We start from the raw sequence: 57,671 nt of genomic DNA on the forward strand, positions 1-57,671 counted from the left end.
AGGCGCGCCGCCAGCGTTCGTCCTGAGCCAGGATCAAACTCTTTGTAAATGGTATTACAACAACTTTCGTTGTTTTAATCATATAAAAGAATTTGAAACTTAACCTTCAAACGAAATCACTTGCGTTTGTAAAGTACTTTAAGCTTCAAAGAAATTAACTTGATTCTTTGCAATCATCATGATTGTTTGCTTTCATGTTGTTCAATTTTCAAGGTCCTGTGCTTTGTTCACCGAAGTGAACTCGTTTATTATATCACACTGTTTTCAGCTTGTCAAGCACTTTTTTCAAAGTTTTTTAATTTCTTTTTGAAACCGAAGTTTCAATCGAAATTGCTTGTTTTTGGCTTACTTATGAGCTTTTTAAGCTCTCGTGTGTCGCTGTCTCGCTGACAGCTCATATATAATATCATGCCCAAACTGATTTGTCAACACCTTTTTTGAAAAAAATCCAGATTTTTTCAAAAAAGTGGGAAAATCCCTCTTTTTCCCTTATCTATGCGGGTTTTCGGCGCGAAAAACTCCTCATTTCTTTATAAATCCAGCAGCAATTCTTTATTTTTGCTATTTTTCTTCTTTCTTTGTATAGCTATTTAGCGTATCTTCAATTCTTTTTCTTGCTTCCTGCCATTCAATTGTTCTTTCCGATTCCTCTACTAAATAAAACTCTGCCAGACGTTTTACCTTTTGAATTGGAATGATTCCTTCTATGTAACATTCTTCTGCAAAACGGATTGCCTTTTCTTCCATAATGTTTTCCTCCTGTCTGTCTGTTTGTTTACCAAGTAATGCCGCGCATATTGCTGCAACTATGACAATTAATATCACCCATATGATTTCCATCATATATTTTCACCGCCTTTCCGGATATTATCACAGTATGTTTCCCTCTTTCAAAATGTTCTCTTTCCAAATAAGAATTCTTTTTTTGCGGAATGGATAAATCCGGTATCTTTCGGCAAAACTGTTGTTGTACACATTAAAATCCTTCCTAAGGAGAGATATTATGATTTCCAGAGAACAAACTTCCAATCTGGTAAAACTGGCAATCCTGGTGATGATCAATCTCTGCATCATCTATTTTGCCTTTTCCCAGTCCCCCTCCTCCACCGTGGTATCTGCTGAAAAATCCACAATCGACGTTGTATCTCAGTATGGCTCCCAGAGTGATGAGGTAACTCAAATTCAAACCCGATTAAAATCGTGGGGATATTTCTCCGGACCTGTCACCGGATACTACGGTTCCCAAACAACCGAAGCAATCAAAAAATTTCAGCAAGCTCACGGACTTTCCGCTACCGGAGTTGCCGATGAAAAAACACTGGAACTGATTGGACTTCCTTCTTCCTCCTCATCTTCCGCTTCCGTGTCCAATTCTGACTTTGAGCTTCTTGCCCGCATCATTTCTGCAGAAGCCAGAGGAGAACCATATATTGGTCAGGTTGCTGTCGGTGCTGTCGTATTAAACCGTGTAGAATCTTCCTCTTTCCCTGACAGCATCTCCGGCGTTGTTTATCAGCCTGGTGCTTTCACCGCCATTACGGATGGACAGATTAATGAAGCTGTCACCGAATCGGCGCGTCGCGCCGCCCAGGAAGCACTCAATGGTTCCGATCCAACCGGTGGTGCGCTCTACTACTATAACCCGGATAAAACCTCAAACAAATGGATTCGTTCCCGTCCGGTTATTACCCAAATCGGCGATCACCTCTTCTGTTCCTAAACAAAAAGCCCAAAGCATCTGCTTTGGGCTTTTTGTTTTATTTTTTATCTGTCTCTTTTTATCTACTCAATACCAAACAACTTTTCTGCCTGTTCTCTGTTTAGATCACGTACATGATGAAGCTGCCGTCCTTCTGAATAAGAAAAAACGTAAACATCGCATCGACCGGTTCTCTTCTGCAAGATACTCTGTACAATCTTTATTTTTGCAATCCTTTGCGGGCGAATAATAACCTGATGCAAAGAAAAGCCTTTGGAATATCGCAGTGTATAACAATCCTGTTCGCAGGATATCCCCGCAGTATTGAGATCAATCAGCTTTACGATCAATAACCAAATCAGCGGACAGGTTGCCATAAACCCTACCCATGCAATCAGATCAATCCATCCCGGAAAAAGTATGCACAAAACTTCTCTGGCAACCTGCACTGCAATTAAAACAGCAACAGAACGCCAGGTATATCGAAAAGCAGATCGCAGTCGATGTGGGCAAATTGTTCTCGGTGAAACATGATATTCCGGAAGTAAAAGGTGCAGACTGTGCTGCAGCTTCTTTTTGCGCACACAGGGAATCAGTGCTGAAACATCATCCTTAAACTTACCGTAACCGACCGTTGAAAGGAAGATGGAATACACCCCCAGAATACAAGTAATCAGCGATCTTCTGATATCCAAATATCCGATTTTTTCCGTCTGGATTCGGTAGGTGCGTTTGGTCAGCAGCCCTGCCTGAATCTCCAGCATATTTTGCCTGCGCAAAACATGAAAATTTGCATGCCGGGCAAGACTTGCTATAAAGGCACACAGATAGCCAAAAAACAAAATGCATGCTGCCGCAAATGCTGCAGGAGGAACCCCGAATGCCAGCGTTCTTGCTACATTCTCAAAGGTACCATAAATCATTTCCGAAAACTGCTCTCCCAGCAAATTACCAACCTGTGTGATAAAGGTGGAGATTAACAGCATTCCCGCAAAGGAGTTTGACGTGATCATTGCCAGTAAGAACACATAACTGTTTTTTGGGGTATATTCCCGCATGGGAGACAGAGGAGTCAAACCCTGCGGTACCTGCAGCATTCTTACAATCTTCTGACAGTCCTTTTTACGCAGCATAACCTGTAGATCTGCGTTCTGAAGTCCTCCCCCCGGCGTATCGATTCGAAGATACACTGCACCAAACAGCCGAAGGCGCAGTGGCGCCAGCAGCGATACACAGCTGTATCTGGACGCAGGCAGGAAGCTTGTCTCCCTGCGAAAAATCCCCCTGTTTACCAGCAGTCCGTCTTCGGACACCTCTACTGTAAAGGTTACCCACAACAAAATACCCAAAGACAAAAAGGCAAACAGGAACAGGATATCCATCCATGCGCCCTGAACCCAACGGGAGATGTTTACCGCAAACTGAAATCCATTGGTCAAAGAAAAACTGTTGATGACAACATAATATAATCCGCGCACCAATGGTATCAACAAAATAAACAGATACCGCCAGAGGTTGCTGAGGATGTAGAGGGGATGAGGACGAAAACATTTAATCGTGGTCGTGTTCTCCATGCTCCACCTCCATCTTCTTTCCCAACTGTACCCGCAGCAGCCGCGCTTCCTCGTAATTGATACCGGAAATCCGCACTACTCCTCCTGCAGCATACAACCTCAGTGTTGCCAGATGCATTATTTTCTGAAGGGGGGTCTGACTGAGCTTGGTATACTGAAGATTGCGCACAAACACCGCATCCATCTGATTATAGATAACACCGCGACTGACCCGCACCAGCATCCCACTGACCGAATATCGGTAGAAATGATAGTACATTGGATAATAGACAAAACACAGCAGCAAAAATAACGACATCCACACAAAGGTCCAAATGGTAAACAGCCTTGCCGCCGTATAATAGAAAAAACCTCCCAAAACAGCCGGAGCGATGCAGAACAGCAGCAATCGGATTCTCCAGTAAGTCAGCGTTCTGGTTGGAAGACGTTGTCCTGTCAAACAGCCGTCCCTCCTTTCCCTTATCTTGTCTGATTGCCCAGACCTTTCATGGTCAACGAAATTCTCTTTCTTTTTAAATCAACATCCAAAACCTTTACCTTGACGATATCGCCCACTTTGAGCACCTCGGACGGATGCTTGATGTACCGGTCACAGATCTGGGACAGATGCACCAGACCATCCTCATGTACCGCAATGTCAACAAAGGCACCAAAATCGGTGACGTTCCGCACAGTACCGGTCAGGATCATATCCGGCTTCAAGTCCTTCATCTCCATGACATCGGTGCGCAGAAGCGGTTTTGGCAGTTCATCTCGCGGGTCTCTTCCCGGCTTTAACAGCTCTTCCATCATGTCTTTCAGGGTAGGCTCTCCTACGCCAATCCGACGTGCTGTCTGCTCTGTTCCACCCAGAGCCTGTACACGTTCCGGCAGCTGTGCAATTTCCCCGCTCAAAACATCCTGCATCTGGTACCCGCACAAGGTCAGCAGCTGTTTTGCCGCCTCATAGCTTTCCGGATGAACCCCGGTATGGTCAAATGGATTTTCGCTTTCAGATACCCGCAAGAAGCCTGCGCACTGCTCATACGCTTTCTTTCCCAGCTTGGACACAGATAACAGCTGGCTTCGTTTGGTAAAGGAACCGTTTTCCTCACGATACAGTACGATATTCTTTGCCACCGCCGCATTGATTCCCGCTACATAGGAAAGAAGGGACTGGCTGGCTGTATTTAAGTCCACGCCAACTTTGTTGACACAGTCTTCTACCACGCCTCCCAGCGCCGCATCCATCTCTTTTGGCGGCATATCGTGCTGATACTGTCCGACACCGATCGCCTTTGGGTCAATCTTAACCAGCTCTGCAAGCGGGTCCTGCAATCTTCTTGCAATTGATACGGCACTGCGCAGCGATACATCAAACTGTGGAAACTCCTCTGCTCCCAACTTGGATGCAGAATAAACCGACGCTCCTGCTTCGCTGACTACCATATAGGAAACCTTATGCTCCAGTTTTGGATTGAGCTCCCCTAAAAGTTCTGCTACAAAAATCTCCGATTCCTTGCTAGCAGTTCCATTGCCAATTGCGATCACTGTAACCCCGTATTTCTCAATTAAGCTGCCAAGCACCTGCTTTGCCTGCTCGGTGCGGTTCTGTGGAGGGGTCGGGTAAACAACAGTGGTATCCAGCACCTTTCCAGTCTCGTCTACCACCGCAATTTTACATCCGGTTCGGTATGCCGGGTCAAAGCCCATGGTAACACAGCCCTTGACCGGCGGCTGCATCAAAAGGTTCTTTAAGTTTTCTGAAAATACTCCGATTGCCTGTGCACAGGCTTTCTCGGTCAGTTGAGCGCGCAGTTCCCGTTCCAAGGAAGGAAAAATAAGCCTTTTAAAGCTGTCCTCACAGACTTCGTGAAGTGCCTTTCCAAAAGGGGAATTTCTGTGGATCACCTGATTTTCTATCATCTCGATACAAACCTGCTGATCGATTTCCACACTTACCTTCAAGGCTTCTTCCCGTTCTCCGCGGTCGATGGCAAGGATGCGGTGCGGCGCTATTCTGCGTACCGATTCACTGTATTCTGAATACATATCGTATATTTGATTTTCTTTTGTCCCTTTTGTTGTCGAAATTTGGGCGTTTTTCTGCAAATATTCCCGTAAACGACTGCGGATCTGTGCCGAGTCGCTGATCTCTTCTGCCAGGATATCCCCTGCACCGCTTAAAGCCTGCTCGACATCTTCCACGCCTTTTTCTGCATTTACATATCGGGCAGCTTCCTGTTCCAGATCTCCACCTGGCTTTTGCATCAGCATAAATTTTGCAAGCGGCTCCAATCCTTTTTCCCTTGCCACAGAAGCACGGGTCTTTCTTTTCTGTTTATAAGGCCGATACAAATCCTCTACTTCAGAAAGCATCTTTGCTTCTTCCAGGGCTTTCTGCATCTGCTCCATCTGTTTGCCATCCAGCTTGCCGCTGGCAGCAATCAGTTCCAGAACCTCCTGTTTCCTTTTTTCCAGATTGCGCAGATAATGGAGGCGTTCCTCCAAATTTCTCAAAATGGTGTCATCCAGTCCGCCGGTTACCTCTTTTCGGTAACGCGCAATAAAAGGAATCGTATTTCCTTCATCCATCAGTTTGACCGCACTTTCAATCTGCGTTTTAGGCACAGAAAGTTCCTGAGATAAAACTGCTATAATATCCATTTATCTTAAATCCTCCGTTTTATTTTTCTTTCACTATACCACAGATTTCCCTGTAAAAAAACAGAAAAATCGCCGTTTTATTATCCTAACTGTTATTTTTATATTGTATTTTCTGATTTGTTATAAAAATGTGTTTTCCAATTTGTAAATATATGTCGAATTATCGCTTTTAGTTATCAATTTTCACATAATAAAAGGACCCTGATTACAGGGTCCTTTTATTTAGGCAAGGTTGCTGATTTCTTTTCCATCCACTGCATTTTGGCAGTTTCCCAAAATCTGATATACAAGATCCTGAGAAGCAGTATACCTGCTTTCCCCATTGATCGAAATCAAAACGGAACCATCACCTGTCGGGATCAGTTCAATCACATCATCTGTACGCTGCTCATCCCGATAATCAATCGTCATCGTGAGTACCGTCTGCAGCGATGAGGTTTTGAAACTCATCTTATCCGGAGGAATTGCTGTTACTGTCTGATACAGATCCTCAAACAATTCTGTGTCTACCTGCTGTCCATTGCAGCTTACCTTTGTCTCATCCCCAGAATGCTCAACCACAAAATCATAGGAAGCATCTTCGGATGTTACAGAAAAACCAGAGAGCTCGGTCACCTCAACCGGTGTATAAACGCTTTGGGTCAGCTGCTCTGTCTGAACCTTCAGCCAACTGAGTCGGCTTGCAGACACCAGGTATACAAGAGGTGAACCTTCTTTCATTAAATACACATAGTTATTCCGATCTGGCGCAGAAGCTTTCAAGGTAAAGCTCTCTGCTCCATCAAACCAAACTGTCACAATTGAATAAGGCTGATCCAATCCAAAGGAAGCCAGCTCATCTTCGGTTGGAGAAACTGCCTCCACTGAATTTGCGTACAGAGAAAACAGTCCATCTGTCATCTGGGATGCTGAAGCTTCTGTAATGGTCTGTTCAAGCGGTGTCGTCAGGGTATATTCCTTTTCGCTGGACGATACCACACCCTCATCTTCCGATTCTGATTCTTCTTCCTGAACCGTTTTAATTTCCAGAGTAATTGGAGAAGGACGTACTGTTCCGGATAAGGTAATCGTCGCCTGTTCATATTCCGGTTCTATATCGGTAATCTGATTGTCTAAAAAAGAATAACGATCTTTTGCCAGAATGTCTGCAATTGCATTATCTATCAGATAGACCTGATCTCCATACTGAACATAAATACTATTGTTGTCCAGTGCATCATCTCCAAAGGTCAGGATCTCTTCTGTTCCTTCGGTGGTGACGATTTTCAGGATATATTGTGGTTGATCCAGCCCATATTGCGAAAGCTTCTGAGCCGAGTCACCGATCGTTTCCGCTTCGCTTTCCTCGGATAAGGAAAGAATTTCTCTGTCTGCCGTAAGGTCCGCAATACTTGCTGTCAGATTGTTTATATTCAAACTGGATACCGCTACTTCCTCAAATCCTTCTACTACAAACTGGTCTCCCTCATTAACCAGTGTAAAAGTGTCAACCGGATTTTCTATCGTAATGGTGTTAATGTCTTCCGATGACAGAGAAAGTAAATGAATTGTTTTATCCTCAGAAGATTGCGCACTGTTCTGTCCAGTTTGATCTCCTTCTGATTGAAACCGCACCATCAAAAAGATCAGTAAACCGGCCAGCAGCACCACCACAGCAAGGCTGATCAGCAGTGCTGTCGTTTGTTTCTTCATGTACAAACTTCCTTTCCCCAGATAAGTCGTTTAAGCATTGCGGCGTTTGAGCCATAGATACATTCCAAATCCCAAGGTAATGATCGGAACTGCAATCATAAAGGACAGTCCAATCAAAAATACCTGCGCGGTGTTCAACCCCAATTCCTGTCCTCCCAATGTCTTGGACTGAATTGCAATCACATTTTCCCTGTGGGTCAGGGTGTTGAGAACAGACAAATAATAATCGGCATTGGAAAAAGAACCGCTGGACAGGAGTGAATCACTTAAGGATACAGATGAACCATAAGCTACAATCTGGCTTGTTTTTCCATCCTCAAAGCTTTTCTTTGAAAGGATTGCCAAGGAAAATGGACCGTATTCTTCCGGCGTCCAATTTTCGAGATCAGATTCACTTTCATAAGGGATTACCGATGTTGTTTCACTTGACTGTAAAAGAACACTCGTAGAAATGTCCATATTGGTCTCAAATACTGTATCCAGAGGGCGGGCAAACGGCATAGTCAATGGAATTGAAATATCAGTCATGGTATCGGTTAATTCTGTATTTTCAATCTGTGTGGTCGAAAAATAAGGATTGGAATTGATAATCTTCCGATTATCTGTTTCAATCACAGAACTTGGTTCAACCGCAATGCCCCATTTTTCCAAAAACGCTTCCAGACGAGGCAGAACTGGCTGGGTGGTATCTGCAAAATAAAGCAGGGTCTTTTCTTCATTGTCACTTAAAAAAGCATCCAGCTTATCCAGAACGTCCTGATCAGGGTCATTGATTGGTGCCACCCAAATCAGTACATCAATATCTTCTGGTATTTCCTCGGTAGCAGGGCTCACAGAAACTACTTCAAAGTTATTGTTTTCCAAAAGCTGTACAAATCCGTCCGGATACTGCTCACTGTGTCCGGTTAGTACTCCTGCCTTTACCTGCGTTTCGGAAGTAACATTCATAATAGCAGAGGTCATTGCCTGTTCCGCTCTGGAAGAAGTAATATAATTTCCATAATAGGAACCGGATTCCACATTAAACAGGTCGTACGCCGTCAACGTCTGAGAACGATTTCCACTGGAAACGATAATATCTCCGATCTGGACATCCTCATAGGCTGAGGCAAGGGAAGGATTTTCCAGCAGGTCAACATATTCCAGGGTGATCTGATCCGAATATTTTTCGTACTGCTCAATTACCGAATGTGCCTGAACATAGTACTCACCGCTTGCCATAAAGTTTTCCTCCGATGTCATAACCTGAATGGATACCGGAGCAGAAAGATTTTCAATATATTCTTTGGATTGATCGGTGAGCTGAAATACTTTTTCCGGTGTCAGGTCGATGGTCACCGGATATCGATCGGTAATATAAACGGTCAAAACGTTTACCAAAACAATCGCTACCAAAATCAATACCGTCGTAATACTGGATAAAAACAGATATTTCTGCCGCCTTGTTTTCATCCAGCGCTTTTTCTTTTTTGTATGATCTTTTTCCATAGATGCAGCCTTCCTTATTTCTCATCATGTCGTTATCAATCTTTATATCGTTTTTAGGATACACGCCGGCGTTCCAGGTGACGCACTGTCAAAAATAAAAACAACGCTGTAATGCTGACAAAGAAAGTCAGGTCAGAAAGATTGAGCAAACCTCTGGTAAAGTCAAGATAATGCTGATAAAACGAAAGACCATCCATGATCTCCATTACTAAGGTACTGGAAATAACTGGTGTAAAGCTGTTGATAAACAGCAGCAGCATTCCAATTGCAAGAGATCCTACTGCGGCAATTACCTGATTTTCTGTCAGCGATGAAATATAAGTACCGATAGCACACAAAGCTGCACCCAGTAAAAACAATCCTAAAAAGTTTCCGCAGAAAACTGCAAGGTCTGGAACCTGAAAAAGGCACATTACCAGAAAATAAGCCAGCGTGATTCCCATTCCCAGTGTATACATGCTTAAAGATGCCAGAAATTTTCCCATCACGATGGATGGAAAACCTACTGGTGCGGTAAATAACGCCTGTTCTGTTTTCTGTTTCCTTTCTTCACTGAACAGTCTCATGGTAAGCATCGGAACCAAAAAAATAACGATTGAAAAAAGATTGGAAAAAACATAGCTCATATCGGTGGTATTGCTCACCAGCGAAGTTGCAAAAAAATAATATCCGGAAATTGCAAAAAACACTGCCAGAAAAACATATCCCACCGGAGAGGTCAGATAGGAGCGCATCTCCCTTTTATAAATTGCTGTCATGATCGGTTTCCTCCTCTTGTGTCTCCCCTTCTTTTGGTGTTACTGGGTCTGTTTTATTTTCTGTCAGATTGGTTTCTGTTGGAGCAGATGTTTGATCTCCAATCTGATCTTCAATTTCCTGTGCCTGATCCCCCGCAGTCAACCGGAGGAAAATTTCTTCCAGGTTCATGCTTCTCTTACTCATCGATAAAATAATACAATCTGCCTGACTCAGGGTTTTGAAAATGCTTCTTCGAATCGAAGTGCTGTCATGACAATCATCAGCAAGAAATACCGTATAGTTGTTTTTCTCTCCGGACTCCACCTTGACAACAGAAAGAATTTTTCTTAAAAGTTCCTGAATCGTTTTTTGATTTCCTTCAATTTCCATCTCGATCTGTCGGCTTCCGCTCAGATGCTCTGCCAACTCCTGTGTACTGCCATCTGCCACAATCCTGCCCTGATGCAAAATAATAATTCGATCGCACACTGCCTGAACCTCCGACAGGATATGAGAGGACAAAATAACCGTCCTTGTTTTTGCAAGCTGCCGAATCAGTTCTCTGATTTCAATAATCTGTGCTGGGTCCAGTCCTACTGTCGGTTCATCCAGAATCAAAATCTGCGGATCCCCCACCAGTGCCTGGGCAAGTCCTACTCTCTGCCGATAACCTTTGGAAAGATTTCGAATCATGCGCTCCTTCACATCAGAAATTTTGACCAGATCCATGATCTGCTGCAAATATTCTTCCTTCTTTTGGCTGATGTTTCGATTTTTCTTTACCTTTTTTAGATCGTAGATAAAGTGCAGATATTCCTTTACCGTCATATCCGGATAAACAGGCGGCTGCTCGGGAAGATATCCAATTTTTGTTTTTGCCTTAAGCGGATCGGTCAGCACATCAATCCCATCAATGACAACATCCCCATCCGAAGCCGAAAGATATCCGGTCAAAATGTTCATCGTGGTCGTTTTACCTGCACCGTTAATTCCTAAGAAACCAACTGCCTGCTTTCCTTCTATTGAAAAACTGATCGAATCGATCGCCTGCTTTTCCCCGTATCGCTTGCTGAGGTTGCGCACTTCCAGCAAAAAATCATCCCTCTCATCGTTAATCAAAACTTTTTTAAAGCTTTTTCCCATCTAGTGTACAGGATATCCCCTAAAAGAGTTTTAAGAAAATATTGGCAATTTTTAAAGTTTTTTTCAGATTATAAAAAGAAACCGACATTTTGTCAAAATGCCGGCTAAACTTTTTCGTAAACGCAAAAAAACGGATTCCAAAACTGGAATCCGTTTTTGGTGACCCGTGCGAGAATCGAACTCGCGATACCGCCGTGAAAGGGCGGTGTCTTAACCGCTTGACCAACGGGCCGGAAATAAAAACGAATTCTGACTGAGAATCCGTTTTGGTGACCCGTGCGAGAATCGAACTCGCGATACCGCCGTGAAAGGGCGGTGTCTTAACCGCTTGACCAACGGGCCAAATATGGTAGCGGCAGACGGATTTGAACCATCGACACTTCGGGTATGAACCGAATGCTCTAGCCAACTGAGCTATGCCGCCATATAAATGATTACAGTATTCAGCCGCAATCAACGAACTAAATTATATCGTATCTTTATTTCTTTGTCAATACCTTTTTTAAAAAAATTTCTTCTTTTTTGTTTTCTTTTGTAATTTCCAATCTATTGGATGCTTAAGCCATTTTCCCGCCCCTCCAAAATCGCTGGAAGAGCGGGAATTGCTTCCTATTTTATGATTCAAAAACAGCAAGACCCTCAAAACATTTTTTGCCTGATTCATTCTCGCCGCTTACATAGTAACCGATCATCGGCGCTTTGATGGTTTCTTCATCCAGCTCCTTAACAAAAATGGAAAGCTCTTCTCCCATCTTTGCCTCACTGTGATAATTGATTACCATTTTGCGCAGTGTCTTCTCCACCGTAGCTGAGAACGGAAGATTGTCCAGCAAAATATCCGCGTACTGTGTATTGTTAAGGTGTCCGTTGTCATCTGTACGGGAATAAGTTACCCGCTCGGTATTTACCTTTTGTGCATCCCGCACCTTTGGAATGGTAAAGTCATGTTCTTTCTCAATTGGAAGATTAAATGGAAAGTGCATTTCTTCCGGTGGATTGCGCAGAATTTTTCTGGTATCGGTATCCACCAGTACCCATTTGGAATCCTGTGCTGCTACTTCCTGACCCTGTTCATTAAAAAAGCGGGTATAACGGCTGTATACCGCACGATTAGGCGAAGATGGACGCGTTACCATCCGGATTTTGTCCCCAACACAAATTTCCCCATAGATTTCCAACGAGGCTTTTGCCAGTAAAAAAACAGTGTGGGTTTTATGATAAACATCGATTGTCATTCCGATCGAGTTACAGTGGTTGGTGCTGATTGCCTGACACTGGGACATCAGTGCTCCCGCTTTAATTCTTCCATTACAATCACATTCATATTGTCCCACAATAAAGCTTTCTTCATACTGTTGATAACCTTCTGTGTTCTGCAAAATTTCTTCCTCCTTTTTATCCATTTCTTTCCTTATTTTTTATCTTGTATTTTCTTATTATAGCGCGCTCTTTCTTTTTTCACAAGTTATTATACTATTTGTATTATTAACATGTGGTTGAATTGTTTTAAACTTTTTGACTTTCAACATTCTGCTCGTATCATCCATTTCATATGTATGAAATCATCTTCCTTTTACCTTCTTTGTTGAAAAAAGGATACCCGCATCAAATAATGTTCGATGCGGGTATCCTTTTATATTATTTTATTCTATTAACTACTTTGTCAATTTGTCTGCAAGCTCTTTTAAATCGTCCTGATTATAGAACTGAATCTGAAGAATTCCACTGTTTCCGTTGCGTACGATTCTTACCTTACGGCCTAATTCATTTCCCAAAGCAAGTTCCATTTCGGTAAAGAAAGCTGCCTGGCCTCCCCAAACATCCTCCTGCTCTCCGAACTGTCCTGCAGAAACTTCCTCTCGATGTTCCGCCTGTTCTTTGGTCATCTTTTCAATATCACGAACCGAATACTTTCCGGTTTTTACCTTCTGAGCAACCTCCACAATCTGGTCTGCATCTTCAAAGGCAAGCAATGCACGTGCATGACCTGGAGAAACTTCTCCTTCTTCCACCATTTCCATAACTTTATGCGGCAGATTGAGCAGACGTAATGCATTCGCAACCGCTGGTCGGGATTTTCCAACTCGCTTTGCAACCTGCTCCTGTGTCATTCCATAGCGTTCCATCAACATTTTATAGCCGGATGCTTCCTCAATTGCATTCAGATCTTCTCGCTGCAGGTTCTCGATCAGAGCAATTTCCATTGCCTGCTCTTCATCCATATCCCGGATTACAACCGGAACTTCGCGCAATCCTGCCATTCGGCTGGCTCTCCAGCGGCGCTCACCTGCAACCAGCTGATAGCCGCCTGTTGAAAGCGGACGCACCAGCAACGGCTGAAGCACTCCATGTTCCTTAATCGAATCAGCAAGCTCATTTAAACTTTCTTCCGAAAAGACTTTTCGAGGCTGATCCTTATTTGGTTCAATCTCACTTAAGCGCAGCGTTACGATTCCGGAATCAGCTGTCTCGTTATCCATAAACAGGGCGTCCAGACCTTTTCCCAATCCACCTTTTTTCGCCTTTGTCATGATCTTTCCTCCCTACTTTTTCTTTACACGATACTTTTTCAAAAATTCTTTAGTCAGTTCCAGATATGCTTTTGCTCCCCTGGAATTCTGGTCGAAGTAGATTGCTGGCATACCAAAACTTGGTGCTTCGGACAAACGAACATTTCTTGGAATCACTGTTTTGTACACTTTATCTGGAAAATGGCTTCTTACTTCCTCTTCCACCTGTTCGGTCAGTTTCAGTCTGCTGTCATACATGGTAAGCAGAATTCCTTCCAGCTCAATCACCGGATTGTACAGGCGTTTCACCTGCTTGATCGTTGCCATCAGCTGGGACAAACCTTCCAGCGCGTAGTATTCACACTGAATTGGAACAATAACACTGTCACAGGCAGAAAAGGCATTCAGTGTCACCAATCCCATAGACGGTGGACAGTCGATCAAAATATAATCATACTGATCCCGAATCGGAGCCAAAGCCTGTCTTAATCTCAGAGTTCTTTCGCTCAGTTCTACCAGCTCGATCTCTGCTGCCGCCAGATCAATACTGGACGGAATCAGGTCAACATTTTTAAACTCTGTTTTTACAATAGCTTCCGCTGCGCGTTCGTCTCCTGTTAAAAGATGATAGGTGGAAATTTCCACCTCACGTTTATTGATTCCTAATCCACTGGTGGAATTTCCCTGCGAGTCAATATCAACCAGCAGACATTTTTTTCCCGACTTTCCAAGACCGGCAGTCAGATTAATTACCGAAGTTGTTTTTCCAACTCCACCTTTCTGGTTTGCAACAGCAATAATCTTTCCCATTTGGATTCGTCTGTCTCCTTTCGTTTTCCCCATCTCGATATCATCAGAGCATTTATCTTAAAAAATGCCCGTTTTATCCCGAAGTTGGATAAGAATGGGCACAAAAATCATGGATTTTAGTTAAATTATAGCATAATAAGGACAAAAATAAAAGAAAAAAGGGTCGGGTTTGTGTTTTTCTTTGTCTTTTTTCTTGTTTTATGTTTCATGTGAAACTTTTTCATCCATAAAGATCCGGAGAACAACGGTACATAAGAGCTGTAAAAAATTTGAACTCTTATGCAATAAACTCCCCTCCACCCTGACACTTATTGAGTAAAGGAGAAGACATTTTCTTTAAATTAAAAGTTGTCTTTTAACAGGAGGTTCTTTTATGAAAAAAATTCTTTCGGTAGCACTTTGTGCTGCAATGATTCTTTCCATGGCAAGTGTTTCCTATGCTTCGGATGTAAAGCCAACCCTTTCCAATGCTGCACAGACTACAACGGTGAAATCGAAAACAATTAAACCAGTAACTACTGTCTCTGAACCAGATATTCCGGAAGATATCGATGAACAGTATACCTATCTGATGGAGAACCAAACTCCTGCTGAATTCATTGAGAGCTTACAGAAATTTGGTGCAAAAACTTCCTCTATGCTCTTAAGTAAAGAAACCGAAAATCAGACCTACTCCCCTGTCAGCTTTGCCTACGCTCTGGGTATTCTGGGCAGCGGTGCAAAAGGTACAACTGCTCAGAATATTGCCAAAGCACTGGAATCTAACAGCATGAGCACTGTATCGGATGGCTTAAATAAATTCTACAACTCCAACTACAGCGATGAAGAGAACAGCGTTCTTAAAATTGCAAACTCTCTCTGGATGCAGGATAACTACAACTTCAAAACATCCTTCACCAAAAATGCTGCTGAAAAATTCTATGCATCTTCCTACTCGGTTGATTTTAAAAAGCAGGCTACCGCTGATGCTATGGCAAAATGGATTTCTGAGCAGACCGGCGGATTGCTCAATCCAACCTTTGAACCAAACCCAGATCAGGTACTCTCCATCATCAACACTCTCTATTTTGAAGGTGCATGGGCAAACAACTTTAAAGCAGAAAACAACACAACCGGAAAATTTACCCTTGCTGACGGGAAACAGGTTGATGTAACCTATATGAACCAGGAATTTAAAGGCAGTTCGTATTATGAAACCGATGACTACACCATGTTTGAGGTTCCATTTATGGACGGTCAGACCATGAACTTTGTCCTTCCAAAAGAGGGTAACTCTCTGGAATCTCTGCTCGATCAGGAAAGCATGGAAGAAATTCTTTCTGAGCAGGACAGTGAATCGGTAAAATATGCTGATGTAAATCTCAAACTTCCAAAATTCAGCTTTGATACCGAATTTAATCTGAATCAGACCTGCAAAGATCTCGGACTGAATGAACTCTTTACCGGTGAAGCAGATCTTTCCGGCATTACCGATGGCGATGTTGCGGTATCGGACGTTAAACAGGAAAGCCACATTGAAGTAGATGAAAATGGCTGTAAAGCTGCTGCTTACACCAAGATGGATATCATGAAGATGAGCATGCCGGTTGAGATGGAAAAATATAATTTCAATCTGGACAGACCATTCCTGTTCGTGATCGAATCTCAGGACAATGCTCCTCTGTTTGTTGGTACCGTTTATAACCCTGCTAAATAGAAATCCACATCACCCTTTTGATAAATCCACATAAAAAAACAGCTCGCAAAAGCGAGCTGTTTTTTTATGCTTTATTTTTTCTTGCTGTAAGCACTTTCTTTTGGAATACGGATGGTGTAAACCACTTCATCCTCTTCTTCCTGCATCTGTGTCTTTGCCTCGATGCCGGAAAGTTTCATTGTTTCCAGAGCTTTATCAATTGTGTTAAAGAAAATCTTCAGATCCTTTACTACAAACAGTTCTTTTTTCTTTGGCTTTTCTTCTTTTTTACCGATCAGCTGTGCAATGTATTTCTCTGTCTGGGAAACGTTCATTTCCTTTTCCGAAATCTCTTTTACTGCTTTCAACAGTACTTCGTCGCCCTGTTCATTCAGGTTGAGCAGCGCTCTTGCATGACGTTCTGTCAGATTTGCAGCCAAGATTGCCTCCCTGACCTCTTCAGAGAACTGCAGCAAACGCAGCTTATTTGCAATTGTAGACTGGTTTTTACCCAGCTTCTTTGCAACTGCCTGCTGAGTGTGTCCAACCATCTTCATCAGCTTCTGAATTGCCATTGCTTCCTCAAAATAGTTAAGGTCACATCTCTGGATGTTTTCAATCAGTGCCAACGCACTGCTTCTTTCTTCATCCATGCTGGTCAAAATCGCGGGAACTTCCTGCATGCGCAGCTTTCTGCAAGCAAGCAGTCTTCTTTCTCCTGCAACCAGCTGATAGTTTCCATCCTCCATCGGAAGCACTGTGATTGGCTGAAGCAGACCGTACTGTGCAATACTGGTTGCCAACTGGTCAATTTTCTCATCATCAAACACTTTTCGTGGCTGATATGGATTTGGTTTAATTTTATATTCTGGAATCAAAATTACCTTATTGATCATTTTCTGTTTTGCAAGCAGTGCTTTCATAACAGGATCGCCTCCTCAATCTTACATGGTTCCCAAAGCATTCCCTGTCCGAAACACAATCCGGACAGGGATGTTTGAGATATGATGGGAGCAGAAATGTTTTTGCAGGAACAGCTTAAGGGCTCACCGTTCCTGCCGAGCAAAAGAAAGGAAAATAGGAATAGAAAAGGCATGGATCACGAACCGGTTGTCCTGTCCGTGTCCATGAACATATCATAGCACATGTTATTCCCAATTTCCAGAAGAATCGTTCGTCAACATTCGACTCCCTCTGCTTTCATTTTCTTTAAATAATCGGTTTTTTTGCCATTTTGGCAGCAGTTCTGGGGAACTGTGGCGGAGTCTGCGATATTTTCTTAATCAGAACAATACTTCTTCCACTCTCATCCGGCAAAGTAAACTGCAAGACTTTTTCCACTTTACCGCCCATAGTTGCAATTGCGTTTTTGGATTCTTTGATTTCTTCCTCAACATCCGGACCTTTGAGAGAAACAAAATATCCGCCCACCTTCACATACGGCAGGCAATACTCTGCCAAGTCTCGCAGGTTTGCCACCGCTCTTGCAGTTGCAAAATCAAACTTTTCCCGCAATGTTTTCTGTTTGCCGCCATCCTCTGCGCGGGAATGAATAAAGGTGCAGTCCAGTCCCAGTTTGTCGTTGACTTCTTTTAAAAAGGTCAGGCGTTTCTGCAAGCTGTCCAGCATGGTAACCTTCAAATCTTCTCTTGCAATCTTTACCGGCATGGATGGAAAACCTGCTCCGGTTCCCACGTCGATCAGACTTGCTCCCTCTGGCAGCTCCACCGCTTTGAGCAGCAGCAGGCTGTCCACAAAGTGCTTGAGCACAATCTCTCTTGGCTCGGTGATTGCCGTCAGATTCATTTTTTCATTCCACTCCACCAAAAGCTGCGCATAAGTATCCAACTTATCCGGCGCAGATTCCGGCAGATTGATTTCAAAATCATGGCAGCTATCCAAAAGCAGCTGTTTATCGATCATATTTCTGTCCTTCCTGCGGCAAACGCTGTTTTTCCGTCCGCCGCGACAAAATGTTTCATGTGAAACTTTTTTATTTTACTTTTCCTTACAGCTTTCCATATAGATCAACAGAACCGAAATATCGGCCGGGCTGACACCGGAAATACGGGATGCCTGTCCGATACTGTGCGGACGAATTCGCTGGAGCTTTTCGATTGCTTCCAGACGCAGTCCCCTTACCTCTTCATAGTTGATGTCTTCCGGTATTTTTCTGGTTTCCAGTCTGCGCATCTGCTCTACCTGAATCAGCTGTTTCTGGATATAACCCTCATACTTGATCTGAATTTCCACCTGCTCGGTCACTTCATCCGGCAGATGCGGACGTTCTGTATCAAACGGCTCCAGATCTTTATAGCTTACCTGCGGACGTCGAATCAAATCCGATGCATGCGCACCTGTTTCCATTGGAGCGGTTCCTCTGCTTTCGAGCATCTCGTTGAGCTCTTTGGACGGACCAAAGGTAAGTTTTTCGATTCTCTTTCTTTCCTGCTCGATCAGTTCCTGTTTGTGCAGGTAATGCTGCCAGCGTTCTTCACTGATTAAACCAATCTCATGCCCGATCGGAGTCAATCTCTGATCCGCATTATCCTGACGCAGCAGCAAACGATATTCCGAACGGCTGGTCATCATGCGGTAAGGATCAGAACAGCCCTTGGTAACCAGGTCATCAATCAGGGTTCCAATATAGCTGGATGCACGATCCAGAATCACTGGTTCTTTTCCCTGTACCTTTCTTGCCGCATTGATTCCGGCGATCAATCCCTGTGCCGCTGCTTCTTCGTATCCGGATGTTCCGTTAAACTGTCCGGCACCATACAAACCTTCTGCCTTTAAAAATTCCAGAGAAGCTTTCAAGTCCAGCGGATCGATACAATCATATTCGATCGCATAGGCGTTTCGCATGATCTTTACATTTTCAAATCCAACAATCGAACGATAGATCTGAACCTGTACATCTTCCGGCAGAGAGGACGATAATCCCTGCAAATACATCTCTTCGGTGTGCAGTCCTACTGGTTCCACAAAGGACTGATGTCTCGGTTTTTCCGAAAAACGCATTACCTTGTCCTCGATACTTGGACAATAACGAGGACCCACTCCTTCGATCATACCGCCGTATAATGGAGAGCGGTGGATGTTGTCCCGAATGATCTGATGTGTTTTTTCATTGGTGTAAGCAATGTGGCAGACCACCTGATTTTTTAATCCTTCCCTTGGTGTTTCAAAGGAAAATGGAATGATCGGTTCATCGCCTGCCTGTACTTCCAGCTTGCTGTAATCGATGCTGTCCCGTCTGACTCGTGCCGGTGTTCCTGTTTTAAAACGTCTGAGATGGATTCCCAGCCGCTCCAAAGCTTCGCTTAGCCCAATCGCTGCATGCAGTCCATCCGGACCACTTTCATAGGAAACATCTCCAACATAAATTCTTCCATGCAGGAAGGTTCCCGAACAGATAATGGCTGTCTTTACCTCATATACCGCACCAAGCTTGGTAACCAGCTCTTTTAGCGCGCCATTTTCATCTGTACGGATATCGCAGATTTCTGCCTGAATGATGTCCAGACCATCCTGAAGCTCAAGTCGGTGCTTCATCTCCTTGTGATACTCATCGCGGTCTGACTGAACCCTCAGGCTGTGAACCGCCGGACCTTTTCCCCGATTGAGCATTCTGCTCTGCAAAAAGGTCGCATCTGCCGCTTTTCCCATCTCGCCGCCCAGTGCATCAATTTCGCGGACAAGATGTCCCTTTGCTGTACCGCCGATGGATGGGTTACACGGCATATTTCCAATTGCATCGAGAGACATGGTAAAGATTGCTGTTTTTGCACCCAGCCTTGCCGCTGCAAGAGCTGCTTCGATTCCGGCATGTCCGGCACCAATTACCGCAACCTCATAGTCCCCCATTTTGTATTCCATTCTATCATTCCTTTCCAGAGGTTTTCCCATACGGAAAACCTTGGCTAATTTTCCACTATTTTCCGACACAGAAGCGTTCAAATACCTGATTGATTACCGCTTCCGAAGCTCTTTCTCCAGTCAGTTCCAGCAGACTGTCAATCGCTGAATCGATGCAGACATTTACTGCATCCAACGTCTCTCCAACTTCCAGAGCCTGTCTTGCTTCATCCATTGTCTTGGTTGCCTGTTCTACGCAGGCACGCTGACGCTCGTTTGCAATAATTCCAGAAGAAGAATCCAGACTGGACAGCTGCAAAAGCTCCCGCACCTCTCGTTCCAGAGCCTGCACTCCTTCTCCTGCACTGGCAGAAAGTTCAGCAATGTGTGGGATCTTTTCCCGAATCGTTTCCACGTCGATCTTTCTTTCCAGGTCTGTTTTATTGATTACTGCAACAACCGGACGATCTTTGATCTTTTCAATCAGTTCCAAATCCTCGGCGGACAATTCTTCCGAGCTGTCAAAAACTGCAAGTACCAGATAACTACTGTTGAGTCTCTTTCTCGCAAGCTCAACACCCATCTTTTCCACTGGATCGTCGGTATCGCGCAGACCAGCAGTATCTGCCAGATGCAGCACAACATCTCCCAAGCGGATGGTATCTTCCACGATATCTCTCGTGGTTCCCGGAATCTGGGTCACGATACTTTTCTGTTCTCCGGAAAGCAGGTTCATCAAAGTCGACTTTCCGACATTTGGTCTGCCGACAATAACAGTGCTGACACCTTCCCTCAAAACCCTACCGGTATCATATTCCTTTAAAATGGTGTGGAGCGAATCGCAGATATCCATGACACTTTGATTTAAGTTCTCGCCGGATACCTCGTCAATATCCTCGTCCGGATAGTCAATCCACGCTGCCAGTGCTGCTGATACTCCCAGCATCTTGTCCACAACACGATGGATCTTCTGAAAGACTGCACCATCTTTGGCGCTCAATGCAGCCTGTGCGCTCTGCTGGCCCTGAGAGGCAATCAGATCGACCACTGCTTCCGCCTGAGTCAGGCTCATCTTTCCGTTTAAAAATGCTCTGCGGGTAAATTCTCCTGCCTGAGCTGGTCTTGCTCCTGCCGAGATGCAGGCACGCAAGGTCCTTTGTACCAGATAGATTCCGCCATGACAGCAGATTTCTACCACATCTTCTCCTGTATAGCTGCGCGGTGTGCGGTATACGAACACAACCGCTTCATCAATTTCTCCCTGTTCATCATGCAGCCGTCCAAACAGACCATGGTATCCGCCTGTTTCAGAAACGGTTTTATGGGAAACGGATACAAAAATCTGATCCGCTATCTCAAACGCCTGAGGGCCGGACATGCGCACCATTCCGATACCGCCTGCCGCCACCGGCGTAGAAATCGCCGCAATGGTATCTCCGGAAAAAGTACCGTTCATCGTAATTCTTCCTTTCTCAAAATCTCTTCCTGTTTCTTTCCATAGATATCTTTATTATAACAAAAAAACTGCTTTCTGCAAAGTATACCATATCCAAAAATGGCTTGTTTTTGCGCATTTTCCTGTTGTTTCCAAAAAGAAAAAGCGTGCCGAGAACTCGGCACGCTCAATATTATGCTGCTTTGTTTGTTTGGTTGTTTTTCGCTTCCCTGACCAGACAATACTGAAGCAGATCCGGATAGTGGTCAATGGTATCATACAGTTTAAATCCAAATCGATGATACATTGCCACGTTCTTTGGGTTGTGCGTTTCCAGGCTGACCAGAAGATTTCTCTGATCTGCGTAATCCAGAACGGTATTCATCAGATATTTTGCAAGTCCGCGTCCCTGACAGGATGGACGAACTGCCAGATAAATGATATGCAGTCGGTTTTCGTCCAGTTCTTCTGTCCAACTACTGTTAAGATAGTCTCTTCCTCTTAAGAAGTTAAAGAAGGTTTCCAATGATGGGTCATCACGTATCAAACATGCATTGGTTTTAATGACGCTGTACAGTTGATCTGCAAAATACTTAAATGGGTTATACGGCTTGGTTTCGTCCGATACCACGACAATTGCTTCCAGATTTTCGTTATTGGCATAAATTTCGCAGTCTTCAAACATTTCGTCCAGGTCACAACGGAACAATTCCGGCAACAATTTTTCTCGTTTTTCCTCATCCGGTATCAATTCCTGATACAGCGGGTCATTGGTAAAGCACTCTGTAAGCAGTGCAATCAGTTTTGCCTCATCTTCTCTGGTAACCCGATATAATAGATCGGTGTCCATGATTTCACTCACCTTTGAATCGTAAAAAAGATTGATTGTACGTTGTGCTGCAGCTTTTATTTTGTTGTCCCCGGGTGTCTTTATTATAACCTGAGCTGGCTGTTTTTCTCAAACTCTGCCTTTCCGAAAATTTCGCTTCTTTTGATTGCCTTTTTCTTTTTACCCTTGTCCTTATATGGTCAATCTCACGTTTTCTCTTTATTTCTCGTTCATACTCTTATTTTCTCAGGCATCTTATTTTCCTTAACAAAGGCTTTTTTGATTCTTCATACCCTTAAAAAACTTTTTACAATAAAAAACTCCCGGCAAAAGCCGGGAGTTTTTTAAGTTAATCTTTATTCCAGATCAATCTTTGCATATAATGGTTTGTCCTCTGCTTCACGCGGTGGTGTGCTGCGTGGAACTTCGGTTCTTGGAGCTGCGTTTGATTCGTTTCTTTCCTCGAATTTGCGCTCTCTAAACTCGTTATTCTGTCTTGGAGCACGTCTGCGATTTTCGCCGTCCTCCTTATTGCGGAAAACATAAGGTTTCTTTTCCTGACCTTCTGCATTGCCGCGTCCTTCGCCCTGTGGTCTGCGGCCATTTGGACGATAACCGCCTTTGTTATATGGTTTCTTCTTGCCTTTATAGTTGTTGTATTTCTTTACCGGATTGGTAGAGCTGATCACAACACGGCGGTTTGGCTCTTCGCCGATAGAAGAAGAGGTTGCACCCTCAACAGTAGAAACTGTTGCATGGATGATTCTTCTTTCATATGGATTCATTGGCTCAAGTGTTACGCTGCGGCCGGTTTTAACCACGTTGCGTGCCAGTCTTTTTGCCAGAGATTCCAGAGTTTTTTCGCGTTTTTCACGGAAGTTGCCGCTGTCGATGGTAATACGCATATAGTCGCCATCGATTCGATTGATTGCAAGGCTTGCAAGATACTGGATTGCATCGATAGTTTCGCCGCGGCGTCCAATAACAAAGCCCAAATCATCGCCTTTGAGGGTAATGTTGAGGTTGTCGCCATCCTTGTTTGCCTCTGCGGTGAAGTCCTGCACACCCATTGCCTTGAGGATAGAGGTTACATACTCAACAGCAATTGCCTCTTTATCCTCTTCTTTTACAAATACCCGAACCTTTGCCGGATAGGTTTTCAGTCCGAACAGTGCTTTTTTCGGCAGATCAATAATTTCGAATTCTACCTTTTCTCGGGAAACATTCATCTGCTGACATGCTTCTTCGATTGCCAGTTCAACTGTTTTTCCTGTTGTAATGATTTCTTTCAAACTGACACCTCCTCTGATAATCAGTGAAAAATCGCAACATTATTCCAAATCGTCATCGGTAACTTCAGTATAAACGTCACCGTATTTTTCGGCATCCTGCTTTCTTGCCTGTGCCAGTTTCTGACGATTGATTTCTTTCTGAGATTTTGCTTTTGCTTTTGCTTCTGCGTCTCCGTCGCGCGCTTTCTTCTTTGCTTCGATGCGCTCCTGACGCTCTTTTTCTCTGCGTTCTTCCGCTTCCTGTCTTGCCTTTGCAGCCATTTCCTTTGGATTATAGAACTTGTTGAGGACAACAGACTGAAGCAGCATCAAGAGGTTGGAAATAATCCAGTAGATACCAACACCAGCTGGAACCTGGAACGCAATGTACAGGGACATCAATGGAGAAATCAGCATCATGGTCTTCATGGTACCTGCTCCAGGGCCTTCCATTGGAGTAGGGCTGTTTTTCATTGCAATCCAAGAGGACAGGAATGCTGTCACACCGGAAAGAATTGGAATCAGAACCATGATGTTCAGAGCCAAGGACGGTGTTTCACCCAGGTTAATACCCAGGAAGTTTAAGTCAAACGACTGAACTGCATTGATAAAATCCTGGCCTAACGCCGAATATGCTTCTGGATTTGCCTGTACCGAAGTAATGATACTGGTCTGTGGGGAATAGTGGCTGAATGCAACACCCAGTCCTTCCATAATTCCCTGAGCCTGTGCAATCAAATCGCTGCTCATGCCAAGAATGTGGGTCATCGGTTTGTAGATTACATCAATCAGACCGAACAGAACCAAAAAGGTAATAAGCATCGGCAAGCATCCACCTGCCGGATTGTAGTTCTCACGCTGATAAAGCTTCTGCAGCTCTTCATTCATCTTCTGCTGATTTTTAGCATACATTTTCTGAATTTCCTGCATCTGAGGCTGGATTGCAGCCATCTTTGCAGAAGATTTCTGCTGCTTGATTGAAAGCGGAACCATAACAAGCTTTACAAGCAGGGTGAAAATGATCAGCGACCATCCATAACTGTGCAGAATGTTGTAAAGCAGCCGCATGATTAAACCAAGCGGATAACCAAGAATATACATTGAAAACCTCCATTCCGCATTTTTGCCCCTCAAATTCTGGCAAAAATGCTGCGCCTTACGCCCGCACCTTCTGTGCAGTGGGTCATGCTCTATTCAATTGTCAAAGGTACCCGACCGAAACATTTCTGGTAGTGTCTGCCACTTTTGCAGCAGAGCGGTGGTGTTATCTGTCTCGATCCAGTTTTTCGGGTACCGGATCATAGCCTCCCGGATGAAACGGGTGGCACTTTAAAATGCGGCGCAGCGCAAGATAACCTCCTCTGATCGCTCCAAACCGCTCAATTGCGGTAAAAGCGTAGGCCGAGCAGGTCGGATAAAAGCGACACCGCGGCGGGAAGCATGGAGAAATGACTTTTTGATAAAATCGAATCAGCATCAGCATGAAATATTTCATTTTCTACCTTCTTCTAAAAAACCTTTATCTTTTTGCATACCGGACTTGTCCGTTTCCATCGAAAACTCCATATCACAAAAAGGATTTAGTTCTTCCCGTCTTTTTTTGTTTTTACTGGCTGCTTTTTTCCATTCGGTTCCCTTTTCTGGCTGTCCGGAGATGTAAGGCTCAAAATCTGTTTTTTTAAAACCGGCATCAGCTGTGTGGACTTTACTTGTGGGGTCTTTGCTCTTGCAACAAAAACAAAGTCCCATCCCTGTTCAATCATCGGGTCGATCTGATAAAACGCAGCGCGAATAATGCGTTTACAGCGATTCCTGCAAACGGCTTTTCCAACTTTTTTGGTAACCGTGATTCCAATCCGGTTTCGTCCCAGACGGTTTTTGCTCGCATAGGTGACAATCAGCGGATGGACAGCACTTTTTCCTTTAAAATAAAGGCGCTTAAATTCTTTATTGAGCTTTAAGGTTGTTTTTTGATTCATAGCTCATGTCCCCCATCCTCAAATAGATAAAAAGAAAGACCACTTATCGGGATAAGTGGCCTGCTTATTCTGGAATGAAACATGGAAGGCAGAATAAACAGAGCCTATTCCCTGTTTCCTCCCGGTATTCCCCGCGAAAAGGAACCGCGCTGGATATTAAAATGGACAGTGAGAAAAAGCTGTCTAACAGGAAATTAATATGTCAGCTGTTTTCTGCCTTTTGCTCTTCTGCGTGCGAGAACTTTGCGGCCGTTTTTAGTAGCCATTCTCTTTCTGAAACCATGCTCTTTCTTTCTCTGGAGCTTCTTTGGCTGATATGTTCTTACCATTTTTTCTAACCTCCCTTCAAGGCGAAACCTTACAGAGTAAAATTATAGACAAAAACCTGAAAAAAGTCAATAGAATCTCCCATGATTACGCCTTTTATTTTCTGTATTATATCAGAAAACTTTTTAAAATCCCATTCCTTTTATACAAATAGACCATGCCTTTCTTTTCTTCTTAGAAACGAAATTCTTCTTTTGACGGAAAAGAACATAAAAAATTCCAATTTTTTTCTCATTAATCTGTACATCATTACCCGTTAAAAAGTGTTAAAAGCTCTTGAAAATCTGTTTTGCCCTGTGTTAAAATATTATGTGTAAAAAGCGTTGAAAATTTTATTTCCACAGTCTCTCCACATTTTCCTCCAAAGTTTTTCCACTCGCTTTTTCTTTATCAAATTTCTTGTTTAATCTGCGTGGAATTTCCTGTGAACTAATGTGAGGAACTGTTAAACAGCGTTGCATAAATATACACCCCCTGCTTTTTTCCCATTTAAAGGACCTGTAAGCGGGGGTTTTACTGTCTTTTTTCCTGTTCGGGCAGATCTTGAAATCTCAGGAAAAAGATAATTGCGCATTGTCAAAAGAAGGGAATTGTAAAATATGGAATCGTTTAAAGAATTGTTTCAGATGGTGAAAGATTACACCAGGCAATATGTAATCGACTCAAAAGAACTTTCTGAACTTGCATATCAGCTCTGGATCAAGAGTCTGGAACCAGTTAGCTTTGACGGCAATACTGCTGTTTTATATATTAAAGCCGAATTCATGAAAAAGATTGTAGAGGAAAAATATCTGGATCTTCTCACAAAAGCCTTTGAAGCTGTTGTTGGTTTTCCTGTTAAAATCGAAATCCTCTGTGAAACTTCTGAAAAAGGAGACAAAAAGGAGATTTCTCCAGCTTCCATCCAGACCTCTTCCCCCTCCCCTGTTCTTCCTTCTTACAGTCAGGAAGAGATTGATATGAACAGTCAGGGTGGAGAATATGAATATACCTTCTCCACCTTTATTGTTGGCAGCTCCAATAAATTTGCACAGGCTGCCTGCCGTGCTGTTGCACAAAACCCTGCCAACGCATATAATCCTCTGTTTATTTATGGCGGATCCGGCCTTGGAAAAACCCACCTTTTGTATGCTATTGCTGGAGAAATCAAAGAAAGCCGCCCGAAAACCAATGTAATCTATGTAAAAGGCGAAGAATTTACCAATGAATTAATTGCTGCCATTGGTGCTGAATCCACCAAAGAATTTCATGACAAATATCGCCAGGCAGATGTCCTCTTGGTAGATGACATTCAGTTTATTGGAGGAAAAGAAAGTACCCAGGAAGAATTCTTCCATACCTTTAATACCCTGTATCAGGCAGGAAAACAGATTGTTTTAACCTCCGACCGTCCTCCAAAGGAAATTAAAACCCTGGAAGAACGTCTGCGCACCCGATTCGAATGGGGCCTGATTGCAGATATTCAGCCACCGGATTTTGAAACCAGAATTGCGATCATTAAAAGAAAAGCAGAACTTCTGGACTTGGAGATTCCAAGCATTGTAGAAGAATACATTGCAAACCATGTAAAAAATAACATTCGACAGCTCGAGGGCGTTGTAAAGAAGCTGAATGCTTATAACAAATTGGCTCAAACCCCGCCATCCATTCTGCTTGCACAGAGTGCTATCCGGGAAATTCTGACCGACAATCAGCCAATTCCTGTTACAGTAGAACGAATCATTTCTGAAGTCGGCCGTACTTTCGGGGTCAGCTCAGAAGATATCCGTTCTTCCAAACGTTCTTCCCAGATTTCCAATGCAAGACAGATTGCCATGTATGTTATCCGTGAGATCACGCAGATGTCCATGGCCGCTATCGGAAATGAATTTGGCGGACGTGACCATTCTACCGTTGTTTATGCAACCGGACAGGTGGTAAAAAACATGAAACAGGATACAAAATACAAGGAAACCGTAGAGGATATTATTAAAAATATCCGGGATGCTTAAATTCTATACTAACATCTTTATCCTCTCACTATCTTGTGGAAACTGTCCTTTTTCCAGTTATTCCATTGCTCTTTTATAAACATAAAAAAGAGTTTTTCACATTCCACAATCAACCAAATTCACATTGATTTTTCACCATTTTTTCTTCTCCAACTTATCCCCGAAAAGCTCCACTAATTTTAAACACTTTCAACGGACTTTTCAACTAATTTCCCGTTAAAGTTTTTATTTTTCACTTTTTCACAAAAAGCAACACGTGTTTTTCTCAATTGCTTTTTATGAAAAAGTGGCTTATTCTGCGCATTTTTCTTTCCTTTTCACAAATCCACAGTCTCTACTACTACTACTAAATTTATTTCTTCTATCTTTTCTCTTTTATAGAATGATTTTACTGTGTGAAGAATTAAAAAGAGAAAAATGGAATTGTACTTATGTGTGGGGGAATTTGTTTTCCCAAACAACAAGCGTTAATGAGGCAGAAAAAGCAGATCGGAACATTTTTTCGGATTGGTGAAAGAAGAACCACAAAATTGTATTTGTGTCACATACAAGATATAGGGATATAAAAAGAAAAAGCCCGTTGTCAGGGCTTTTTCTTTTTTTTGAGGTATGGTATAATGACAAAAACAGATTATTTTGCAAGAAAAAAGGTCGCAAACAAAGCGGCCTGTTTTTTCCTGCTTTCCCTAGATTCAAGGAGGAGATTGCTATGAAATTTATTTGCCAGAAGGATTTGCTGGTAGAAGCTGTTTCCAATGTTTCTCGTGCTGTTTGCGCTAAGTCCCCTATTCCAGCACTGGAAGGTATTTTATTAAAGGCGCAGGAAGGTCAGCTCCAATTAACCGGATATGATCTGGAACTTGGAATTGTCACAACAATCGAAGCAAAAACAGAACAGCAGGGCGAATTGGTGCTTTCTGCAAAACTGCTGCTGGATATTATCCGAAGAATTCCGGGTGAAACCGTATCGATTGTTTCGGATGAAAAGAATTTGGCAACCATCCGGGGAGGAGCTTCGGAGTTTACCATTCCAGGCATTTTAGCAGACGAATATCCAGAGCTGCCAAATGTAGAAGAAAAATCGGATCTGGTTATGAAACAGGGAACTTTAAAATCCATGATTGACCAGACTTTATTTGCTATTGCAACCACCGACTCCAAACCGGTTCATACCGGTTCCCTGTTTGATATCAAGGATTCCTGTGTTACTTTGGTATCAGTAGATGGTTACCGTCTTGCACTGCGCAGAGAAGCGATTGTTTCGGATTTGAATACCAAATTTATTGTTCCGGGAAAAACATTGTCCGAGATTTCCAAACTGCTTCGGGAAGAGGATGAGGAGGCATACCTTGTAGTTTCCCAGAAACATATTGTGTTCCATATCAGCGGATATTATGTGGTTTCCCGACTGCTGGAAGGAGATTTCCTCGACTATAATGCAGCTATTCCAAAGATCAGCAAAACCACCGTTAAAATCAATACCCGCAGCCTGACTGATTCGGTAGAACGTACTTCTCTGTTGATCTCCGACCGTCTGAGAAGCCCAATCCGTCTGGTTGTAACAGAAAACAAGGTACAGCTGAGCTGTTCCACTGCAATGGGTAAGGCACATGATGAGGTGGATTGCGAGGTTTCGGGAGAAGCAGTCAGCATGGGATTTAATAACAAATATCTTCTGGATGCACTCAAGGCATCTGACTGTGATATGGTAAAACTGGAGATCAACGGTGCGTTGTCTCCAATGAGAATGATTCCGATGGAAGGGGACAGCTTCCTCTTCCTGGTATTGCCAGTGAGGGTGAAAAACGATGACTAATGCAGAAAAAGTTGTAATTACAACAGAATTTATTAAGCTGGATTCCTTTTTGAAATTTGCAGGTCTGACTGATACCGGCGGTCAGGCAAAGGAACTGGTACTGGAAGGCAAAGTAAAGGTAAATGGAGAAGTATGTACCATGCGCGGCAAAAAAATCCGTCCGGGAGATACGGTAGAAGCGCTGAATCGCTGCTTTGAGGCGGTAGAAGGTTAGTTTGGGAGGGCATTCGAATGAAGCTTGAGAGTATTGAATTGACGAATTTTCGCAATATCCGCTCACTCAGGCTCAAAGCGGATGCAGGTGTCAATATTATTCACGGCGAGAATGCGCAGGGAAAGACCAATCTGACCGAGGCAATCTGGATGTTTACCGGAGCAAAAAGCTTTCGGGGCGCAAAGGATAAGGAAATGATTCGCTTTGGAGAAACTTCCTGCAAAAGCAGCATTACCTTTTCCAGCACAATGCGGGAACAGTGTGCGTCTATCGAACTGTTTTCGTCAGAAAATGTTTCTCCAGATCGGAAATTAAAACACATTGAGCTCAATGGGATCACATTGGAAAGCACTTCTGAACTGTCAGGACAGTTTTATGCAGTAGTGTTCTCCCCTTCCCATCTTTCTTTGATCCGGGAAGGTCCTGCCTTTCGCCGGAAGTTTCTGGATACAGCGATTTCTCAGATTCTTCCCCGTTATGAGCATTACCTCCATGAATATCAGAGAATTTTGCTGCAGCGCAACACGCTGCTCAAAGATGTTATGCGTTTTCCTCAACTGATCGACACCATGGATGTCTGGGAGGAACATCTTGCCAGAGCTGCGGCAGCGGTTGCTTTCTGCAGGGCGAGATATGTCAGCCGAATCCGACCAAAAACGATTGAGGTGTACGACGGTATCTCTTCCGGCAAGGAAAAGCTGGATGTTTTTTATCAGTGTGGATTAGAAAATCCACAGGACCGCACCAGAGAGGATCTGCGGGAGTTCTTTCTCAGAGAATTGCAGAGTACCCGCAAGGCAGATATCGAGCGTGGATCGACCCTGTGCGGCCCGCACAGAGACGATTTGGAAATTCTGGTCAACGATATGCCAATGCGTCTATACGGCTCCCAGGGGCAGCAGAGAAGCGGTGTGCTTGCGTTGAAAATGGCAGAGTGCGGTATGGTGGAGGAAGTTACCAGCGAAACGCCGGTTGTTTTGCTGGACGATGTTATGAGTGAACTGGATGCCGGCAGGAGAGATTATTTGCTCAATCATCTGGAAAACCAGCAGGTTTTTGTAACTTGCTGCGATGAAGACAGCTTCCGAGGCTTAAAATCGGGAAAACGTTTTCTGATCCAGTCAGGAGAGCTGATGGATACACAGACTTATTAGAGCGGGGAGGAAACCACGTGTATTTACATTTGGGACAGGATGTCGTGGTGCGCAGCCGGGATATTGTCGGTATTTTTGATATCGAGAACACTTCGGTTTCTAAAATCACCAAGGAATATTTAACAGATCAGGAGAAAAAACACCGGGTCATCAACGTTTCTTCTGAACTGCCAAAATCATTTATTGTGTGCAGTGAAGGAGAAAAAGAAGAAAAGGTTGTTACGGTTTATATTTCTCAGATATCCTGTGCTACCTTGAAAAAAAGAAGCGGCTATGTGGATAAACTGGGTCTTGCCTAGTTTCTGGTATTATTTAAAAAAGCACCCTGAAAATGGGTGCTTTTTTATGTGCTCAAATCCCTTAAAAAGACAAAATATTACAAACGAAAATCAAAGAAACAAAACCTTTGAAAAAAATGCTATTTAGAAGATAAGAATTCAATAAAAATATTTTACATAAAAGCCTTTTTATGGTATAATAAAAGGGCATTAAAAAAGAAAAATCCTGGGTTTGTCGTGCATGCTTTTTACTTCTGAACATTAGACTTTGGAAGGTCCAGGAAGGGTGAAAAGCAGCCGGCTTTTTTTATGTTGCAGGAAAAGCACGACGTTCAGCAAATAAACGATGGAGGGAATCACTTTGGAAAATACACCAGAAAAAAATCCGGAGATGATTGAAAATTACGACGCAAGTAATATTCAGGTTCTGGAAGGTCTGGACGCAGTACGTAAGCGTCCTGGTATGTATATCGGTTCCACCGGCCCACAGGGTCTTCATCATCTGGTCTATGAGATCGTGGACAACTCGATCGATGAGGTTCTGGCAGGAAACTGTACCAAGATTCTGGTCGACCTTCTGCCGGGAGATATTGTCCGTGTTAAGGATAACGGACGAGGCATTCCAGTTGGCATTCAGCCAAAGCTGGGCATTCCGGCTGTAACAGTTGTCTTTACCGTTCTGCATGCAGGCGGTAAATTCGGTGGCGGCGGATACAAGGTCTCCGGCGGTCTGCACGGTGTTGGTGCTTCGGTTGTAAACGCTTTGTCTGAATGGCTGGAAGTTGAAGTCTGTGACGGTCAGTACCGTTATTATCAGCGCTTTGAACATGGTAAAGCTGTTTGTGATCTGAAAAAGGTAGAGCCGACCACCGAACGCGGCACACAGGTTGCGTTTAAGGCAGATCCAGAAATCTTTACCGAAACCACACATTACGATTATGAGGTTCTGTTAAAGCGTCTGCGCGAGCAGGCCTTCTTAAATGGCGGCGTCAATATTACCTTCACCGATGAACGCGGAGAAGAGCCGGTAAGCGAAGTGCTGCACTATGAAGGCGGAATCCGCAGCTTTGTAAACTTCATTCACGAAAAGAAAAAGAATATCTGGGATGTCCTGCATCCGGATGTAATCTATTATTCCGGAGACGGAGAGCGTTCCACCGTGGAAGTTGCGCTTCAGTATAACGACAGCTACAACACCACCATCCTCTCCTTTGCAAACAACATTCATACCGCAGACGGTGGTACCCATGAGATCGGTTTCCGTACCGCTCTTGTAAAGGCGTTTAACGACTATGCAAAGAAAACAGGGGTGTTTAAGAAGGAAAGCGACAAATTCACCGTAGAGGACGTGCTGGAGGGCTTGACAGCGATTATTTCGGTTAAGCTTGAGGAAGCTCAGTTTGAAGGCCAGACCAAAACCAAGCTGGGAAATACCGAGATCCGTACCCTCACCTACCGCATCACCTACGATAAACTGAGCACCTACTTCGAGGAAAACCCGGCAGTAGCCAAACTGATCATGGAGAAAACCCTCACAGCAGCTCAGGCACGTGAAGCAGCAAGACTTGCAAGAGACCGTACCCGTGAAAGAAAGTCGGCTCTGGAAGGCGTGAGCCTGCCTGGTAAACTGGCAGACTGTTCCGATCACGATAATGTCCGCACCGAAATCTACATCGTAGAGGGTGACTCTGCGGGTGGTTCTGCAAAACAGGGCCGTGACAGCTCGTTCCAGGCGATTCTCCCTCTTTGGGGTAAGATGCTCAACGTTGAACGTGCGCGTCTGGATAAAGTTTATACCAACGAAAAGCTTCTGCCGGTTATCACCGCACTGGGATGCGGTATCGGCGACGAGATTAATCTCGAAAAGCTGCGCTATGGCAAGGTTATCATCATGGCCGATGCCGATGTCGACGGTTCTCATATCCGTACTCTGCTGCTGACCTTCTTCTTCCGCTTTATGCGTCCACTGATTGAAGAAGGACATATCTATCTTGCACAGCCACCGCTGTTTAAGATCTATCGCGGCAAGAAGGTGCGCTATGCTTATTCTGACCCGGAAAGAGATCAGATCATCGCAGAAATGACCGCAGACGGCGGTAAAGTGGATATCCAGCGATACAAAGGTCTTGGTGAGATGGATGCCGAACAGCTGTGGGAAACTACCATGGATCCGGAACATCGAACTATGATTCAGGTAACGATGGAAGACGCTGAGCAGGCAGATGAAATTTTTACCATTCTGATGGGCGACAAGGTTGCACCAAGAAGAGAATTCATCGAGCAGAACGCAAAATATGTAAACAACCTCGATATCTAGGGGAAACGTTATGAAAAAAGAAAAAACACAGCCAATCAAGGAAAAGCGCTCTGTCACCGACTTTGAACATCGCATGACAGTAACGCTGGAACCAAAGCACTACATCAATTACGCAATGACCCATTCACGGGATCAGATCAAAAAAGCTCGTAAAAGAGCAATCTTCTGGGCGATTTTCTTCTTTGTATTAGGCGCGATTGCGCTGTTCAAAGGAGCTTCCATGGAAGGCAGCATGGCAGATATTTATCTGGTAGCAGGAATCCTGATGATTGTTTATCAGCTTTTCAACCTGTTTTATCATTTTGTCATGTTCCCGGTTGCGCTCAAACGCTCGGTCAGCAAAGAACTGAAAAAAGATCCAAGCCTGCTTTCTCCAATGGAATATGCTTTCGAGCCGGATAAGATCGTGTGTTTTCTGGATGGAAAACATCGCAATTCGGTCCTGATGGAGGATGTTTTGGGTGTGGAAGATCTGGAAGACACTCTGATTATACAGATTAAGGGCGGAAAACGGATGATCTTCCCGAAAAATACACTGGAACAGGCTGATCCTGTAATACAAGAACAGATTAAATCCCTTCAAAAATAAGAGTCCGACAGGATAAAAAGAGGTGTTTTTAAGTGGATAATCAGGAAAATTTGACGGTTGATACCGAAGAAAAACCAGAAGAACAGCAGAAAGAACCGGAAATGACTGCTGAATCGACAGAAAATGTTTCCCGTGAAACATTGGACGGCTTCAAGATCTCCTTCGATGCAAAATATGACGATATTTTTGAGGGTCTGGAGGCTACTGATAAAGCAGATGGAACCAATCTGAAAGCAAGAAAGCTGTTTTTGGTCATTGCAGTGCTGTTTTTGATGCAGGTGGCTTGGTTTGCCTACACCAGAAGTGGAATTGCACTGATTTTTGTGGTGCTTTTGGGTGCAATGTCGTATATGCTCAAGAAAAAGATCCAGAAATTCAACAAAGAGATTGCAAAAGAGTTTGAAGCAGAAGGCAAACAGAATGTCATTCTGGGAGAAGATGTACTCCAGCTCAATGAAAAAACCGTTTCCTATTCGGAAATTGCGACCTTGTACGAATTTAAACACAGCTTTTCTTTGATTTATCAAGGAAATCATGTTTACATTATCCCGAAAAATGTTCTGGAAGAGGGCCAGGCTGAGCAGTTTGCTGCCCTGATGAAAGAGAAAATCGGGGATAAATATCAGAATATTTCCAAGAAATAAGCCTCACTTTCACAGGCCGAACGGCATTCAGGAAAGGAATGAGAAAGAATGAATACATCGGGTGAAAACCTGATCTTAAAAGATATCGCAAGTGAGATGAAGGATGCGTATCTGGACTACTCGATGTCGGTTATTGCGGCACGAGCTCTGCCGGATGTGCGTGACGGATTAAAGCCGGTTCACAGACGTATCCTCTATACCATGTATGGAAATGGACTATATCCGGAGAAACCGTTCCGTAAGTGTGCGGATACGGTTGGTAACGTGTTGGGTCAGTACCATCCACATGGTGACGCATCCGTTTATGATGCGCTGGTTCGTATGGCACAGGACTTCTCCCTGCGCTATCCGCTGGTTCATGGACACGGAAACTTCGGTTCGGTGGATGGAGACCCTCCGGCTGCTTACCGATACACCGAGTCAAAGATGAGCAAAATCTCGATGCGGATGCTCACTGACATTGATAAGGAAACCGTTGACTTCATGCCAAACTACGATGACCGTCTTCAGGAACCGGTCGTTTTGCCAAGCCGTTTCCCAAACCTTTTGGTGAACGGTTCAACAGGTATCGCAGTTGGTATGGCAACCAATATCCCGCCTCATAATCTGGGTGAAGTCATTGATGGTGCTTGCTGTTTGCTGGATAATCCAAATGCAGGATTGGATCAGCTGATGGAACATATCAAAGGACCAGACTTCCCTACCGGCGGTATCATTATGGGCCGTTCGGGTATCCGCGCAGCTTATGCGACCGGACGAGGAAAGATCATCCTCCGTGCAAAGACCCACATCGAACAGCATAAAAATGGCCGTGAGAGAATTATCGTTACCGAAATTCCTTATATGGTCAATAAAGCAAGACTGATTGAGCGCATTGCAGATCTGGTCAAGGAAAAGAAGGTTGACCAAATCAGCAATATTCGCGATGAATCCAGCCGTAAAGGTATGAAAATTGTCATTGAGCTCAAACGTGATGCCAATGCACAGATCGTGCTCAATCAGCTGTATTCTTTCACCCAGCTTCAGGATACAGTGGGTGTTACCATGCTGGCTCTGGTAAAGGGTGAGCCAAAAACACTCAGCTTAAAACAGATGCTGGAAGAGTACATCAAGTTCCAGGAAGAGATCATCACCCGCAGAACCATTTTTGATCTCAAAAAAGCAAAAGAGCGCGCTCATATCCTCGAAGGTTTGCTGACTGCACTGGATTATATCGATGAAGTTATCTCGATTATTCGTTCTCATTATACCGTTCAGGAAGGTAAAGCAGCCTTGATGGAACGTTTTGGATTGGACGATGTTCAGGCTCAGGCAATCGTACAGATGCCTCTGGGACGTCTGGCTGGTCTGGAACGTGAAAAGATCCAGACAGAAGTGGATGAACTGCATGCAAAAATTGCAGAATACAATGCAATTCTGGCAGATGAACAGAAGATTCGCGCAATCGTCAAGGAAGAACTTCTGGAGATCAAAGAGAAATTTAACGATCCAAGAAGAACCGAGCTGGCTACCATTGAGGGTGAAGTGGATATCGAAGATTTGATTCCGGAAGAATCCTGTGTGGTTACCCTCACCCGCTTTGGATATCTCAAACGTCAGCCTCTGGATGTTTACAAAACCCAGCGACGTGGTGGAAGAGGTATCAGCGGCATGACCCGCCGCGACGAGGACTTCGTCAGCGATATCTACACCTGCTCGACTCACGATTATCTGATGTTCTTTACCAACAAAGGTAAGGTTTACCGCATTAAGGGATATGAGATTCCGGAAGGTTCCCGCACTTCCAGAGGAACCAATGTGGTCAATATCCTGCCGTTGGAGCAGAATGAAAAGATTACCTGCGTCATCAAAACATCTGATATTGCAGCCGAAAATAAATACTATGTCATGGTTACCCGCAACGGTATCATCAAACGTACCGAATATAATGCCTATATCAATGTCCGCAAGAGCGGCTTGATTGCGATTAACTTGGATGAAGGCGACGAGCTTGCATGGGTTAAGATTACAAACGGCAGCGATGACCTGATTCTGGCAACCAGAAACGGTATGAGTATCCGCTTTAACGAAGAGGATGCACGTTCGATGGGAAGAACTGCCCGCGGTGTAAAAGCAATTGCGTTGGATGAAGGCGATCAGGTTGTTGGTATGGTTGTTGCAGAAGAAGGAAAAGATATCCTCACCGTTTCTCAGTCCGGTTTGGGAAGAAGAACCGATGTTTCGGAATACCGAATCCAGACCAGAGGCGGTAAAGGTCTGCGAAACTACTACTGCGACAAGAATGGACCGGTGGCCGGATTTGAAAAGGTCGACAGTGAAAACGATATTATTCTTATCACTGACAGCGCTATTATCATTCGTATTCCAGTAGACCAGATTTCCAAACAGTCCCGTTATGCAGGCGGTGTTAAGGTAATGCGTGTGGACGAAGAGACCAGCATTATCGGTATCGCAGCGGTTGAAAAAGAAGAAGAATCGGAACAGGATGGTGATTCTTCTTCAGAGAATGAACTGTCTGCACAGACTGATGAAACCGTAGAGACAGCCGATCTGCCTCAGCCAGATCCTGAAAAGGAACAGGAACAGATTTCCCGCCTTCTGGATGCAGCAATGCAGGAAGAAGAGTAATGGTAATTCCTAATTCCTGTGGAAAGTGTTTTAATAAAAAAAAAATCCAGGTGCTTTGCACCTGGATTTTTTTTTTTATTAAAGTTAATGACCATGCGGAAGAGTATTTAAACGATCTTTTTCCGTTGTAAGGTCAGCATGAATCAGATGAATCAATAGGATGGTCATAGGAATCGCTGCTGCCCAAATTGCACGACCAGCAAACAGATTGCAAATGACAACGCCAACAACACCGCCGCCTACAAACATACAGAGCATTCCGAGGTGGTGCAGCATCCGTTTGATAAAGACGGTATCTTTGTGGGAAAGAAACTTGTAAAGATGGATTCCGACCTGACGGACATGGTTGGTACAAAAAGTAGTTGCCATAGGGATTCCTTCAGACTGGCGGAAGGTGTTGTACTGCATGGAACAGATAAAGTTGATGGCAACCTGAGAAATCTGATACGGAGCAGAATCCGGAACAAATCCCAGAGCGATAATGAAGATAATTTCAATTGCAACCAGAATCGTTTCCCATCGCAGGAAATTTACTTTGGTCAGCCTCAGAGCGACAGCCTCCGAAACAAATGCTCCTGCCATATATGCGGTCATTGGGATGAAGTAATAGGCCGCTTTGTACCAGCTTTTGTTTCCAAGTTCAATGGCAAACAGAACAAAATTCGCTGTCTGTGCGTTACAGAATACTCCGCCCCGAAGGAGAAAAGTATATACTCCGTAAAAACCGGCAACAAACATCAGAAGCCAGAAAACCCAGTGTCGTTCACATTCCAGATATTCTGTTTCCCGTGAAGTCATGAATATCGCTCCTTTTCTTGATCATCTTGTCATGTGGGCTTATTGTGTATTATACTACTCTCATACTATTTTGCAAATACATATTTTTTTATTTATCCATACGTTTTTGATATGATAAATTGAGGAGGAAAACAGATGTCGGTCAATCTGGATTCATATAAAACGTTTTATTATGTGGCGAAATATCGCAATATCACACATGCAGCTAAAGCATTGTTTCAGACGCAGCCGACAGTTAGTCGGTGCATTGCCGGATTGGAGGCAGAGCTTGGGTGCCGGCTGTTTGTCCGCTCCAAAAAAGGGGTTATGCTGACACCGGAAGCGGAACTTTTATACCAGCATATCAGTGCTGCCTGTCAGGAGATTTTTCTGGCGGAGGAACAACTCTCGAAACATAAATCCTTTCAGGAGGGACTGATTCGGATTGGTGCCAGTGAAATGACCATTCACCATTGCCTTCTTCCCTTCCTGGGTGCATTTCGGCAAAAGTATCCGGGGATACGCATTCAGATTTCCAGTTATAACACCCCGACTGCTTTTGATGCACTCAAAAAAGGTGAGATTGATTTTGCCGTTATCATCTCCCCTTACCCGCAGATAAGCGGTTATCGGGTTACCAGAATATCTACCTTTCGGGATATTGTAATTGTGGGAAAGGATTTTTCCCATCTGTGTTCCGAAAAGATGGATTTTCATAAGCTGACCAGTTATCCGTTGATCTGTCTGCAATCTGGGACAGGAACCCGTCAGTATCTGGAGGAGTTGTTTGAGCACTTTGGTCAGGAGCTTCGCCCCGAAATAGAACTTCCCACCACCGACCTGATTGTGCCGGTTGTGCAGCAAAACCTTGGCATTGGAATTGTTCCGGAAAATTTTGCACGCAAAGCCTTGCAGGAAAAAAGCGTGTTCCAGGTTCACTTAAAGCAGGACTTTCCACCACGACAGATCAGTGTGGTAAGTCACCAATTGCATCCAATTTCTTTGGCAGGTCAGCAGTTTTTGCAGCTTTTAATGCAGCAAATGACAATGGATGACAAAAAGTCCACCCCGCAGGTAGAGTTATCAAAATAGACATGATTTATCTGTAAATTGGACATGGACAGGTGCTATAATAAATTTATCAACAGGTTTTAGAATAAACCTGACAGAAAGGAATGAATGTCAAATGAAATTGTGTGAGAATAAGGTTGCGCTGATTACCTCCGCAACACGTGGTATTGGACTTGCCTGCGCAAAGAAACTGGCAGAAAACGGCGCTAAAGTATATCTGGCAGTCAGAAGACTGGATGCAGGACAGAAAGTTGCAGATGAAATCATTGCAGAAGGCGGACAGGCAGGAGTTGTCTACTTTGATGCAGAAAAAGAAGAAACCTTTACCTCCATGGTGGATGAGGTTGTTGCAAAAGAAGGCAGAATTGACATCCTGGTCAACAATTATGGTGCTACCGATGTTAAGGTTGACTTTGACCTGGTAAACGGCGATACAGACGGATTTTTCCGCATTGTTGAGAATAACCTCAAGAGTGTTTACATCCCATGTAAACAGGCAGTAAAATCGATGATTAAAACTGGCGGCGGTTCGATCGTTAACATTTCTTCGGTTGGCGGAAAATATCCGGATCTCTCCAGAATGGCTTATGGCATTTCCAAATCTGCCATTAACTATCTGACACAGAATATTGCAGTTCAGTATGCAAGACAGGGTGTTCGCTGCAACGCAGTTATGCCGGGATTTATCGCAACTGATGCTGCTATGCAGAACATGTCAGAAGACTTCCTCAAGATGTTCTTAAAGAATGTTCCTCTGAACCGTCCAGGTCAGCCGGAAGATATTGCAAATGCAGTTTTGTTCTTTGCAAGTGATATGTCTTCCTTCGTTACCGGTGAGACCATGCCGGTAGCGGGTGGATTTGGTCTTCCTTCCCCAATGTATGCAATGTATCAGGATATGAAGAGCAAAGGTTAAATAAAAAATAAAAAAGGACGCCATACGGCGTCCTTTTTTTCTACATGTATTTTCCATAGATTTGATCTCCTTTCAGTTGGTGATTTTAGTATAGCATTCGATTTCCCTAAAATGAATGGATTAAAGGTTGAGTTTTTGCCTTTTTCCTCAACTAAACAGAGAAAACGCACTCAACCAACGGTTGAATGCGTTGTTTTTACAGTGATTTGAGATACAAAACCTCATCAGCACCGAAGGAGTTTTTGCGCTCTTGGGTCAAGATAAATCCATGCTTTTCATAGAAGCGGCGTGCCCGAATATTCTGCTCAAAAACCCATAAACCGACCTGCTTAAATCCAGCAGATTTTATTTCCTGCAGAATATGCTCCATCATCATCGAACCATATCCCCTGCCCCAGTTACCTTTTCGGCTGTGAATGCAGATCAGCTCCGCCCAGTCCGGGTGGTTTTCTCCCCGGTAAGAATCCCAGAAAGCCATGCAGTGCGGCTGAGAATCAATCAGGAGCAGAGAGCCATGTGCAGAAGTTTCATTCAGCACATAATGATACATTTGAGCAATACGCTGTTTGTCGAGATGACTTTTTAGCTTTTCATCCGGGAGAATTCCAGAAAAAGCAGCTTCCCAGGCTTCTGCCTGAATTTCGGCAAGCATTGCTTCATCGCCGGGAACAGCATGGCGAATTACAACATTTTCTTCCATAGTTTTTCTCCTCTTTACTTTTCCATGCGGCTGATCGCGTTCTGCGCACCGGCAACATCTGCAATATTTTCCAGCGCAAAATAGGAGGAGTATCTCCTGCCATTTCTGCGGTAGGATTCCTGCCAAAACAGGATGGTGCCGTTTCCATTTTTGTGGAGATGAATGTCCATCGGAGGAATATCCTCTGCCTGATAGAGATGGATTTTGCTTCCGGAGCGGATGATCAGCTTTTTGTTGGTGATGATATAAAAGGTTTTGTTACGCAGACAGATGGACTGAATAAAGCGTCCGAACAAAAGATAAATGCCGACACCAACAAATGGGAGTCCCCAAATTGCCATAAAAAGGGAGGAAGTGCTGGTGATGACCGAAAATTCCCAGAAAAGCGCAAATGCAAGCCAGAAAATGCTGAACGGAATCATGACAAGATCCCGGCTGGTAAAAGTAAAGCCTTTTTCCGGTGCACCTTCCCATAAGATGTATTCGTTGTCTGAAATATAAGGTTTGCAAAAATCATAATGATCTAAAGTTGTCATGGGTATTTTGACCTCCTCGCTGAGACCTGACTATCGAAGCTTTTTAGAAAGGTACAGAATTAGATCGTCCTGCGTTCGCTCAAAATAGATCCGCACATGGTCAGCAGTGCGTTTCTGCAGGGTGATTTCCATTGTACACCTTCCCTCCTTTTAAATTGCATGACTGTACTTAGGATTTATTGCAACGCATTTACCAGTTCTTTAAAGTGTCTGCCTCTTGCTTCAAAATCAGGATAGAGGTCAAAGCTTGCGCAGGCAGGAGACAGAGAAACAATGTCTCCTTTTTCGGCAACTTCCCTTGCCTTTTGAACTGCTTCCTGCATGGAAGAAACATGAAGGATGGTCAATTTATCTGGATCGTAGCCTTCGCAGGAGGTAACAGCAGCCTCAATCTTTGGTGCAGTTACACCCATCAGGATCAGAACTTTGACTTTTTCAATGATCTTTGGAGCTAGCGGTTCAAACGGGATCTTCTTGTCATAGCCGCCTGCAATCAGGATGAGTTTCTGTTTAAAGGAATTAAGTCCCGCAATAGTTCTTGTTGGGCTGGATGCAATGGAGTCATTGTACCATGTTACACCGTCGAGTTCACGAACAAATTCGATGCGGTGTTCCACTCCGCCGAAATTCTTCGCAACCGAAATGATATTTTCTTTGGAAACCTCTCCCCAGACTGCGCTGATGGCAGCAAGGTAATTTTCTACGTTGTGGATACCTGGGATGCGGATTTCATCCATGTGGAGTACTGGGGTAACACTGTGACGGTCGTTCATGGTAAGAGTACCATCTTCTGCAAGATAACAGCCCAGTGCAGGGGTAATTCTGCGGCTGAACTGCATTGCTTCTCCGCGGATCTCCGGCAGGAAGGAAGCGGTGATTTCATTATCCGCATTGATAACAGTGCGGCTGATACCACCCTGATGCAGATAGATGTTGCGTTTTGCGTCGATATATTCCTGCATATCCTTGTGGACATCCAGATGGTTTGGTGCAACGTTGGTGATAACCGCAACGTCTGGGGATTTTCTCATGGAAATCAGCTGGAAGCTGGACAGCTCCACAACAGCGCGGTCATCTGGACCAATCTGTTCAATCCTTGGAAGGAGTGGGAAGCCGATATTTCCGCCTAAAAATACCGAAAATCCCTGTGCCTTTAAGAATTCCGAAATAACGGTGGTGGTAGTGGTTTTACCATCGGAACCGGTTACGGCATAGATTTTGCATGGGCAAAGATCAAAGAACAGTTCCATTTCGCTGGTTACAAAGGCGCCGCTCTCTCTTGCCTGCTGGAGTGCCGGAGTAAAATAATTCATGCCTGGGGTGCGCAGGATGATGTCCTCCTCACACAGATTTTCCAGATAGTTCTCACCGAGGGTAAGCTTAATTCCCAAAGCTTCCAGTTTGTCAGCTTCTTCCCCGATCTGTTCGCGGGTTCGCTTGTCGCGCAGGGTGACAATTGCTCCTTTGGAAGCAAACATTGGCAGCAGTTCGCGATGGCTGCGTCCCAGACCGATAAAGGATACTTTTTTGTTATGTAAGCTCTTGTAAAAAGAGTTCAGCTTGTCGTTCATGGTGTATCTCTCCTTGAAAATATCATTTATCCTGTAAAAGATGACTTTATTATACTCCCAAAGAACAGGGATGTCGAGCGAGAAAGGTCGCATCCATGCAGTTTGTTGAAAACTCGAGGGCAATGTTACCAACAAATCAGTGTAAAGGGCAGCAAAGTTTCGTGTAAAAAATGAAACGGCAAGTAAGTTAGGGAGAGAAAACGAGCAAAACAAAGAGATTTCGAGAGATAGAGGGCTATAAATTAAAAATTCGGCTAAAAAGCCCTTGACAGCTGATTTTGAATTGGATATAATAGAGAACGTTGATTTGTCATCATTGGGATTTTTGCGGAAAACCGATGATATAAATTGTATTCGATACAAAATAAACAGGAGGTAGTAAACATGTCTACAACAATGCCAAACGCACAGAACATTACTCGTAAATGGTATGTTATCGACGCTGCAGACAAGCCACTGGGCCGTACCGCTGCTCTGGCTGCTGACCTGCTCCGCGGCAAACATAAACCAATCTTCGCTCCACACGTTGACTGTGGTGACCACGTTATCATCATCAATGCTGAAAAAGCTGTTCTCACCGGTAAGAAACTGGTTCAGAAAGTTCACTATCATCACTCTGGTTGGATCGGCGGCATGAAAGCAATCCGTTACGACAAACTGATGAAAGAGAACCCAGAAAAAGCTATGATGCTGGCTGTTAAAGGAATGGTTCCAGACACCACCATCGGCAGACAGGCTCTGACCCGCTGCAGAATCTACAGAGGCAGCGAGCATAACCATGCTGCTCAGAAACCAGAACAGTTCTAATTCGGAAGGAGGACAATGAACTATGTACGAATCTAAAGCATATTTCTACGGCACTGGCAGAAGAAAACACTCTGTATCCAGAGTAAGACTCTACCCAGGTACCGGTAAAGTTACAATCAACGACAGAGATATCGACGAATACTTCGGTCTGGATACTCTGAAAGTTATCGTTCGTCAGCCATTTGAAGTTACCAACACTGCTGGTAAATTTGACGTTGTTTGCACCGTTCGCGGTGGCGGCGTTTCCGGTCAGGCTGGTGCTATCCGTCACGGTATCGCTCGCGCTCTGCTGCAGAACGGCGACGAAATGCGTCCAGAACTGAAAAAAGCTGGTCTGCTGACTCGTGACCCAAGAATGAAAGAGCGTAAGAAATACGGTCTCAAAGCAGCTCGTCGCGCTCCACAGTTCTCCAAGAGATAAATTCCACCGCTTTTCAGTCCGTCTTAGGACGCTGTTTTGCCGGATTTATCGAAGTTTTTGGAATTCTGAGCGTTCCTGGATTGCGCTGTGCTTGACTGCGTAAGGAGCGAGCAAGGAGCAAGCAAGGAACAAATATCGCAAGCGAAAACCGAAATCTGATGAGCAGGAGATGTATCCGCAAGGAGAACATCTCCTGCTTTTTTGCTATCAGCTGTTTTCATGGTGTACTCTCTTAAATTTGGTTGATTGCCTCCACCAGGGTCTCAATGTCCAAGTGGGTGTAAACACGTTCGGTGAGCGTCATGGCACCGGAGTGTCCAACAATCTTCTTAATCATGGTCTGATCCACATGCGCTTCTGTCAGCATGGAGATACAGGTGTGTCTGGTGTCGTGGGGCGTGTGGTTGAAGCCGATCTGCTCCATCAGGGGTGTAAAATAGCTGTCATAATAGTTTCTGTAGTCAAAGTGCTTCTGGTCAGGGGTATGCAGCAGGTATTCGCATTTGGAGCCTTCATACCATGCCTTGTAAAACGGAAGCACTTTGTCTGCAATCGGGACTTTCCGCAGACCGTTTTCCGTTTTGCTGGCAATCACATCGAAGTATTGTTCTTCCAGATGGACATCTTCCTTTTTCAAGTCCAGAAACTCCGAGATGCGGCAGCCATTGTAAATCAGCATCAGCACGATCTGATAGAACGGGTCCTCCGCCAGCTCCCACAGCCGCTTGATCTCGGCTTTGGTAAACTTGTTCCGATCACGTTTGTCAGGATTCTTGTCCTTGTACCGGATAATATCCACAAACTCGGAATAGTCCTTGTTGCAGATGTCATTCTTCATGGCATAGTCATACAGCTGACTGAACAGGCCCTTCAGCTTCTTCAAGGTGGGATAGTTCTTCCCGCAGGTGTCTACCACAAGCTGTAAATCCGCCAGCTTGATCTCCCGGAACACCTTATGGTACAGCGTCCCGCACACCTTGTAGGAGGCTTCATAGCCCTTCACATTTGAGGCCGAGATGGTGGGATACTTCCCCTTGGACCAGCACTCATAGACCTCCTGGAAGGTGGCCTTGGACGCTTTTACATCGAAGGGGTTATTGTTGTACTCCGCCAGCATTTGAAGGCCCTCCGCTCTGGTGGCCGCATAACCGATGGTGATTTGCTCCTGAATTTGTTTCTGTTTCGCTTCGTCCCAATGCCAGCCTACGGTCTTTTTGACAGCATAGGGTCTTCTTCGTTTTCCGGACATTTTCTTGACGCTTCCATATCCGTTGGGTAATCTCAAATAGTATCAAACTTCCTTTCTCCCAGTGACTAAAGATAAAATTTGAAGGTGCTTTCCCTTCATCACTGCTGGCTGCCGCTTTCCTCGGCAGCCTTTTTCATTTGCTCCAGCCGCTGGCGATCCAGTTCGTTGCGGCGCTGGATGCGCTCCATCTCGGTGAGAACTTCCACTTCCCTGTCCTGTAGCTTGGCTTCCGCATAGTAGGCCAACTCTTTTTCCATCCAGCGGTCGAAGCCCTCCTGATCTGTCCAGTAAGTTTCCAGCTTCTCACGTTCGTCCCGGAAATCCTCCAATATCAGGCACAGGGAGTCATTCATCTCCGCTGAAGAGTCGTTCCCCTTGAACCGCAGGGAGCAAGACCATTCCTCACTGTGGGGCGGACGCTGCACATCAATCTCAAACCGGATGCCCGCTTTTTTGTTGAGCTGGTAAAGCACCGCAATCACATCAGACAGGCTGTTCAGTTCGATACTGGGCCGTCTGTAACCGATCAAATCTGCCGGAGAAACGTTCAGCTCCTTGGCTATGGCGTTGATCATGGCAATGGACGGTTCAATCTCGCCGCTCTCATATTTCTGGATGGTACGCAGGGTCTTGTCGAGCCGAGTGGCAAGCTCTGTCTGGCTTAAACCGGCCGCTTTTCGTGCCGACTTAATCCTTTCGCCGATTTCAGCTGGATTGCTGTTCATTTGAATCACCTCGCCTGTATTGTAACACGTAGTCCTGCGAATTGCAAGAGCGTAATATGAATTTTTTATTCGTATTTGCTCTTGACAAGGCGTCATAGGGAGGATATAATAAGGATGCGAATTAAAAATTCGTATTTTAGAGGTAAGGAGGTGAGAAACATGGAGAAAAAGGTTTATGTTGAGCTGCCGCCATTCACCGGACGGAATGTTCCCATTACTGAGATTGCCGCAGCAATGCACAAGGATGCTCAGTATGTACGAGTTGGCCTGCAAAAAGGCATTCTGAAATTCGGCTACGCCATCAAGCTGGACAATTCCAACGAGTACAACTACTACTGCCCTGACCGGAAAGTGTGGGAAGAAATCGGATATTTCCAGCCGGAGGCAGCCTAAAAAAGAAAAGAGCCCTCATCCTGGCAGATGAGAACTCTTTCGAGACAGTCCCAACGGCAGCTGCCGTGTGAACGATCCGTTCGCATGGATATTATAACACGGCAGCTGCCAATTTCAACAACGATTTTCAGGAGGTTATTTGAATTTGACAGCGTTACCAGACATTTTAAGGAAAGACGGTCTGTTCTGCTGTTGGCGGTATGAAGAAAGAAACGGAAGGAAAACAAAAGTTCCTTATCAACCGGATACCGGGCTTGGAGCCAAAAGCAATGATCCAAGCAGCTTCGTGTCCTACGATATCGCAGTACAGGCGAAGGGTTACGATGGTATCGGTCTTGGTATCTTCAACGGGATTTGCGCCATTGACCTGGACAACTGCGTAACGGACAGCGGCTACTACACCGGGGTCGCCGCAGAGATCGTTACGCTGATGCACAGCTACACCGAGTACAGCCCCAGCGGGAACGGATTACACATTCTGTTCCGGGCAGACGGCTTCCAGTACGATACCAAACGATTTTATATCATGAATCATCAGGCCGATATTGAAGTCTATGTGGCAGGCGCAACCAACAAGTATGTGACAGTGACCGGAAAAGCATGTGAGCAATATGATTTTGGAGATCGCACAAAGGAACTGCAAATCCTTTTGGAGCGATTCATGGTCAGACCGGAAACCAATGCAGCAAATGCAATAAATGCAGGAAATCCCGATATGGACACAGCACAGCTTCTCAGCATGGCAAAGTCCAGCAAAAACAGAGCAGCTTTTACTTCCCTCTGGGATGGATCCACAATGGGATACGCTTCCCAGTCCGAGGCAGATTTGGCATTATGCAGTTATCTGGCATTCTGGACAGGAAAAGATGCAGCAAAAATGGATGCCATGTTCCGCCAATCCGGCCTGATGCGTGACAAATGGGATCGGCAGCAATCCGGGACAACCTACGGAGCCATTACCATCCAGAAAGCCATCGAAAATTGCAAAGAGGTCTACACGCCAAAGCAAGAGACTACACCGCAATTTCCACCATTGGTGCCATTGACGCCACAGTGGAGTGAGCTTCCGACATTCCCGGTGGATGCGTTGCCTGACACGATCCGAAGATATGTCAGCGCAGTTGCAGAGCACAGCCAGACAGCACCGGACATGGCGGCCGTGATCAGCCTTGGCGTCCTGGCAGTCTGCCTGCAAGGTAAATACAAGGTGGAAGGCGCACCTGGCTATTATGAACCGCTGAGCCTTTACACCGTGGTGATCGCTGCTCCCGGCGAGCGCAAATCCAGCGTCATGCGGGATATGACTAAGTATCTCTACGAATACGAGCAGGAATACAATCAGTCCCGCAGCTCTGAAATTCGGGAAAACCGCTTACAGCGAGAAGCGTTGGAGCACCAAATCTCCGGTCTGCAAAAGAAGCTGGAACACAAGGAAGATCGTGAAACAGAACTGGAGCTTCGGCATCTGCAAGAGCAGCTTGAAGATATACCCGAGTTGAAGCCGGTCCGCTTCTTTGCCGATGACTGTTCCAGCGAAGCATTGACCAGCCTGATGGCTGCCAACGGCGGTGTGTTCTCCGTAATCTCTACCGAAGGCGGCATCTTCGATATTATGGCCGGGCGGTATTCCAACAAGACTAATATCGACATCTGGCTGAAGGGTCATTGCGGCGATACCATCTATGTAGACAGAATGACCCGTGATTCAGAGTGTATCATGCACCCGGCCCTTTCCGCTATTCTCTCCATCCAGCCCAGCGTGCTGGATGAGATCATGTCCAACACCACCATGACAGGCCGGGGGCTGATTGCACGATTCCTGTATGCGTCGCCGCCGTCCAGAATTGGCGGGCGGACATTCCGAACTCCATCCGTTCCTCCCGAAGTCAGCGCCGCCTATCGCAATCTGATATTTCACCTGATGGCATTGCCAATCAGCGAGGACACTCAAACGCTGTATCTCTCCGAGAAAGCCTTTGACCTGATGGCCGACTACTTCCTGGAACACGAAAGGTTTCTGGCTGGTGAAGGGCAGGCCATCTCCGACTGGGCCAGCAAGTATATTGGCGCCGTTCTCCGGATTGCAGGATTGCTCCACGGCGCTGATATGGACGATGGACAGTACGAGATTTCCGTATCGACTGTAAACCGTGCAATTCAAATTGGAAAATACTTTCTGGCTCATTCCACCTACGCTTACTCCATGATGGGCACAGACCTGAGTATCCAGAAAGCCAAATTCGTGATGGCAAAGCTGAAAAAGAAGAACGTCACCATGATAAAGCGTTCCGATCTTTTTCAGATGTGCCGGGGCAAGTTTTTCAAGAAGACGGAGGAAATCTTTCCCACGTTGGAGCTTCTGGAAGGACACGGCTACCTCCGGATGGAAGAACCAGAGCGGAAGTCAGCTGGCAGGCCAGCGGACGTGAGGATCTTCGTAAATCCCGCCGCAGCGTGAGCAGGAATATACTGCATTTATTGCATTTCCTGCTTAACCCTCGTGACCCCCGTCCCCACACTGAAATCCGCAGAGTTCAGTGTGGACCGGCAGGGAGAATATTACGGACTTCTCCCTGCCAACGGACGAAAAATCATGAGCATGACCGGCTGCGAATGAATTGCCGTCCGTACCGTCATTTGCGTCACAAATGGCGGTTGAGGCTCCCGCAGGAGCCGCACTCCCCCTCGGAGAGCGCAAAACTTTTGATGGCTCTGCTGTCAAAAGTGCTTTTGCGTTACTTTTGACAAAAGTAACAAAACCCGCCGCTGGTGCGGCGAAAGGAATTCTTATTATAACTACTGTAAAATCGGAGGTGACAGATATAAAACGGACTATCAGTGCTATGTCGGGCAAGGGTGTGATTGAGCATAATCGCCGCACCTATATCGCTGAAAATGTAGACCCGGAACGAACGCATCTGAGCATCGAATACTGCTATACGCCCATCGAGCAGGCGTATCATGAGCTGTTCGATGAAGCTCTGGCAGCGTACAACGCCAAACAGAAACGTAAAGACCGGTGCATCGAAAACTATTACAAAAAAATCTGTGACGGAGATCAGGAAAAGCCATTTTATGAAGTAATCTTTCAGATCGGAAACAAGGATGATATGTCTGCCGCCAGCGAGAACGGGAACCTGGCAAGAGCTATTTTGGACAAATTCATGCGGAGCTTCCAAGAGCGAAATCCCCATCTTCATGTGTTCTCTGCCCATCTGCACATGGACGAAGCCACGCCCCATCTTCACATTGATTTCATTCCGTTTACCACCGGAAGCAAGAGAGGTCTTTCCACCCGTGTATCTCTGAAACAGGCCCTTGCCGATCAGGGCATCACCGGCGAAGGACGCTCCATGACAGAGCGTGCCGTATGGGTGCAAAAAGAAAAAGAAGCACTGGCTGAAATCATGTTGGAACATGGTATAGAGTGGGAGCAGAAAGGCGAACACCGGGAGCACCTGAGTGTTCTGGAATATAAACGGGAACAGCGCACACAGGAGTTGGCCGAGCTGGAGCAGACGATTGAGCGTGTTCAACAGCAACAGGTTTCCATCAAGGCTGTGGAAGAGATTGAAGCCAAACCCCTGCCGCTATCCTCCAAGGTGGCGCTGGAACGGGAGGATTATCAGGCACTTGCTACGGCTGCGCAGAAATTTGTTGTGCAGGAGAAACAGGAAGGAAAGCTCAAAAAGCTCCTGAAGGAAGCCAAGAAAACCATTGCTGAACTGAAAAGCACCATTGCCGATCTGAAAGCGCAGCTGGCTGCGGCTACAAAGGAACTCTCGGAGTATAAGTCTGTCCGTGAAAGACTCCATACAGCGGAATTAGAGCAGGAAAATAACAATCTTCGTAGCAAGCTCAGCAGTTATGAGACAATCATTGATCATAATAATCTGTGGTCGTACTTTTCGCGGTATAGAGAAAAGACACATAAAAGGGATGACGCCCGATAAATCTTCAGCAGATTGTAAACGCAAAAAAGATTGATACGAAAAAAGAGTTGTTCTCCCGGTATGCGGACTGTGTACGAGAGTTTCAGGCTATGGCAGAGTGCCTGCTTTTCCAGCATAGTTTCCGCCTGGAAGCCAAGATGACGCTGGAAGTTTTGGAAGAAAGATAATCGGATATATGTCAACATCGCCCATCGATCACAGATTGGTGGGCGATATTTTACTTTGTTGAGTATTATCCCCAGACATGGGAGCTACAGAGGGGACTTCATATTGACATTTTTGGTTTGGATATGTTATCATAGTGTTAGCTGTTAGTTAACAGCTAACACTATGAAGGGAGGAATATTGATGTCTGTATCAGCTGCCGACAAGAAAAAACTTGGCAAGTGGATTAAGCAATCAAGAGAAATGAAGCAACCTTATCTCTCTCAGCGGCAGTTGGCGCTGGCCGTCGATATCACAAATGCCTCTCTCAGCTCGATTGAGAGCGGGATGATTTTCCCTTCCGAAGAGTTGTTATTAAAACTACTTGACCAACTCCAGCCGCCTCCTGAACTGCGTGAGAAAATGTTGACCCTTTTCGCAAAAGCAAAAGGAACATCACCACCAGACATAAACGCAGAACTCAGTAAAAGCCCAAAACTGTGGGGTCTGATAAGACAACTAATTGCAGTAGACCCCTCGGAAGAACAAGTTACTCAAATCGAACAATTTATTTGCGCGGGCGTTTCCGCATCAGGAGGAACTACAAATGACGTTGAATGAACTTTTTAAAAATACTACATACGATGATACTCTTTTTTCTACCGAGGCCAAATCTGCGGTAGAGTCTCGCATTTTCATGAAGTCTGTCCGCGGCGCCGAGGTTCCTTATATCACTTGCGCAATCCGTGATAAAGAAATCAAGCTTACACCTGAAGAAGCTGTTCGTCAGCTCTATATTTACAAGCTGATGAACGAATACGGATACCCTGCCAGTCGGATACAGTTAGAAGTTCCGATCCATTTTGGCAGAGAAGTAAAACGAGCGGATATTGCCATTATGGATAAAGACCGACCTATGGTGCCGTATATCATTGTGGAACTAAAAAAGCCGAAACTCACCGATGGCAAGGAACAACTGAAATCCTACTGTAACGCTACCGGTGCGCCTATCGGCGTCTGGACGAACGGCGAGCAAATTTCCTGCTACAATCGAAAGGACCCCAATTTCTTCGAGGAAATCAGCGATATTCCTAAGGCTTCGCAAAAGCTTTCGGACATCATCAACGAGAAGTTTACCTACGAAGATTTGAAGCGCATAGATAAAATCAGCACCCAAAAGAAATCCCTCCGCTCTCTAATTAAGGAGATGGAGGACGAAGTTTTGGCCAGCGCAGGTGTGGACTCCTTCGAAGAAATCTTCAAGCTGATTTTTGCAAAACTGTATGATGAGCTAGTGTGCGCCAATGACCCCACTGCATATCTACAGTTCCGTAACAACGGCAATACTGACTATGAGCTAAAAGAGAAAATTCAGGGGCTGTTTGATGATGCCAAAAAGAAGTGGGAGGGAATCTTCACTGATGAGAGCAAGATCCTGCTTTCCCCCTCCCATCTTGCGGTCTGTGTAGCTTCTCTGCAGGACATTAAGCTGTTTAACAACAATCTTGATGTTGTCGATGATGCTTTTGAATACCTGATGAGCAAGGCTCAAAAGGGCGAGAAGGGCCAGTATTTTACACCTCGTTATGTCATTGATATGTGCGTTAAGATGATGAACCCCACCACAAAGGATAAAATCATCGACACTGCCTGCGGCAGCTCCGGATTTACTGGCCATAGCATTTTTAAGGTCTGGAAAGATATTCGCAGAGAAAAAGGGCTCCCAGAAGGTGACGGATTCACCGCTGCGGAACGCATTCCCGAAGAAACCAATTTCGTCAGAGACAATGTTTTCGCCATTGACTTTGATGAAAAGACCGTCCGTGTTGCCCGTACACTGAACCTGATCGCCGGTGACGGTCAGACCAATGTACTTCACCTGAATACACTGGACTATTCCCGTTGGGGTGAAACCACCAAGCAGGAAGACTGGATTGATACCTATAACGAAGGCTTTAAGAAGCTGAAGAAGCTCCAGCCCGCTGGTGTGAAGGATTATAGCCAGTTCCAGTTTGACCTTGTGATGGCTAATCCTCCGTTCGCTGGCGATATCAAAGAAAATACAATTATTTCTCATTATGAGCTTGGAAAAAATAGCGCTGGTAAGTGGCAGAACAAAGTCGGTCGTGATGTTCTGTTTATTGAGCGAAACCTGAACTTCCTGAAGCCGGGTGGCCGTATGGCAATCGTCCTGCCGCAGGGTCGGTTCAACAATTCCAGCGATAAGTACATCCGCGAGTTTATTGCTGAGCGCTGCCGTATTCTCGCCGTTGTTGGCTTGCACGGAAATGTGTTCAAACCTCACACTGGAACCAAGACCTCAGTTCTGTTTGTGCAGAAGTGGGATGATGAGTTGTGTCCGAAAAAGGACGATTATCCTATCTTCTTCGCTACGATGCAGAAACCAAGCAAGGATAACTCCGGCGATAAGATTTACGTGAAAGACCCTGTTACTGGCGAAAACAAGCTCGATAGCCATGGACATCTGATCGTTGACCACGATCTGTATAACCACGAAGGTTTGACACAGGACGGCATCGCAGAAGCTTTTATTGAATTTGCAAAGAAGGAAGGTTTAAGTTTTTTCCGATAAGCCCATCCATTGAACCTTTCAATGAAGCCAAGTACAAGGCTTTAATGGATGGGCTGGAATGTAGTGAAATCAATCTTCGTTATGTTATGGATAAGCTTCTTCGTGTAGATGCCGAATACTACCAGAAAGATAACCTGATTTTAGAAAACGTCCTTGAGTCCATGGAAGGAAAAACAATTTCTGCCCACAACGGAAAAACGGATTGCAGTGCCTTTTATCCTTCGATCACTGGATATTACAGTGGTGATAGAAACAACATTCCGTTTCTGCGGGTGAACGAAATCGTCGATGGACTTGTTGTCATTTCGGACAAAACGGTTTTTCTGCCCGAAAAAGTACTGAAGGCCAATAGCAAAACCATTGCATTGGCTTATCCGGGAGATATTATTATCGCAAAAGGCGGCAACACATTGGCAAAGGTCGGCCTTGTCACAGATGAGTATAGCGTTTACGCTACCTGCCGAGATGTGATAATTCTCAGGACAGGCGAGATAACTGCTCTTAATAAATTTTATCTTTGGGCATATTTGCATGGCTCTTTTGGGCAAAAACTGATGTGGCGCTCTGCCAGTCAGACCGGGCAACCGCATCTTACCCTTAACTCTATTGATGGTATTCACGTTCCTGAGTACTCAATGGCCTTGCAGGAAGCCATTGAAGAACTCTACAATCAATCGGTATGCGTTAAGCAAAAATCTCAAAGTAAATACAATGAAGCGGTCAATACACTTGAAAAATACCTTGGTATATCGAAAAACGATAGTAAGGCTATTTCTACAAAAATGCTTTCGGACAGTTTCAAAACAATTGGTAGATTGGACGCAGAATACTATCAGCCGAAATATGAGGCAATTGTAAAGAAACTCAATACAAGAGAGACTGTATTGTCATTGTGTAATCTGTATGACAAAAACTTTAACCCTGATGAAAAACAAACATATCAATACATCGAACTTGCAGATGTGGGGCAATCGGGTGATATTTCTGATATTGATATTCAACACGGCAGTGATCTACCCACGAGAGCACGTCGGATTGTAAAATCAGGACAGGTGATAGTATCTTCTGTTGAAGGCTCATTACAAAGCTGTGCCCTAATTACCGACGAATATGATGGTGCACTGTGTTCAACTGGGTTTTATGTGCTCGATTCTGATTGTATTAACTCTGAAACTTTGCTTGTCCTTTTCAAATCTGAGCCAATACAGGCTCTGATGAAGCAACGCTGCTCAGGGACAATTCTTACTGCAATTAGCAAAGATGAACTTCTTTCCATGCCGTTACCAATGATTGATGATGGCATTCAAAAAGAAATTGCAGTCAAAGTACAGGAATCCTTTGTGCTTCGCAAGCAATCCAGGCAACTGCTTGAATATGCAAAACAGGCTGTCGAGATGGCTATCGAGCAGGGAGAAGATGCAGCGCTGGCATGGCTGAAAGACAAGGTGAAATAGCGGTATGCAGGTAGAAAGAAAATACGAGCAATGGAAAGCAATCACCGAGTCTGATTTTGTTACGCTGTTCATCAAAACATGGTTTACATTCATCGCCGTTTTGAGAGAATTGAATCCTGATGTTGATGTTTTCGCGGAAGATGGCAAGCCACGAGGTGACAAACCTTTCCTGAATGCATATAAAGAAGGTATTATGCCCTTTGTGCAAAAGAACATCAATACGGACGAGTTTGCTCAAGAGCTCTTCGCAATGTACCCCGTCAGTATGCGAAAAGTAATGGATGTTTTTCCTCAGTATTTCTTCCAGACTTTTTTCCAAATCAATCGTGAGTTCTCCTATGAGGAGAAGACTATTGATCTTGATAAGGATGGTAACCTGAAGGAGAGGTATCAAGCAAACTTACATATTGTTGATAAGCACATTCTGAAATTCTACTTGGGTGTTTCCGGCCAGTTCCGCACTACAAAATATAACGAGAGCATCAAGAAAGAAATTGATCTACGACCGATCATTCAGGCTACTGTAGAGAAGCATCGTTATCAAAACTACATCATAAACGAAACACAATTCATGCGTGATTTTTACGATGCTCTGATGGGTGAAATCTCAGGAACGCTGCGGTGCTATATTGATGTAACACTTCCGAAAAGGAACTTTAATCAAACTGTGACCGGCAAAATCAAAGACGCCTGCCTGCGGTTGAATACAGCGCTCCGGCTCAGATTTGAGTACAACTACAAATATCCTCACGAAGTGGATCCGCTGGCCGCACCAAACTCTTATGCAATCATCTATCAAGTTCCATTCAATGGTTTCAGTCGTTTAGAACGAGAAAACATCTATGCAACACGAAGAGGTGAATACGCACCGCTAATTGCAACAAAGGCAGTGGACTGGTTTGCCAACTATGTGTATGCATTGAGGAATGCCTTGTTCCATGAAATAATCAGTCCGTTGGATGAAGAGTGGCAAGCTATTTTCAAATCGGCATACTTGCTTCTAAAACAAGTTTCTGATATTTGCATCTCTTGTATTTCTCAGATAGAGGAATTCCCTCAGACACAAGAAAATGCCGTTTTCGAGTATGCAGAAAAACACAAATCAGAGTGCTTTGATCCTTTGGCAGATCATGTAGAACTCCTGGATTTCCCCAAGATGGTACTGTCTGATTGGAAAGTAGAAAAAGGAAAGATCACGCTGCGAGGGTGGTTTTCTGCAACGCTCAAGCTTCAACAAGGAGATGCGGAAGCAATAGAAAATGGGACAGGCTCGATCACTACCGAAGACAAGGGCTTCGATTTTTCTATTACACTTGGTGATGATTTCAAGATCGTAAAAGACAAGGAAACACAAAAAGAGATTATTGAAATCAAACTTCAGGGTACATAGTGATAACTATTCCTCTTTTTGTGCTGTGGAAAAAAGACTCAGGAATTGAATATATACCTTCAAATTATATAAAGTACCACCGGCATATGCCGGTGGTACCATCCTCACTTATTCATCAATTCTTCCTTTAATCTGATTCCAACCTTTAATCCTTCCACGAACCCCGCCTTCTCATGGTCACGGCAGAGGGTGCAGATCGGATAGATCACCTGATCCATTTCTCTCAGTGTCATGCCGTTCATGGCCTGATACAGGGCGTTGAAATCTGCCTTGATTTGGTCGTCGTCCATCCTGTTTACCTCGCTATAGGCTTCATACAGGAGCGTCAGAATAGATTCTCCATTACCATAGTTCAACTCATGGGACATGACGTATTCTTTCAATGCCTGGAGTATTTCTCTATCATGCGAAGATCACCTCCGCATTGATGATTTCTTCCGCTGCATTGTGGATGTTATTCATGCGCCGCATCCAGGCCATTTGATTCTGTGCTTTGAGTTGTTCAGTGACGCCTTGTTTTTCTGCCATCTGCTTTACCAGAAGGTCGAGCATCTCCTTGGCCCGGTTATCTATTTCTACAAGATAGCTGCTCAGCTTTCCACTGGTCAGCAGATCGGCATAGAGAACCGGATGATATTCCTTGATGTAACACAGATACTTTCTGCCCCACATTCCGACGGGCTGGATATCAGCTTTGTCCAGCACAAGGCAGGGAATGTAATAGTCGCCTTGGAGTTCGTACCAAAGGCCATTATTCCTGTCAAAGATGTATTTTTCCATGATGTGTGTCCTCCGTATGTGTATTTGATTTTAAGGTGAATCAAATAACAGCACACTGTTTCGCTTCTCACTTGTTGCCCTGTGAAGCCCTGGGCAGCTGTACACAAGGAACTCGTAGGATGCAAAATCAGTTTTTCGTGGTCAATCCACGAGCAGGAAAATCATAATTGAATACATCTAAAAACCGCTGATTTACGCTGAAAACCAAGCAGAAAACGAAGAAATTCCCTGAGATTCAGCATGGCATATTTGGAGCTTTCGGAGTTCAGCAAGCGTTAACCAGACTTCCCCAAGAGATAATTTCCCATTTCGGGTTTTTATATCGTATCAAAAGCGTTTCCGATTTTCGGAAACGCTTTTTTTATTTGCATGATTAACCTTTTATATTTTCTTGAGAGAAGATATGAGAATCTTTACACCCGATTTTTATTTCTATTTAAGTTACAGCCTTTATGATATAATTACTTTATATACACATGTTTTTTATTTGAAGATAAGTCTAGGGGTAAAGAGGGAGAATGCGATATGAGACTTTTACTGGCGGAAGATGAATTAGCGCTGTCAAAAGCACTTACAGCGATATTGGAACGAAATAATTATTCTGTGGATGCAGCTTATGATGGTCAGGAAGCATTGGAGTATTTAGAAGCAGACAATTATGATGGCGTTATTCTCGATATTATGATGCCGAAAGTGGATGGAATCACAGTGCTGAAGGAGATTCGGAAAAGAGGAAATCTGATTCCGGTTCTGCTGCTGACGGCAAAATCTGAAGTGGACGACAAGGTCCTGGGGCTGGATGCTGGTGCAAACGACTACCTGACCAAGCCTTTTAATTCAAGGGAATTGCTGGCAAGAATTCGTGCAATGACACGAACACAGGCAG

52 protein-coding genes and 3 tRNA genes (1 of these 55 running past the window's edge) are annotated in these 57,671 nt (G+C 44.5%); 23 read left to right on the plus strand and 32 right to left on the minus strand.

The annotated features are described in order from the left end of the window. Positions 1 to 561 precede the first annotated feature (561 nt). Positions 562 to 843, minus strand: a complete 282-nt coding sequence (locus tag BQ5375_RS02720; RefSeq protein WP_022131421.1) for a hypothetical protein — start codon at positions 841 to 843, stop codon at positions 562 to 564. Positions 844 to 1,003: 160 nt separating this feature from the next. On the opposite strand from BQ5375_RS02720, the gene sleB reads away from it, so the two are divergent. After that, entirely contained in the window at positions 1,004 to 1,720 is a 717-nt protein-coding gene (gene sleB / locus BQ5375_RS02725; RefSeq protein WP_022131420.1) for a spore cortex-lytic enzyme, read from the plus strand. 62 nt (positions 1,721 to 1,782) lie between these two features. Here sleB and BQ5375_RS02730 read toward each other — a convergent pair whose 3' ends face one another. The 13 genes from BQ5375_RS02730 to BQ5375_RS02790 all read right to left on the minus strand — a co-directional run bounded on the left by BQ5375_RS02730 (position 1,783) and on the right by BQ5375_RS02790 (position 14,300). Continuing rightward, positions 1,783 to 3,273: a PH domain-containing protein gene (locus tag BQ5375_RS02730; protein ID WP_022131419.1), complete on the minus strand. Its 1,491-nt coding sequence runs from the start codon at positions 3,271 to 3,273 to the stop codon at positions 1,783 to 1,785. Beyond that, positions 3,251 to 3,712, minus strand: a complete 462-nt coding sequence (locus BQ5375_RS02735) for a PH domain-containing protein (protein WP_022131418.1) — start codon at positions 3,710 to 3,712, stop codon at positions 3,251 to 3,253. The genes BQ5375_RS02730 and BQ5375_RS02735 overlap by 23 nt, the downstream gene beginning before the upstream one ends. Before the next feature lie 20 nt (positions 3,713 to 3,732). Continuing rightward, positions 3,733 to 5,919, minus strand: coding sequence for a Tex family protein (locus BQ5375_RS02740; RefSeq protein ID WP_076917381.1), 2,187 nt, complete (start codon positions 5,917 to 5,919; stop codon positions 3,733 to 3,735). Positions 5,920 to 6,141: 222 nt separating this feature from the next. Next, positions 6,142 to 7,611, minus strand: coding sequence for a DUF4340 domain-containing protein (locus BQ5375_RS02745; RefSeq protein ID WP_076917382.1), 1,470 nt, complete (start codon positions 7,609 to 7,611; stop codon positions 6,142 to 6,144). Positions 7,612 to 7,641: 30 nt separating this feature from the next. Further along, complete coding sequence (locus BQ5375_RS02750) at positions 7,642 to 9,099, minus strand: GldG family protein (RefSeq protein ID WP_022131414.1); 1,458 nt, start codon at positions 9,097 to 9,099, stop codon at positions 7,642 to 7,644. Between the two features lie 53 nt (positions 9,100 to 9,152). Continuing rightward, on the minus strand, positions 9,153 to 9,857 hold the full coding sequence (locus BQ5375_RS02755; RefSeq protein ID WP_022131413.1) for an ABC transporter permease: 705 nt from the start codon (positions 9,855 to 9,857) through the stop codon (positions 9,153 to 9,155). Next, positions 9,841 to 10,980 carry an ABC transporter ATP-binding protein gene (locus tag BQ5375_RS02760; protein WP_022131412.1) on the minus strand — a complete coding sequence of 380 codons (1,140 nt, stop codon included), beginning with the start codon at positions 10,978 to 10,980 and terminating at the stop codon, positions 9,841 to 9,843. The genes BQ5375_RS02755 and BQ5375_RS02760 overlap by 17 nt, the downstream gene beginning before the upstream one ends. Positions 10,981 to 11,137: 157 nt before the next feature. Next, a tRNA-Glu gene (locus tag BQ5375_RS02765) sits at positions 11,138 to 11,212 on the minus strand. Positions 11,213 to 11,247: 35 nt separating this feature from the next. Then, positions 11,248 to 11,322, minus strand: a tRNA-Glu gene (locus BQ5375_RS02770). 5 nt (positions 11,323 to 11,327) lie between these two features. Next, positions 11,328 to 11,404 (minus strand) — tRNA-Met (locus BQ5375_RS02775). A 190-nt stretch (positions 11,405 to 11,594) separates the two neighbouring features. After that, on the minus strand, positions 11,595 to 12,359 hold the full coding sequence (locus BQ5375_RS02780) for an acyl-[acyl-carrier-protein] thioesterase (protein ID WP_159438016.1): 765 nt from the start codon (positions 12,357 to 12,359) through the stop codon (positions 11,595 to 11,597). Positions 12,360 to 12,635: 276 nt separating this feature from the next. Continuing rightward, positions 12,636 to 13,511 carry a ParB/RepB/Spo0J family partition protein gene (locus BQ5375_RS02785; protein WP_022131484.1) on the minus strand — a complete coding sequence of 292 codons (876 nt, stop codon included), beginning with the start codon at positions 13,509 to 13,511 and terminating at the stop codon, positions 12,636 to 12,638. Between the two features lie 12 nt (positions 13,512 to 13,523). Further along, positions 13,524 to 14,300, minus strand: a complete 777-nt coding sequence (locus BQ5375_RS02790; RefSeq protein ID WP_022131483.1) for a ParA family protein — start codon at positions 14,298 to 14,300, stop codon at positions 13,524 to 13,526. A gap of 373 nt (positions 14,301 to 14,673) precedes the next feature. Between BQ5375_RS02790 and BQ5375_RS02795 the strand changes: the two genes are divergently transcribed. Continuing rightward, positions 14,674 to 15,996, plus strand: coding sequence for a serpin family protein (locus BQ5375_RS02795; protein WP_022131482.1), 1,323 nt, complete (start codon positions 14,674 to 14,676; stop codon positions 15,994 to 15,996). 71 nt (positions 15,997 to 16,067) lie between these two features. On the opposite strand, the gene BQ5375_RS02800 is transcribed toward BQ5375_RS02795, so the two are convergent. The 10 genes from BQ5375_RS02800 to rpmH form a co-directional block, all read right to left on the minus strand. Next, the gene (locus BQ5375_RS02800) at positions 16,068 to 16,898 is read right to left on the minus strand and encodes a ParB/RepB/Spo0J family partition protein (RefSeq protein ID WP_022131481.1); all 831 of its coding nucleotides are present in this window, start codon (positions 16,896 to 16,898) and stop codon (positions 16,068 to 16,070) included. 286 nt (positions 16,899 to 17,184) lie between these two features. Then, complete coding sequence (gene rsmG, locus BQ5375_RS02805; RefSeq protein ID WP_022131480.1) at positions 17,185 to 17,898, minus strand: 16S rRNA (guanine(527)-N(7))-methyltransferase RsmG; 714 nt, start codon at positions 17,896 to 17,898, stop codon at positions 17,185 to 17,187. A 75-nt stretch (positions 17,899 to 17,973) separates the two neighbouring features. Then, positions 17,974 to 19,854, minus strand: a complete 1,881-nt coding sequence (gene mnmG / locus BQ5375_RS02810) for a tRNA uridine-5-carboxymethylaminomethyl(34) synthesis enzyme MnmG (RefSeq protein ID WP_022131479.1) — start codon at positions 19,852 to 19,854, stop codon at positions 17,974 to 17,976. 55 nt (positions 19,855 to 19,909) lie between these two features. Further along, entirely contained in the window at positions 19,910 to 21,289 is a 1,380-nt protein-coding gene (gene mnmE, locus BQ5375_RS02815) for a tRNA uridine-5-carboxymethylaminomethyl(34) synthesis GTPase MnmE (RefSeq protein ID WP_022131478.1), read from the minus strand. A 172-nt stretch (positions 21,290 to 21,461) separates the two neighbouring features. Next, positions 21,462 to 22,118: a GNAT family N-acetyltransferase gene (locus BQ5375_RS02820; protein WP_022131477.1), complete on the minus strand. Its 657-nt coding sequence runs from the start codon at positions 22,116 to 22,118 to the stop codon at positions 21,462 to 21,464. A gap of 335 nt (positions 22,119 to 22,453) precedes the next feature. Next, the gene (jag, locus tag BQ5375_RS02825) at positions 22,454 to 23,389 is read right to left on the minus strand and encodes an RNA-binding cell elongation regulator Jag/EloR (protein ID WP_022131476.1); all 936 of its coding nucleotides are present in this window, start codon (positions 23,387 to 23,389) and stop codon (positions 22,454 to 22,456) included. Positions 23,390 to 23,428: 39 nt separating this feature from the next. Beyond that, positions 23,429 to 24,469 carry a YidC/Oxa1 family membrane protein insertase gene (locus BQ5375_RS02830; protein ID WP_022131475.1) on the minus strand — a complete coding sequence of 347 codons (1,041 nt, stop codon included), beginning with the start codon at positions 24,467 to 24,469 and terminating at the stop codon, positions 23,429 to 23,431. A gap of 163 nt (positions 24,470 to 24,632) precedes the next feature. Then, a complete protein-coding gene (gene yidD, locus BQ5375_RS02835; RefSeq protein ID WP_022131474.1) occupies positions 24,633 to 24,863 on the minus strand; it encodes a membrane protein insertion efficiency factor YidD in 231 nt (76 codons plus the stop codon). An 85-nt stretch (positions 24,864 to 24,948) separates the two neighbouring features. Continuing rightward, entirely contained in the window at positions 24,949 to 25,347 is a 399-nt protein-coding gene (gene rnpA / locus BQ5375_RS02840) for a ribonuclease P protein component (protein ID WP_022131473.1), read from the minus strand. Positions 25,348 to 25,541: 194 nt separating this feature from the next. Continuing rightward, positions 25,542 to 25,676, minus strand: coding sequence for a 50S ribosomal protein L34 (gene rpmH, locus BQ5375_RS02845; protein ID WP_022131472.1), 135 nt, complete (start codon positions 25,674 to 25,676; stop codon positions 25,542 to 25,544). 597 nt (positions 25,677 to 26,273) lie between these two features. Here rpmH and dnaA point away from each other — a divergent pair. From dnaA to gyrA, 9 genes are all read left to right on the plus strand, one after another. After that, the gene (gene dnaA, locus BQ5375_RS02850) at positions 26,274 to 27,665 is read left to right on the plus strand and encodes a chromosomal replication initiator protein DnaA (protein ID WP_022131471.1); all 1,392 of its coding nucleotides are present in this window, start codon (positions 26,274 to 26,276) and stop codon (positions 27,663 to 27,665) included. A gap of 709 nt (positions 27,666 to 28,374) precedes the next feature. After that, the gene (gene dnaN / locus BQ5375_RS02855) at positions 28,375 to 29,481 is read left to right on the plus strand and encodes a DNA polymerase III subunit beta (protein ID WP_022131470.1); all 1,107 of its coding nucleotides are present in this window, start codon (positions 28,375 to 28,377) and stop codon (positions 29,479 to 29,481) included. After that, positions 29,474 to 29,695 (plus strand): RNA-binding S4 domain-containing protein, encoded by a 222-nt coding sequence (locus BQ5375_RS02860; protein WP_022131469.1) that lies wholly within the window; start codon positions 29,474 to 29,476, stop codon positions 29,693 to 29,695. The genes dnaN and BQ5375_RS02860 overlap by 8 nt, the downstream gene beginning before the upstream one ends. Before the next feature lie 17 nt (positions 29,696 to 29,712). After that, positions 29,713 to 30,849, plus strand: coding sequence for a DNA replication/repair protein RecF (recF, locus tag BQ5375_RS02865; RefSeq protein WP_022131468.1), 1,137 nt, complete (start codon positions 29,713 to 29,715; stop codon positions 30,847 to 30,849). 17 nt (positions 30,850 to 30,866) lie between these two features. Continuing rightward, on the plus strand, positions 30,867 to 31,148 hold the full coding sequence (gene remB / locus BQ5375_RS02870; protein ID WP_022131467.1) for an extracellular matrix regulator RemB: 282 nt from the start codon (positions 30,867 to 30,869) through the stop codon (positions 31,146 to 31,148). Between the two features lie 325 nt (positions 31,149 to 31,473). Continuing rightward, positions 31,474 to 33,444 (plus strand): DNA topoisomerase (ATP-hydrolyzing) subunit B, encoded by a 1,971-nt coding sequence (gene gyrB / locus BQ5375_RS02875; protein ID WP_407937708.1) that lies wholly within the window; start codon positions 31,474 to 31,476, stop codon positions 33,442 to 33,444. 10 nt (positions 33,445 to 33,454) lie between these two features. After that, the gene (locus BQ5375_RS02880; protein ID WP_022131465.1) at positions 33,455 to 34,033 is read left to right on the plus strand and encodes a hypothetical protein; all 579 of its coding nucleotides are present in this window, start codon (positions 33,455 to 33,457) and stop codon (positions 34,031 to 34,033) included. Positions 34,034 to 34,065: 32 nt separating this feature from the next. Further along, a complete protein-coding gene (locus BQ5375_RS02885; RefSeq protein ID WP_022131464.1) occupies positions 34,066 to 34,677 on the plus strand; it encodes a YcxB family protein in 612 nt (203 codons plus the stop codon). Between the two features lie 48 nt (positions 34,678 to 34,725). Continuing rightward, the gene (gene gyrA / locus BQ5375_RS02890) at positions 34,726 to 37,305 is read left to right on the plus strand and encodes a DNA gyrase subunit A (RefSeq protein ID WP_022131463.1); all 2,580 of its coding nucleotides are present in this window, start codon (positions 34,726 to 34,728) and stop codon (positions 37,303 to 37,305) included. Positions 37,306 to 37,389: 84 nt separating this feature from the next. Here gyrA and BQ5375_RS02895 read toward each other — a convergent pair whose 3' ends face one another. Next, a complete protein-coding gene (locus tag BQ5375_RS02895; RefSeq protein WP_022131461.1) occupies positions 37,390 to 38,103 on the minus strand; it encodes a YoaK family protein in 714 nt (237 codons plus the stop codon). 135 nt (positions 38,104 to 38,238) lie between these two features. Here BQ5375_RS02895 and BQ5375_RS02900 point away from each other — a divergent pair, with 135 nt between their 5' ends. Next, the gene (locus BQ5375_RS02900; protein ID WP_022131460.1) at positions 38,239 to 39,174 is read left to right on the plus strand and encodes a LysR family transcriptional regulator; all 936 of its coding nucleotides are present in this window, start codon (positions 38,239 to 38,241) and stop codon (positions 39,172 to 39,174) included. A 94-nt stretch (positions 39,175 to 39,268) separates the two neighbouring features. Further along, the gene (gene hdhA / locus BQ5375_RS02905) at positions 39,269 to 40,069 is read left to right on the plus strand and encodes a 7alpha-hydroxysteroid dehydrogenase (RefSeq protein WP_022131459.1); all 801 of its coding nucleotides are present in this window, start codon (positions 39,269 to 39,271) and stop codon (positions 40,067 to 40,069) included. A 196-nt stretch (positions 40,070 to 40,265) separates the two neighbouring features. On the opposite strand, the gene BQ5375_RS02910 is transcribed toward hdhA, so the two are convergent. The 3 genes from BQ5375_RS02910 to murD all read right to left on the minus strand — a co-directional run bounded on the left by BQ5375_RS02910 (position 40,266) and on the right by murD (position 42,876). Continuing rightward, the gene (locus BQ5375_RS02910) at positions 40,266 to 40,769 is read right to left on the minus strand and encodes a GNAT family N-acetyltransferase (RefSeq protein WP_022131458.1); all 504 of its coding nucleotides are present in this window, start codon (positions 40,767 to 40,769) and stop codon (positions 40,266 to 40,268) included. Positions 40,770 to 40,783: 14 nt separating this feature from the next. Continuing rightward, positions 40,784 to 41,305 carry a hypothetical protein gene (locus tag BQ5375_RS02915; protein WP_022131457.1) on the minus strand — a complete coding sequence of 174 codons (522 nt, stop codon included), beginning with the start codon at positions 41,303 to 41,305 and terminating at the stop codon, positions 40,784 to 40,786. Between the two features lie 176 nt (positions 41,306 to 41,481). After that, on the minus strand, positions 41,482 to 42,876 hold the full coding sequence (murD, locus tag BQ5375_RS02920) for a UDP-N-acetylmuramoyl-L-alanine--D-glutamate ligase (RefSeq protein WP_022131455.1): 1,395 nt from the start codon (positions 42,874 to 42,876) through the stop codon (positions 41,482 to 41,484). Between the two features lie 384 nt (positions 42,877 to 43,260). On the opposite strand from murD, the gene rplM reads away from it, so the two are divergent. Together rplM and rpsI are read left to right on the plus strand one after the other, a co-directional pair. Further along, complete coding sequence (gene rplM / locus BQ5375_RS02925; protein ID WP_022131454.1) at positions 43,261 to 43,683, plus strand: 50S ribosomal protein L13; 423 nt, start codon at positions 43,261 to 43,263, stop codon at positions 43,681 to 43,683. Between the two features lie 22 nt (positions 43,684 to 43,705). Further along, the gene (gene rpsI, locus BQ5375_RS02930) at positions 43,706 to 44,104 is read left to right on the plus strand and encodes a 30S ribosomal protein S9 (RefSeq protein WP_022131453.1); all 399 of its coding nucleotides are present in this window, start codon (positions 43,706 to 43,708) and stop codon (positions 44,102 to 44,104) included. 232 nt (positions 44,105 to 44,336) lie between these two features. On the opposite strand, the gene BQ5375_RS02940 is transcribed toward rpsI, so the two are convergent. Further along, entirely contained in the window at positions 44,337 to 45,389 is a 1,053-nt protein-coding gene (locus tag BQ5375_RS02940) for a tyrosine-type recombinase/integrase (RefSeq protein ID WP_076917384.1), read from the minus strand. A gap of 62 nt (positions 45,390 to 45,451) precedes the next feature. Then, the gene (locus BQ5375_RS02945; protein WP_076917385.1) at positions 45,452 to 46,078 is read right to left on the minus strand and encodes a helix-turn-helix domain-containing protein; all 627 of its coding nucleotides are present in this window, start codon (positions 46,076 to 46,078) and stop codon (positions 45,452 to 45,454) included. A 159-nt stretch (positions 46,079 to 46,237) separates the two neighbouring features. Between BQ5375_RS02945 and BQ5375_RS02950 the strand changes: the two genes are divergently transcribed. From BQ5375_RS02950 to BQ5375_RS02980, 7 genes are all read left to right on the plus strand, one after another. Then, positions 46,238 to 46,471, plus strand: coding sequence for a hypothetical protein (locus BQ5375_RS02950; protein ID WP_076917386.1), 234 nt, complete (start codon positions 46,238 to 46,240; stop codon positions 46,469 to 46,471). 145 nt (positions 46,472 to 46,616) lie between these two features. Then, complete coding sequence (locus BQ5375_RS02955; protein ID WP_076917387.1) at positions 46,617 to 48,929, plus strand: phage NrS-1 polymerase family protein; 2,313 nt, start codon at positions 46,617 to 46,619, stop codon at positions 48,927 to 48,929. A 385-nt stretch (positions 48,930 to 49,314) separates the two neighbouring features. Further along, positions 49,315 to 50,424 (plus strand): plasmid recombination protein, encoded by a 1,110-nt coding sequence (locus tag BQ5375_RS02960; RefSeq protein ID WP_076917388.1) that lies wholly within the window; start codon positions 49,315 to 49,317, stop codon positions 50,422 to 50,424. A 348-nt stretch (positions 50,425 to 50,772) separates the two neighbouring features. After that, positions 50,773 to 51,189, plus strand: a complete 417-nt coding sequence (locus tag BQ5375_RS02965; RefSeq protein WP_076917389.1) for a helix-turn-helix domain-containing protein — start codon at positions 50,773 to 50,775, stop codon at positions 51,187 to 51,189. Further along, entirely contained in the window at positions 51,176 to 53,161 is a 1,986-nt protein-coding gene (locus BQ5375_RS02970; RefSeq protein WP_076917390.1) for an N-6 DNA methylase, read from the plus strand. Before BQ5375_RS02965 ends, BQ5375_RS02970 begins: the two co-directional genes overlap by 14 nt. A gap of 44 nt (positions 53,162 to 53,205) precedes the next feature. Next, positions 53,206 to 54,615, plus strand: a complete 1,410-nt coding sequence (locus BQ5375_RS02975; protein WP_076917391.1) for a restriction endonuclease subunit S domain-containing protein — start codon at positions 53,206 to 53,208, stop codon at positions 54,613 to 54,615. Positions 54,616 to 54,619: 4 nt separating this feature from the next. Beyond that, positions 54,620 to 56,005, plus strand: coding sequence for a hypothetical protein (locus BQ5375_RS02980; RefSeq protein ID WP_076917392.1), 1,386 nt, complete (start codon positions 54,620 to 54,622; stop codon positions 56,003 to 56,005). Positions 56,006 to 56,109: 104 nt separating this feature from the next. Here BQ5375_RS02980 and BQ5375_RS02985 read toward each other — a convergent pair whose 3' ends face one another. Together BQ5375_RS02985 and BQ5375_RS02990 are read right to left on the minus strand one after the other, a co-directional pair. Next, positions 56,110 to 56,373 (minus strand): hypothetical protein, encoded by a 264-nt coding sequence (locus tag BQ5375_RS02985; RefSeq protein ID WP_076917393.1) that lies wholly within the window; start codon positions 56,371 to 56,373, stop codon positions 56,110 to 56,112. Positions 56,374 to 56,407: 34 nt separating this feature from the next. Then, entirely contained in the window at positions 56,408 to 56,785 is a 378-nt protein-coding gene (locus tag BQ5375_RS02990) for a TnpV protein (protein ID WP_076917394.1), read from the minus strand. A 525-nt stretch (positions 56,786 to 57,310) separates the two neighbouring features. Between BQ5375_RS02990 and BQ5375_RS02995 the strand changes: the two genes are divergently transcribed. Beyond that, positions 57,311 to 57,671: the 5' portion of a response regulator transcription factor gene (locus BQ5375_RS02995; protein WP_022131452.1), read on the plus strand. Its footprint extends 314 nt past the window's final position; 361 of the gene's 675 nt are visible here — the first part of the coding sequence; it begins with the start codon at positions 57,311 to 57,313; its stop codon lies off the right edge, out of view.

Source organism: Negativibacillus massiliensis (genome assembly GCF_900148495.1).
Classification (GTDB): Bacteria; Bacillota; Clostridia; order Oscillospirales; family Ruminococcaceae; genus Negativibacillus; species Negativibacillus massiliensis.

Bases quoted from the DNA above. Each gene is read 5' to 3' on its own strand.
- gyrA (WP_022131463.1), top strand. From the start codon at position 34,726: ATGAATACATCGGGTGAAAACCTGATCTTAAAAGATATCGCAAGTGAG.
- mnmE (WP_022131478.1), bottom strand. From the start codon at position 21,289: ATGAACGGTACTTTTTCCGGAGATACCATTGCGGCGATTTCTACGCCG.
- BQ5375_RS02975 (WP_076917391.1), top strand. From the start codon at position 53,206: ATGGATGGGCTGGAATGTAGTGAAATCAATCTTCGTTATGTTATGGAT.
- BQ5375_RS02830 (WP_022131475.1), bottom strand. From the start codon at position 24,469: ATGTATATTCTTGGTTATCCGCTTGGTTTAATCATGCGGCTGCTTTAC.
- BQ5375_RS02730 (WP_022131419.1), bottom strand. From the start codon at position 3,273: ATGGAGAACACGACCACGATTAAATGTTTTCGTCCTCATCCCCTCTAC.
- rpsI (WP_022131453.1), top strand. From the start codon at position 43,706: ATGTACGAATCTAAAGCATATTTCTACGGCACTGGCAGAAGAAAACAC.
- BQ5375_RS02750 (WP_022131414.1), bottom strand. From the start codon at position 9,099: ATGGAAAAAGATCATACAAAAAAGAAAAAGCGCTGGATGAAAACAAGG.
- BQ5375_RS02950 (WP_076917386.1), top strand. From the start codon at position 46,238: ATGGAGAAAAAGGTTTATGTTGAGCTGCCGCCATTCACCGGACGGAAT.
- rsmG (WP_022131480.1), bottom strand. From the start codon at position 17,898: ATGATCGATAAACAGCTGCTTTTGGATAGCTGCCATGATTTTGAAATC.
- BQ5375_RS02895 (WP_022131461.1), bottom strand. From the start codon at position 38,103: ATGACTTCACGGGAAACAGAATATCTGGAATGTGAACGACACTGGGTT.
- BQ5375_RS02800 (WP_022131481.1), bottom strand. From the start codon at position 16,898: ATGAAAGCACTGCTTGCAAAACAGAAAATGATCAATAAGGTAATTTTG.
- dnaN (WP_022131470.1), top strand. From the start codon at position 28,375: ATGAAATTTATTTGCCAGAAGGATTTGCTGGTAGAAGCTGTTTCCAAT.
- BQ5375_RS02790 (WP_022131483.1), bottom strand. From the start codon at position 14,300: ATGGGAAAGATTATTGCTGTTGCAAACCAGAAAGGTGGAGTTGGAAAA.
- BQ5375_RS02910 (WP_022131458.1), bottom strand. From the start codon at position 40,769: ATGGAAGAAAATGTTGTAATTCGCCATGCTGTTCCCGGCGATGAAGCA.
- dnaA (WP_022131471.1), top strand. From the start codon at position 26,274: ATGGAATCGTTTAAAGAATTGTTTCAGATGGTGAAAGATTACACCAGG.
- rnpA (WP_022131473.1), bottom strand. From the start codon at position 25,347: ATGAATCAAAAAACAACCTTAAAGCTCAATAAAGAATTTAAGCGCCTT.
- BQ5375_RS02785 (WP_022131484.1), bottom strand. From the start codon at position 13,511: ATGACAAAGGCGAAAAAAGGTGGATTGGGAAAAGGTCTGGACGCCCTG.
- BQ5375_RS02945 (WP_076917385.1), bottom strand. From the start codon at position 46,078: ATGAACAGCAATCCAGCTGAAATCGGCGAAAGGATTAAGTCGGCACGA.
- sleB (WP_022131420.1), top strand. From the start codon at position 1,004: ATGATTTCCAGAGAACAAACTTCCAATCTGGTAAAACTGGCAATCCTG.
- BQ5375_RS02740 (WP_076917381.1), bottom strand. From the start codon at position 5,919: ATGGATATTATAGCAGTTTTATCTCAGGAACTTTCTGTGCCTAAAACG.
- BQ5375_RS02900 (WP_022131460.1), top strand. From the start codon at position 38,239: ATGTCGGTCAATCTGGATTCATATAAAACGTTTTATTATGTGGCGAAA.
- BQ5375_RS02980 (WP_076917392.1), top strand. From the start codon at position 54,620: ATGCAGGTAGAAAGAAAATACGAGCAATGGAAAGCAATCACCGAGTCT.
- hdhA (WP_022131459.1), top strand. From the start codon at position 39,269: ATGAAATTGTGTGAGAATAAGGTTGCGCTGATTACCTCCGCAACACGT.
- gyrB (WP_407937708.1), top strand. From the start codon at position 31,474: ATGGAGGGAATCACTTTGGAAAATACACCAGAAAAAAATCCGGAGATG.
- BQ5375_RS02820 (WP_022131477.1), bottom strand. From the start codon at position 22,118: ATGGACACCGATCTATTATATCGGGTTACCAGAGAAGATGAGGCAAAA.
- BQ5375_RS02985 (WP_076917393.1), bottom strand. From the start codon at position 56,373: ATGTCCCATGAGTTGAACTATGGTAATGGAGAATCTATTCTGACGCTC.
- BQ5375_RS02720 (WP_022131421.1), bottom strand. From the start codon at position 843: ATGATGGAAATCATATGGGTGATATTAATTGTCATAGTTGCAGCAATA.
- BQ5375_RS02860 (WP_022131469.1), top strand. From the start codon at position 29,474: ATGACTAATGCAGAAAAAGTTGTAATTACAACAGAATTTATTAAGCTG.
- mnmG (WP_022131479.1), bottom strand. From the start codon at position 19,854: ATGGAATACAAAATGGGGGACTATGAGGTTGCGGTAATTGGTGCCGGA.
- BQ5375_RS02970 (WP_076917390.1), top strand. From the start codon at position 51,176: ATGACGTTGAATGAACTTTTTAAAAATACTACATACGATGATACTCTT.
- BQ5375_RS02990 (WP_076917394.1), bottom strand. From the start codon at position 56,785: ATGGAAAAATACATCTTTGACAGGAATAATGGCCTTTGGTACGAACTC.
- yidD (WP_022131474.1), bottom strand. From the start codon at position 24,863: ATGAAATATTTCATGCTGATGCTGATTCGATTTTATCAAAAAGTCATT.
- BQ5375_RS02755 (WP_022131413.1), bottom strand. From the start codon at position 9,857: ATGACAGCAATTTATAAAAGGGAGATGCGCTCCTATCTGACCTCTCCG.
- BQ5375_RS02795 (WP_022131482.1), top strand. From the start codon at position 14,674: ATGAAAAAAATTCTTTCGGTAGCACTTTGTGCTGCAATGATTCTTTCC.
- rplM (WP_022131454.1), top strand. From the start codon at position 43,261: ATGTCTACAACAATGCCAAACGCACAGAACATTACTCGTAAATGGTAT.
- BQ5375_RS02960 (WP_076917388.1), top strand. From the start codon at position 49,315: ATGTCGGGCAAGGGTGTGATTGAGCATAATCGCCGCACCTATATCGCT.
- BQ5375_RS02760 (WP_022131412.1), bottom strand. From the start codon at position 10,980: ATGGGAAAAAGCTTTAAAAAAGTTTTGATTAACGATGAGAGGGATGAT.
- BQ5375_RS02965 (WP_076917389.1), top strand. From the start codon at position 50,773: ATGTCTGTATCAGCTGCCGACAAGAAAAAACTTGGCAAGTGGATTAAG.
- recF (WP_022131468.1), top strand. From the start codon at position 29,713: ATGAAGCTTGAGAGTATTGAATTGACGAATTTTCGCAATATCCGCTCA.
- BQ5375_RS02745 (WP_076917382.1), bottom strand. From the start codon at position 7,611: ATGAAGAAACAAACGACAGCACTGCTGATCAGCCTTGCTGTGGTGGTG.
- BQ5375_RS02880 (WP_022131465.1), top strand. From the start codon at position 33,455: ATGAAAAAAGAAAAAACACAGCCAATCAAGGAAAAGCGCTCTGTCACC.
- BQ5375_RS02915 (WP_022131457.1), bottom strand. From the start codon at position 41,305: ATGACAACTTTAGATCATTATGATTTTTGCAAACCTTATATTTCAGAC.
- rpmH (WP_022131472.1), bottom strand. From the start codon at position 25,676: ATGGTAAGAACATATCAGCCAAAGAAGCTCCAGAGAAAGAAAGAGCAT.
- murD (WP_022131455.1), bottom strand. From the start codon at position 42,876: ATGAACGACAAGCTGAACTCTTTTTACAAGAGCTTACATAACAAAAAA.